Source organism: Alkalimonas sp., from assembly GCF_020831925.1.
GTDB lineage: Bacteria > Pseudomonadota > Gammaproteobacteria > Enterobacterales > Alteromonadaceae > Alkalimonas.
The window spans coordinates 1-57671 of sequence record NZ_JAFIFQ010000006.1; the positions used below are offsets into that span (position 1 = coordinate 1).

Consider the following 57671-nt stretch of genomic DNA (forward strand, 5'->3'; position numbering starts at 1 on the left):
CCATTAAATACACCGCCAGAAAACCACTGCCTTCAAACTGCGTCGTAACAGCATAGACAGAGATACAGCAAGCAACAGCCATTAATGGAAAAAATGCGAAACTAAGCGGCAATTTGCGGCATAAAAACACGAACAGGCGCCCTGCTCCATACCCCACAGCACCACCGATAATGGCTTGTTTTAAAAACACGATCAGTACCGACCAATCCAATGCTGTGTATTCGGCCAGCACACCGACCAGGGTGACGGTAAGCATTACAGCCATAGGATCGTTGCTGCCAGATTCAATTTCTAACGTGGACGCTACCCGATCTTTGATACGAATACCACGGGATTGGAAGATGGAAAAGACCGCAGCAGCATCGGTCGAGCTAAGAATAGCGCCAAGCAACAGCCCCTGCAGCCAGTGCAAGCCCAGAATCCAGGCTGCAGCAAGGCCGGTCACGGTACAGGTAACTACGACCCCAATGGTAGCAAGCATGGCCGCAGGAGCCAGCGCTACCCGGAAACGCTCCGGGTGGGTACGCATACCGCCATCAAACAGAATAATCACCAGCGCGATAGAGCCTATCAAGAATGCGACTTGTGGGTTATTAAAGGTGATGCCGCCTACCCCTTGCTCACCGGCCAGCATACCAATAATCAGAAACACCAACAGGATTGGGGCCCCGATTCGCGAGGATATCAGGGTTGCCACGATGCTGATTAAAAATAATACACCGATGACGAGGATGGTTAGATTAATGGCTTCCACGCGCTAAGGTCCCCTCCCCTAATTTGGACAATGTTTTATCAAGCAGTTTAGCTCATTGTTCATTCAATTCGTTCAGTATAGCCTGCAAGCCTGCCGCTGGATCAGCTGCTTTGGTGATAGGCCGGCCAATCACCATGTAATCAACGCCTACGGCTTTGGCTTCGCTTGGTGTCATTATACGGCGCTGATCGTCCTGGCTGCTGCCGGCCGGGCGAATGCCAGGCGTCACCAGTTGAAAGCCCTGTCCCAATTGTTGTTTAAGCAAACTGGCTTCCTGGGCGGAGCAGACCACGCCATCCAGGCCTGAGCTTTGCGCTAGAGTCGCCAGGCGCATCACTTGCTGCTCTGGCGTTTGTGTAATACCAATTTCCAGCAAATCGCTTTGTTCCATACTGGTTAGAACTGTCACACCAATCAGCAGCGGCTTATCAGCACCAAAAGATTGCAAACTTTGGGCCGCTGCTTCCATCATACGGCGGCCACCACTGGCGTGCACATTGACCATCCAGACACCAAGATCTGCGGCAGCAGCCACTGCTTTAGCGACTGTATTTGGGATATCGTGAAACTTTAAATCAAGGAAGACATCAAAGCCCCTTTGGTGCAATTGTTGCACAAAAGCAGGACCAAAGTGAGTAAACATTTCTTTGCCAACTTTTAAGCGGCACAGGCTGGGATCCAGTTGGCTGACAAAATTAAGCGCCGAAGGTTGATCGGCAAAATCCAGTGCAACCACCACCGGGCTAAGAGAAGACATGGGAACTCCTGTTTAACGACCATCGATGCCACTGATTGGCTCCACCGTCTCCCATTGCTGACAGGATGGGCACAACCAGTAGTGCTGCCGGGTTTTGAAACCACAGTTCCGGCAGCTATATAATACTTTTTTATTCAGATAATTGGCGACTAATTCGGTTACTGAATCCAGTACTTCTGCCGCAGCTTTTGAACCCTGCTTGCGCTGCTCCAACAGGGCTTTGAATAAACGAATATTGGGCTGCTGCTGCAACTTTTCCAGTAGCAATTGCTCAGCAGCTTTGTCTGAGCCTTGCTCAAGCAACCAGCAGGCCAATTCAATATGAGCACTGATGTTATTGTACTTATGGCTAAGCTGGGATAATAACTGATACCAGTCCTCATCCGGGAGTTGGCATTGTTTGACCAGTGGCAGAATATCGGCACTCCACTGCGGCTTTTCCAGCAGGATGGCTTTGTACAATGAAAACGCTTGTGCTGGCCTTTGTTGTGCCAGCGCTAGCCGGGCCAGCTCAAATCTGGGGCGGATGGCTTTTGGATAGCTCGCGACGAGTTGCTGATAAATCGCACGCGCTTGTTCAGGCTCGGCCTGCTGTTGCTGCTCACAACCTATGTTGGCCAACGCCAGACGTAAACTACCAGAACTAGTTTGCTCTACCGCATCGCGTAATTGCAGGGCTTTTTCCCATTCGTGCGTACTGATATAAAGTGCTACCAAGTGCTTCAATGCCAACTCACGCAGCACCTCTTGCCGTATCAGAGGAACCAGCAGTTTTTCGGCCCGGTCGTACAAGCCGGCCGATTGGTAATCTTTAGCCAACTCGTATTGAATTTGTTGCGCCTGGACTTTCGGTAATTTCAGTTGATGCAACTTCTCATGAATGCGGATGGCTTTGTCCCAATCACCACGGCGACGAAATAAATTGGCCAGTGCTAAATAAGTGTCGATGGTGGCTGCTTCGATGTCGAGCAAGTGCAATAGTTGCTCTATAGCTTTATCTTCTTGATCGGTTAGCAGAAAGTTTAAACCGGACGATAGGTTTTTAGTGATGTTAGTGCGATCTTTCAGTTCCTGATGCTTTACACTGTTTCGGCCCATAAACCAGCCATAAGCAGCAGCGACAGGCAGTAGCAGAAACAAAAGTTCTAACATGGATCAGGACGTCGAGGAAGGCTGCTGGTTGCGCTTTTTCAACCGGCGGCGTATGCGAAATACCATGGTAAGCACAAAACCTGTAAGCAAACCCAGTAATAAGAACAAGACGGCGACATCGACCAGCCGAAGTTGATACTGTGTATACAAAAGATCAAGTTCAACCTGTTGTTGATTGGCTGCTCCGAATAAAAAACCAGCAACCATCACAATTGCGATTACAACAGCATAAACAAGATTAACCAAGGTTCACTCCATGGCACAAGGTCGTAAAGCAAGCACAGATTACCGGATGTTGTCTTTTACTCTGTCGCGTAGCTCTTTACCTGGTTTAAAGTGCGGTACGTACTTGCCATCCAAGTCAACACGTTCGCCGGTTTTTGGATTGCGGCCGATACGGGGGGCACGGTAATGCAGCGAGAAACTACCAAAACCACGAATTTCGATGCGTTCGTTGGAAGCCAGCGAGTGCACCATTTGCTCCAAAATTTCTTTGACCGATGACTCCATATCCTTGACCTGGATATGAGGAAAATCCGTTGCCATTTTCTCTATCAATTCAGATTTAGTCATACTATCTCCTCGGCGGTCATAGAGTGGGCTGGCTGATTGCCAGCCCACACATCAAGCCAGATTACTGATCTTTTTGAGCAGCTTTAAAGGCTTCAGCCATGGCATTGGCACCAAAGTCAGTTTCTTCCTGCTTATTGATGCTATCCAGAGCTTCTTTTTCTTCCGCTTCGTCTTTCGCACGGATTGACAGGCTGATCACACGGTTTTTGCGATCCACACCCATCAGGCGAGCTTCAACTTCTTCACCTACTTTCAGGGCAGAAGTTGCATCTTCGATGCGCTCACGAGCGATATCAGAAACACGGACGTAGCCTTCAACGCCACCTTCCAGTGCAACGGTTGCGCCTTTGGCATCAACAGCGGTCACTTCACCTTTAACAATAGCACCTTTCTTGTTGTCAGCAAGGTAGTTATTGAATGGATCGTCATCCAGTTGTTTGATACCTAAAGAAATACGCTCGCGCTCAGGGTCAACTTGCAGTACAACAGCGTGTACTTCGTCACCCTTCTTGAACTCACGAACGGCTTCTTCGCCTGTGGCATTCCAAGAGATGTCAGACAGGTGAACCAGGCCGTCGATACCACCGTCCAGACCGATAAAGATACCAAAGTCAGTGATTGACTTGATCTTACCGCTGACGCGATCGTTCTTGTTGAAGCCTTTAGCAAACTCTTCCCATGGATTTGGTTTGCACTGCTTCAGACCCAGAGAAATACGACGACGCTCTTCGTCAATTTCCAGTACCATCACTTCCACAGAGTCACCCAGGTTAACAACCTTGGATGGGTGGATGTTCTTGTTGGTCCAATCCATCTCAGACACGTGTACTAAGCCTTCAACGCCTTCTTCGATTTCAACGAAGCAGCCGTAGTCAGTCAGGTTGGTTACGCGACCAGTGATTTTAGCGCCTTCAGGGTAACGTGAAGCAATAGCGGCCCACGGATCTTCACCCATTTGCTTCAGACCCAGAGAAACACGTTGCTTCTCACGGTCAAACTTCAGTACCTTCACAGGGATTTCGTCACCGACATTGACGATTTCGCTTGGATGCTTCACACGCTTCCAGGCCATATCAGTGATGTGCAGCAGGCCGTCAACGCCGCCCAGATCAACGAAAGCACCGTAGTCAGTCAGGTTCTTAACGATACCTTTAACTTCCATGCCCTCTTCCAGGTTTTCCAGCAGTTGCTCGCGCTCTGCGCTGTTTTCAGACTCGATCACCGCACGACGTGATACCACCACGTTGTTGCGCTTTTGATCCAGCTTGATTACTTTGAATTCTAGCTCTTTGTTCTCCAGGTGCAGGGTGTCACGTACCGGACGGACATCAACCAGAGAACCAGGCAGGAATGCACGAATACCATCAACTTCAACCGTGAAGCCACCTTTCACTTTACCGGTGATAACACCGTGTACAGTTTCTTTGTCTTCACAGGCTTTTTCCAGGCGCAGCCATGACTCATGACGCTTCGCTTTTTCGCGAGACAGCAGAGTTTCACCAAAACCGTCTTCGATAGCGTCCAGAGCAACGTCGATGATGTCGCCGACATTTACTTCAAGCTCGCCACTGCTGTTCTTGAATTGCTCGACTGGGATTGCTGCTTCAGACTTCAGACCAGCGTCAACCATAACGACGTCTTTCAGTACAGCAACAACGGTGCCTTTAACAATGGCGCCCGGGCGAGTTTCGATGGCTTTGAGGCTTTCCTCAAATAATTGTGCAAAATTTTCAGTCATAGGTTAGTTTTCAACATGTTTGCTCCACATTACATCCTGTGCAGTGGGGTTACCAGTTTGTCCCGGCCGGTTCCGTGGCACGGGATTTTCACTCAGTGATCAGGCCAGTTTCAGTTTGCTCTGGGCATACCGATAGACTTCGTCCAATACCTGGGTAATGTCTTTATCCGAGGAATCCAGTACCAAGGCATCGGCTGCGGCCACCAAAGGCGCTGTGGCTCTGTTGGTATCGCGCTCGTCCCTTGCCTGGATATCGTTCAAAAGGTCGCCGATTTTAACATCGAACCCCTTATTTTTCAACTGCAAAAAGCGTCTCTCGGCACGAACTTCGGCACTTGCCGTTAAAAATATTTTAACCTTGGCTTGTGGGAATACCACGGTCCCCATATCACGACCATCGGCGACCAAACCGGGTGCTTCACGAAATGCACGCTGACGGCGTAATAAGGCTTCACGCACTCTGGGTAAGGCCGCTACTTTTGAAGCCACAGCACCCACTTCTTCAGTGCGGATGGTAGAGCTAACATTCTCACCTTCCAGGATAATTTTGACATCACCGTCTTCATCGGTGTCAAATTGTACATCCAGATGAGCCGCCAAAGGTTGCACCGCGTCTTCATCTTCCGGATCGATTTGATGATGAATCGCAGCAAGCGCCAGTACCCGATAGATGGCACCGCTATCCAGAAAATGCCATCCCAGTTTCTGCGCCAACAAGCGACTAAGGGTGCCTTTTCCGGAGCCACTTGGACCATCAATGGTAATGACAGCAGCGTCTTGTTGCATTCAAGCCTCCAGGATCTTATCTCGAATTTCAGCGCGGTAGTATACAAGCTTTCATGGCAAAAAGCCTGTGAAGTTTTTAAACAAACCGCTTAGGTCCTGGTTAAAACCAAGACCTAAGCATTTGAAATGCAGAAAAACTAATGTGAAAGCGATTGAAACAAACTAAAGTAGTTTGGAAAGGTTTTACGGGTACAGTCCGGATCTTCGATGGTAACCGGAGTATCGCTTAGGGCAACCAGTGAAAAACACATCGCCATGCGATGATCATCGTAGGTAGCAATACTGGCATGCTTCAACTTGGCTGGTGGGGTTATTTTCAGATAATCCTGACCTTCCTCCACCTCAGCCCCAACTTTTTTCAACTCAGCGGCCATTGCAGCCAGCCGGTCGGTCTCTTTCACCCGCCAGTTGTAGACATTGCGGATGCAGGTTGGTCCTATGGCAAACAGCGCCGTGGTGGCGATAGTCATAGCTGCATCTGGAATGGCATTGAAATCTTTATCGATACCATGCAGCTGGTTACGTGTTACTGAAATGAAGTCCTCGCCCCACTCCACGTCAGCCCCCATTTCAGCAAGCGCGTCGGCAAAGTGAATATCGCCTTGCACGGCATTTTTACCAATACCGGTAACCGTTACGGTACCTCCACGGATAGCAGCGGCTGCTAAAAAATAAGAGGCTGATGAAGCATCACCTTCAACCAGGATGCTGCCCGGGCTTTGATAGCGTTGGTTGCCGCGGACAACAAAGCGTTGATAGTCGTCGTTTTGTACATCCACACCAAAGCGCTGTATCAGCGCCAGGGTAATATCGATGTATGGCTTAGATACCAGCTCTCCGACAATCTCGATGGTGCTGTCGCCGCTCAGCATGGGCGCGATCATGAGCAAAGCCGTCAAAAACTGGCTGGAAATGCTGCCGTTGACCCGGGCTAGCCCGCCCTGCAGCGCCTGGCCACGAATGGTCAGTGGTGGAAAACCCGGCTCCTTTTCGTACTCAATATCAGCCTGCCATTGCTGCAAGGCTTCTACCAGATGGCCAATCGGCCGCTCGTACATACGCGGCTCACCTTTTAAGTGGGCTGTAACATTGGAAGCCGCCAGGGCCGCTGTCAATGGTCGCATCGCCGTGCCAGCATTGCCTAAAAAAAGTTCTACCGGGGCACTTGCTTGAAAGAAGCCTGCTAAGCCATCTACCACACACTCGGTACGATCTGCACTCAGTTGATAGCTAACACCAAGGGCTTGCAGTGCATTGAGCATATGACGAATGTCATCGCTGTCCAGCAAGTTGGTGATGCGTGTCTGCCCTTCGGCCAGAGCCGCCAGCAGCAACACCCGATTGGAAATACTTTTCGAACCAGGCAGGTGGACAGTACCTTCGACCCGCTTGATCGGTTGCAGTGTTAAGGTGCTCATCCGTGACTCCGTTCAAAAGCCTGCATAAAGGCGATCAGCGCTTCGACCCCAGCCATCGGCATGGCATTGTAAATACTTGCACGCATGCCACCTACCAGACGATGGCCTTTGAGTGCCAGCAAGCCACTGGCTTCCGCTTCTTTAACAAAGCGCTCGTTTAGGCTGTCATCGGCCAGCATAAAAGGCACATTCATCCAGGAACGGCATGCTACTGCCACATCGTTGCGGTAAAAAGCGCTCTGATCGATAAATTGGTACAAGCGCTCTGCTTTGGCCTGATTGTGCCGGGCCATCGCTTCGACACCGCCTTGCTGCTTTAACCACTGAAACACCAGTCCTGCCAGGTACCAAGCGAAGGTAGGTGGCGTATTAAACATGCTATCGTTACTGGCCGTCAGGGCATAGTCCATGATGGAAGGAATGGCTTTGCCGCTGCCACGTGCCAGTAAGTCTTCGCGCACAATAACCAGGGTAAGGCCCGATGGGCCTATGTTCTTTTGAGCACCGGCATAGATTAAACCAAAACGGCTGACATCAATCGGCCGGGATAATATGGTAGAAGACAAGTCGGCGACAAGCGGCACTTCGGTCTTTGGCAGCTCGCTGAACTCCAGGCCATCGACGGTTTCATTCGGGCAGAAGTGCACATAATCCGCTTTTGGATTAATATCCCACTTTGTAGGCGCGAGCAAACTACGTTGACCATCTTTGTTACTGCGAATATCCAGGGTGCGAACCTGGCCGAACTTTTGCGCTTCTTCGACCGCAGCTTTGGACCAGGAACCCGATACGACATAATCGGCCTCGCCATCCTTGCTTAGCAAATTCAAAGGAACAGCGGAGAACTGACCCCGGCCACCACCGTGCATGAACAGTACTTTGTAATTGTCCGGAATGGACAACAAATCCCGTAAATCCTGCTCTGTTTTGGCGGCCATCGCCATAAATGATTTACTGCGATGACTGACTTCCATCACGGAGCAGCCATGCTGCTGCCAATTGATAAGTTCAGCTTGTGCTTGTTGCATTACTTCGACCGGCAACATAGCCGGACCGGCACAAAAATTATAGGTGGTCATGCTGTGTTCTTACTCCACACTCTTTACTGAAACAGAAACGAGCGCTAATGCGCTCGTTCATTTGAGTGTTATACCTGTTCATCATCCGCCGCTTGGTCCGGCGTTGTGCCTGTATCAGCACTGTTTTCGGCTACCTCTGCTTCATCAGCGGGTAACTCTTGCTCTTCAATTTCATCGATGCGCTGAACGCCTACCACAGACTCATCATCTGAGGTACGGATCAGAATGACACCCTGCGTATTACGGCCAACTTCCGACACTTCATGTACCCGGGTGCGAACTAGCGTGCCTTTATTGGAGATCAGCATAATTTCATCGGACTCATTCACCTGCACAGCACCAACCACCAGGCCGTTACGATCCGACACCTTGATGGAGACCACGCCTTGGGTTGCCCGGCTCTTGGCTGGGTATTCCTCAAGGGCTGTTCGCTTGCCATAGCCGTTCTCGGTAACCGTCAGTACAGCACCCTCACCCTGAGGTATGATCAAGGAGACCACAGAGCCATTTTCACGCAGTTTGATACCGCGTACACCGGTAGCTGTGCGGCCCATGGCACGCACCTGGCTCTCATCAAAGCGGACTACTTTGCCATCGTCTGAGAACAGCATGATTTCACTGTTGCCATCGGTCAGGCCAACACCAATCAATTGATCGCCTTCATTCAGGTTCACAGCAATAATGCCATTGCTACGCGGCCGGGAGTAATCGGTCAATGGGGTTTTCTTCACGGTGCCCTTAGCCGTCGCCATAAAGACAAACTTGCCTTCTTCGTACTCACGAACCGGCAGGATCGCGGTAATGCGTTCTTCCGCTTCCAGTGGCAGGATATTTACAATCGGCTTGCCACGGGAGATACGACTGGCTTGCGGTAACTGATACACTTTCAACCAGTACAGACGGCCACGATCCGAGAAACACAAAATGGTATCGTGCGTACTGGCCACCAACAGTTGATCAACGAAGTCTTCGTCTTTTACTTTGGTAGCAGCTTTGCCTTTTCCACCTCGGCGCTGCGCTTCGTAATCCGTCAACGGCTGATACTTGGCGTAGCCAAGGTGCGATAAGGTGACCACCACGTCTTCTTCGGTGATCAAATCTTCTAAGTTGATATCCAGCTCGTTTTCCAGAATTTCAGTGCGACGGGCATCGCCATACTGCTCTTTGGCAGCATGCAGCTCTTCGCAGATCACTTCCATCAAACGCTCTGAACTGCCCAGAATGTGCAACAACTCGGCAATCAGCTCCAGTAGATCTTTGTACTCAGCCAGGATCTTTTCATGCTCCAGGCCTGTCAGTTTGTGCAAGCGCAGGTCCAAAATGGCCTGAGCCTGCTGCTCGGTCAGATAGTAGTAACCATCACGAATGCCGAAATGCTCCTCCAGCCATTCAGGCCGGGCGGCATCTTGCCCTGCACGCTCCAGCATGGCGCTGACACTGCCCAGCTGCCAGCTGCGCTCAGTCAGGCCGACTTTCGCCTCTGCCGGGCTGTTGGAGGTTTTAATGAGCTCGATGATTTCATCGATGTTGGCCAGCGCAATGGCTAAACCTTCCAGGATGTGGGCCCGGTCGCGTGCTTTGCGTAAATCATAGACAGTACGGCGGGTTACCACTTCACGGCGGTGCAGCACAAAGCATTCCAGCATCTGCTTCAGACCCAGGATCTTCGGCTGGCCCTGATCCAGCGCTACCATATTGATACCAAAGACGGTTTGCATCTGGGTATTGGTATAGAGGTGATTCAGCATCACATCGCTGGACTCGCCGCGTTTGAGCTCAATTACAATGCGCATACCGTCTTTATCGGACTCATCGCGCAGGGCTGATATGCCTTCAATCCGCTTTTCTTTCACCAGTTCAGCGATTTTTTCTATCAAGCGGGCTTTATTGACCTGATAGGGCAGCTCGTTAACGATAATGGTTTCGCGGCCGGTTTTCTCATCGGTCTCAATTTCGGTGCGGGCACGGATGTAAATTTTACCCCGGCCGGTGCGGTAGGCTTCTTCGATGCCTTTGCGGCCGTTAATAATGGCCGCTGTTGGGAAATCAGGACCGGGGATCAACTGCATCAATTCAGGAATGCTGATCTCAGGGTTGGCAATCAGTGCCAGACAGGCATCAATCACTTCCGTTAAGTTGTGCGGCGGAATATTGGTAGCCATACCGACTGCTATGCCGGAGGAGCCATTGATCAACAAATTGGGTAAGCGGGTTGGTAACACGCCCGGAATTTGCTCGGTGCCGTCATAGTTCGGTACGAAGTCGACCGTTTCTTTATCAAGATCAGCCAACAGCTCATGAGCAATGCGTGCCATCCGTACTTCGGTATAACGCATTGCAGCCGCAGAGTCGCCATCAATGGAGCCAAAGTTACCCTGACCATCGACCAGCATGTAACGCAATGAAAATGGCTGAGCCATCCGGACTATGGTGTCGTATACGGCGCTGTCACCATGCGGGTGATACTTACCGATGACGTCACCGACTACACGGGCAGATTTTTTATAGGCTTTGTTCCAGTCATTGCCCAGTTCTTTCATCGCAAAAAGAACTCGGCGATGCACAGGCTTTAGGCCATCCCGGACATCCGGCAGCGCACGGCCGACGATCACGCTCATGGCGTAGTCCAGGTAGGAATTCTTCAGTTCGTCTTCTATATTGATGGGAACGATTTCTTTTGCCAGCTCAGTCATATTCGCGCTTTTTCCCTTAAATCATGGAGATAACCCGCATTTATCGCAGTTCTTAGTTGCGGGGCAACATCGGATTCTACCACATAAAATCACAGTTGCCATGGCCGATCGGTGCTGTTGTACGAAAAGTAAACCGAAGCCGCTGCTGTACTTGCAGTGGTGGTGCTTCGCCCTATAATAGCGAAAACTTCTTGGAGACTTCCCTAATGTCCGATACCCCGGCACAGCCACTACCTGGCAATGTAGATGCTGCTGAAATTGCCAAGTTTAACGACATCGCTTCGCGTTGGTGGGATCCTGATGGCGAATTTAAACCTTTGCATCTGCTCAACCCAACCCGGCTTGGCTACATCAGTGATCAACTGGGTGGTTTGTTCGGTAAGTCGGTGATTGATGTAGGTTGTGGCGGCGGTATCCTGGCGGAGAGCATGGCCCGGGCCGGAGCCAGAGTCACCGGCATTGATATGGCAGATGAAGCCTTGATGGTGGCGCGGCTGCATGCATTGGAGGCGGGTGTTAGCGTCAACTACCAGCAATCGACTGCCGAGCAATTTGCTTTAACTGCCGCAGGCCAGTTTGAGCTGGTCACCTGCATGGAAATGCTGGAGCACGTCCCTGAGCCTGCTTCCGTAGTCCAGGCTTGCGCTGATTTAGTAACGCCAGGCGGAACCGTGGTGTTTTCAACCATCAACAAAAGCTGGAAAGCTTACGCCATGGCTATTGTTGGAGCAGAGTATTTACTACGCCTGGTGCCCAGAGGCACGCATGAATATGCCAAGTTTATCCGACCGTCACAGCTGATGCGTTTTGCAGAGCAGGCAGGTCTCACCATTACTGCAGCAACCGGCCTGCACTTTAATCCGCTTAACAACAGTTTTAAAGTTGGTCCTGGCTTGGATGTAAATTACTTCGTGGTGGCGAAGAAACCGCTGATTTGATGCTTATTTAACTGGTCAGACGGGTTGATAAGAATAGTTTTTTTCAACGAAAAAAAACTTGCATTCCAGCGAAGCCAATCAGGCTTTGGCCTCGCTGCTTATTGCCAAAATATCTTAGCAAACCCCGTACCAAAACTATGGTTTTTTGTTACTTGCAAATCCAACGAATCCACACTATCTTGTGATCCAGTTAGCCGCCAACCCTATATATTGTGTATCGAAGCAGCAATAGGGGTTGAAAAAATAATCAAGCGCTTAGCAATGCTTAGTCTGGCGGCGGCATCAATTTAAATGGACGCAACAAAGTGGGTACTACAGCATGACGACATTGTATGTTACGAAGCGGGATGGCAGTCGGGAGCCATTGGATTTAGATAAAATTCATCGCGTCATTACCTGGGCAGCCGAAGGCTTGCAAAGTGTCTCGGTATCGCAGGTCGAGTTAAAATCACATATCCAATTCTACGATGGCATCAAAACTGAAGACATCCACGAAACCATCATCAAAGCAGCGGCTGATCTGATTTCTAAAAATACACCGGATTACCAATATCTGGCAGCACGCCTGGCTGTATTCCATCTGCGTAAAAAAGCCTATGGCCGCTTTGAACCACCAGCCTTGTACGACCATGTGGTACGTATGGTAGAAAATAGCCGCTACGATGCCCACTTGCTGCAGGATTACAGCAAAGCCGAACTGGAGCAACTGGACAGCTTTATTGATCATAGCCGGGATCTGAATTTCAGCTACGCTGCGGTTAAGCAGCTGGAAGGCAAGTATCTGGTACAAAACCGGGTGACCGGGCAGATTTTTGAAAGTGCCCAGTTCCTCTACATGCTGGTTGCGGCCTGTCTTTTTGCCAATTACCCGAAAGACACCCGGCTTGGCTATGTGCGCCGTTTTTACGATGCCATCTCTCTGTTCAAGCTATCCTTGCCCACGCCTATTATGGCCGGTGTGCGCACCCCTACCCGTCAGTTCAGCTCCTGCGTACTGATTGAGTGCGGTGACAGCCTCGATTCCATCAATGCCACCGCCAGCGCTATCGTTAAGTACGTCAGCCAACGGGCTGGTATTGGTATTAATGCCGGTCGCATCCGGGCGCTGGGTAGCCCAATCCGTCATGGCGAAGCTTTCCATACCGGTTGCATTCCGTTTTACAAGCATTTCCAGACGGCCGTGAAAAGCTGCTCGCAAGGTGGGGTTCGCGGCGGCGCTGCCACCTTATTTTTCCCATTGTGGCATCTGGAAGTGGAATCTCTGCTGGTTTTGAAAAACAACCGCGGTGTGGAAGAAAACCGGGTCCGTCACCTTGATTATGGCGTGCAGTTTAACCGCCTGATGTATCAGCGTTTGATCAAGGATGAAAGCATAACCCTGTTCAGCCCGTCCGATGTGCCGGGTTTGTACGATGCATTTTTTGAAGATCAGGAAAAGTTCGAACAGCTTTATGTGCAGTACGAAGCCGATGACAGTATCCGCAAAAAGCGCATTAAAGCCGTTGAGCTCTTTACCCTCTTTATGCAAGAGCGTGCCAGTACCGGCCGTATTTACCTGCAAAACGTTGATCACTGCAATACCCACAGCCCCTTTGATCCCAAAGTGGCACCGGTTCGCCAGAGCAACCTTTGCCTGGAAATTGCGCTACCGACCAAGCCACTGCGCGACGTCAATGATGAAGAAGGTGAAATTGCCCTGTGCACCCTGTCGGCCTTTAACCTCGGTGCCCTGGATAGCCTGGATGAGCTGGAAGAGTTGTCCGAGTTGATTGTTCGAGCGCTGGATAGCCTGCTGGATTATCAAGATTACCCTATTCCTGCAGCACGCAATGCCACCATGGGCCGCCGCACCTTAGGTGTTGGTGTGATCAATTACGCCTACTACCTGGCCAAAAATGGCGTGCGTTACTCCGATGGCTCGGCCAATGGTCTGACCCACCGTACCTTTGAAGCCATCCAGTATTACTTGCTGAAAGCTTCAATGCAGCTGGCAAAAGAGTTTGGTCCTTGCCCTAAGTTTAATGAAACCACCTACTCGCAAGGCGTGATGCCAATCGACAGCTACAAGAAAGATCTGGATAAAGTTTGTACTGAAGCTTTGCAACTGGATTGGGATCGGTTGCGTCAGGATGTGATGGCTTTTGGCTTGCGTAACTCGACGCTGTCGGCGCTGATGCCATCAGAGACCTCGTCGCAAATTTCCAATGCCACCAACGGCATTGAGCCGCCACGCGGCCATGTCAGTGTCAAAGCCAGTAAAGACGGTATTTTAAAACAAGTGGTACCGGAATATGAGCGCTTAAAAGCTCAGTACGAGCTGCTGTGGGACATGCCAAACAACGATGGCTATTTGGCGCTGGTTGGTATTATGCAGAAGTTTGTTGATCAGACCATCTCTGCTAACACCAACTACGATCCTAACCGTTTTGACGGTGGCCGGGTACCGATGAAGCTGTTGTTAAAAGACTTACTGACAGCTTACAAGCTTGGGGTAAAAACCTTGTACTACCACAATACCCGGGATGGTGCCTCGGATATGCAGGAAGACATGCCGGAAGCTGAAGACGACAGCTGCGCCGGCGGTGCCTGCAAAATTTAATCTGTACTGCGGGCTTAACAAAGCCCGCTTTTTTCGGTTATTGGACTTAGGAAGAGAATCACGCCATGGCGTACACCACCTTTAATCGCGAGATTAATGATCAAATGAAAGAGCCGATGTTTTTCGGCAACCCGGTCAATGTTTCCCGCTACGATCAGCAAAAGTATCCAATTTTTGAAAAGCTGATTGAAAAGCAATTGTCTTTCTTCTGGCGCCCGGAGGAAGTCGATGTCAGCAAAGATCGTATCGACTTTCAAAACCTGCCAGAGCATGAAAAGCATATTTTCTTAAGCAACCTGAAATACCAAACCTTACTGGATTCGGTACAAGGCCGTTCGCCCAATGTGGCTTTGCTGCCGCTGGTCTCCTTACCAGAGCTGGAAACCTGGATTGAAACCTGGGCTTTCAGTGAAACCATTCACAGCCGAAGCTACACCCACATAGTGCGCAATATCTCGTCCGAGCCACACAAGGTGTTCGATGACATTATGCTGAATCAGAACATCATGGAGCGGGCAGAAGATGTAACGCGTTACTATGATGACTTGATTGAATCCTTTAATTTGTACAACCTCTGTGGCAGTGGTGACCATACCGTCAATGGCCAGCGTAAAAGTGTCAGTTTGCGCGACCTGAAAAAGAAACTCTATCTTTGTCTGATGTCGGTCAATGTGCTGGAAGCCATTCGTTTTTACGTTAGCTTTGCCTGCAGCTTTGCTTTTGCCGAGCGCGAACTGATGGAAGGCAATGCCAAAATCATCAAGCTGATTGCTCGTGACGAAGCCCTGCACCTCACTGGTACTCAGCACATGCTCAATATCATTGCCGCTGGTGAGGACGACCCGGAAATGGGTCAGATCGCCAAAGAATGTGAGCAAGATGCCATCGCCATTTTCAAAAAGGCCGCCGAACAGGAAAAAGCTTGGGCAGCTTATTTGTTCAAAGATGGCTCCATGATTGGTTTGAATAAAGATATTCTGTGCCAGTATGTGGAGTACATTACCAACAACCGCATGCTGGCCATTGGCTTAAAACCGATTTACTCCACCAACCAGAACCCGATCCCCTGGATCAATGCCTGGCTGGTCTCAGACAATGTACAGGTAGCACCGCAAGAAGCAGAGATCAGCTCGTATCTGGTAGGCCAGATTGATAACCAGGTGGATTCAGGTGACTTCGGTGATTTCGATCTCTGATGTAAAGCACCATGCCTAAAGTGCAGGTGAACTCAGACACCTTCTTGGAGTATGACAAACAGGGCAATCTATTGACGGCCCTGGAGCAAGCGAAGTTCGATGTTCACTACCAGTGCCGGCAAGGTTATTGCGGTGCTTGTCGTTGCCGCCTGCTAAGCGGCAACATCCGTTATCTGCAGGAGCCTCTCGCCTTCGTTCGTCAAGGCGAATTTTTGCCCTGTTGCAGCATCCCTATCGGCGATATTGCCATTGAGCTGGTTGACTAAAAAGTCGCTCAGGGCTGGATAATGCGCTGGGTGCTGTGCAAGCTGGGATCTGGCCGACTCAGCACCTTTTGTTCACGGGCAAAATCAATGAAAGCCTGCGCGTAATTGATGTAGGTGTCCTGATAGCGATCCGATGCCATCACTTTGCCAAAGGTGGCCCAGCCATCCTGACCGGATGCAATAAAGCTGTTGGTGACGACGATGTAGCTTTCATCCATCTGCAGAGGCAACCACTGACCATTGCGCTGAACCTTCAGCGCACTAACTCGATGATTCACTGGCTGTGTCATATCGACCGTAAAGCGGATCCCCGCCCCATGAGGATACCCTCCGGTTGAAGCCCCCGGGGTGATGGAATACTCGATGGCATCTTCCAGCACCTGCTTGATTTCATGACCCTGCATATGGAGGTGGATCAAGGTATTGGAGAATGGCAGCAGTTGATAAACCTGGGCAATACTCAGCTCACCGGCGGGTAAGTCGGTGCGCACCCCACCCGCATTTTGTAGTGCAATATCTGCATGGCGGCTTTGGCTAAGAAAAGCTTTACTGACCAGATAATGCAAATCAGATTGCATAGCATCACCACAACTGGCCTCACGGGCTTCGCCCGGATCCATTCGGCACAACCGCTCAGGAATGTAGGCAATGCGTTGAGCAGCCAACTCATCAATACGGGTGCTATAGCCTTCCAGCAACTGTTGAAGCATTGGCTCAGGCTCAACCAGGCTAAGCACATCCGACGCGGCGATGTAACTTAGCACGTCAGTTCGTTCTGTGCCCGTTAACAGCTTGCCATTGCGGTTAAAGTTATCACCAAGCAGCAGATGTGGCCGTCCTTCGCAGCGCTCGACTTTGTCGCCACTAAAATGCACCACTAACTCGCCAACCACCTGAGCGTAATCTTTGCCTTGTACTATGCACACCGGATCACCATCCAGATTGGTGACCATGGTTGGGTAATCACCATCGGCCGTTAAGCCAACCTGGGCAAAATCCCCCAGCAAGCTGTGGGAGTCGCCCCCAACAATCACATCCACTTCTGGCAAGCGCTGGGCCAGCAAGATGTCATTAACGTAGCCATAATGGGTTAACAACACAATTTTACCAATGCCTTGCTGCTGCAATTTATCGATGTAATAGCGCGCCGTTTCTAGTTCATCCAAAAAGGCAGTGCTTGGCAGAGGCTGCGACGATTGGCGGGTTTTTTGCGCAATCGTCAGGCCAATAACGGCCACTTGGTGGCCTGCTATTTCATGGATGACATAAGGCTTAAATAACTCCCAATCATGGTTTGGTGCCAGCGGTGTTCCGACTTCAGGCCGGACATTGGCGGATAAAACCGGCGTTTGGCACTGCTCATCCTGCAAGTTACGGATGAACTCAGCCAGATGCGCATCGCCATCATCAAATTCGTGGTTGCCGATGGTAAAAGCATCAAAGCAGATTTCCCGCATCAGATGCGCATCTGCATCCCCCTGAAACAAACTGTAATAAAGATCACCGGTAATAGCATCACCGGCATGCAATTTCAATAAGTCTGGATGACGCTGCTGCAAGCGAGCAATTTTACTGGCTACACGCGGAAATCCACCCACCTCAACATCGGTAAATTCACCAGCAATGCGCAGTGAGATTTGCTGCTTGGCGGCCAGATTGGAATGATGATCATTGATATGCGCAATGGCCAGGGTTAGATCAGCTGGCTCCTGAGTAGGATCGGTAGCTAGCTGACTACAAGCGGTCAAGGCTATTAGCAATGAACATCCAAGCAGAGTAACTGGTCGCATAGAATCCTCAGAAAAATAAAAGCCAGCAAGGCTGGCTTTTATGACAAAATAAAGACAGCTGCATTATGGCTCAAGTTTACCATCACGGATATGTTTTTCACCTCGTTGTTTTGCCAGCTGGACCTGTTTTTGTCGCTCGGCAAAAGCTGCTTTTTGCTCTGCCGTGGTTTTATCATGGCAGTGCGGGCAACTTAAACCTTTGATGTAATGCTCCGATTGCATGTCGTGCTGCGATAGCGGCATTCGACATGCATAGCACTGATCATAACTGCCCTGCTCCAGCCCATGCTTAACCGCGACGCGCTGGTCAAATACAAAACATTCACCTTGCCACAGGCTTTGCTCAGACGGGACTTCTTCCAGATACTTCAGAATGCCACCATCCAGGTGATAGACTTCTTCAAAACCCTGCTCTTTCAAGTAAGCCGTGGATTTTTCGCAGCGGATCCCGCCGGTACAAAACATCGCGACTTTTTTGTGCTGGGCTGGATTCAGGTGGTTGGCTGCCCACTCAGGAAACTCCCGAAAAGATGTGGTGTTTGGGTTGACTGCATTTTTAAAAGTGCCAATGGCCACTTCGTAATCATTCCGGGTGTCAATCACGATGGTATCCGGATCACTGATCAACTGATTCCAAGCGTCGCCTTTTACGTATGTGCCAACGATGTGCTTAGGATCGACACTGGGAACACCCATGGTCACGATTTCTTTTTTAAGTTTTACTTTGGTGCGGTAAAACGCTGGTTCATCGGCAAAGGATTCTTTGTAGCTTAAGCCATCAAAGCGCCCTTCAGCTGCCAGCCAGGCTCGGACGGCATCAATACCGGCTCTGGAGCCACAAATGGTCCCGTTAATGCCTTCTTCGGCCAGCAACAGAGTACCTTTGACCTGATTTTCTACCAACACTTGATAGACTTTGTCTCTCAGTTGCTGGTAATCGGCTAAATGAACAAATTTATAAAGTGCAGCTACAACGTACATAAACAACCTTTTTTGCCAGTCTGGATCGCAAATCCAGCGCAAGTTTAACAGGGGCAGTATTATAGCTACTTTTGAGGTAGGAGAAAAGAAAGTGAAACTAATGAGGGTGCTGACACTGCACGGATAACTCCAGATGTTGCGTGCCATCCGTCAGTAAAATGGCATCGTCCTCTCGCCAGACGCTGAGCTCCATATGGGGTTTAAGCATTGAGCACAGCTGTTGTAATTGCTCTGGTTGAAACACGCAGCTACTGGACTTGGCGGAATACGGCATGTTGCTCAGTTGCCGTTGCTCATCCGGGTTTAAAAAAAGCACCACCTGATCGGCCAGATGACAAGCCCTGCGTAGGTACTTTTCTTCCAGCAACTCAACACTGGCCCAGAGCCTGAAGTGTTGCTGTTCATCCTGCAAAAAAATATCTGGATCTTTGCCGCTTCGATGTAGACCAGCCATCACTGCTTTGCTTTCATACAAACACAACCAGGCCAGCACCCGCCGGGCAAAATGCTCGGCGGGCTCTTCCGGGTATGGTGCCAAATAGTGACGTTGCTGCGCAAAATGATGGTGCTCAGCGCAGCTGTAATTTAAATCCAGTTTGATGACTTTAGCATTCATCAACATCGTCTTTTCCTTTCGGCTTACCATGGCGTCTTACTTAGTTTGTCGCCTGCTTTGGGCAAAAGTTTAGATAAGGCTCCAAATAAGATGCAAAGCGAGTGCCAACAAAAGTGTACCCATCACACGATCGAACCAATAGCCTTTTAACAGCAAAAAGCCACGCACCTTGACCTGAGTTAACAAAAAAGATAGCAAACAAAACCATAAAGCGGTAGCCATGGCCATATAACCGCCATAAAACAGTTTCATGCTCAGTGGAGTGTCAGGGGAAATCACTACAGCAAAAAGGGACAGGAAAAACAGGGTTGCTTTGGGGTTTAAACCATTGGTAATAAAGCCGGTAAGTAGTGCTTTCCTGGTACTTAATTGTTCAGTCACCTGCTCTTTAGCAACGGCTTGCTCAACTGCCGGTGCCCTGGCCAGAATGGCTTGTATCCCCAAATAAGCAAGGTAAAACGCAGCAAGCACACTAAAGGTCATGTACAGCCAGGGCGTGGTTTGAATCAACAAACCAATACCAACCAATGAATAGGTGACATGCAATAAAATCCCCAGACCAATACCAAAGCTGGCCGCTAAAGCCGCTTGCTTACCGAAGCGTACGGCATATCGCAGCACGATAGCGAAATCTGGTCCCGGGCTGGCAACTGCCATCAAATGAACCACCGCAATCAGTGCAAATTCAGACCAAAAACTCATGAAAAAGATACCAAAGATAGTCGATGCTGCATTGTACGCTGATGAATTCATGCAATTCAAATGAAAGGCCGTCTGGCTGGCAGAGTGCTGTGTATGTCTGAACAGAGCATTGAATTGACCGTAAAAAATACGGCATTCATCCAATTTCAGTCGATGCCAGCGGCATTAGACTTGATGCAGCACAGGAAAGCTGTAAAATGTTATAACATCACAAACCTAACATCGATGTAAAAGAAGGAAACCCGATGCGCAATTCGAAGTCGATTCTCAAACCCTCGGCCCTGGCCATAATGATAGCCTGCTCATTCTCAGCCCAGGCTATGGCCAGTCAGCAAGTCAGCGGCACAGTGCTTAATGCTCAAGGGGAACCGGTTAAAAATGCCCGCATCCATGTGCACGGTCGTCAGCAATACATCTATACCGACGCCAACGGCCGCTTTCAGTTAAATGCCCCGGCTAATGCAGAGCTGCATATCAGTGCTCCAGGTTTTGATGGCCAGTATTTGCAAGTGACCGACCCAGCCAGCGCGCTTGCGATTACTTTGCAACCAGGCGGTCAGATTGAGCGGATGATCGTCTCTGCTTCAGGCATTCATAAATACAATCTGGATATGGCTACCCCGGTCACCGTTTTATCTGGTGAGCAACTATCTCGTCGCGCTGAGCCTACCATTGGTGAAACACTGAAAAAACAACCGGGCGTTCACGCTAATTACTTTGGTCCTGTCGCATCCAGCCCGGTGATCCGTGGTCTGGATGGCCCGCGCGTGCGCATTTTGAATAACGGCCTGGATACTGGCGATGTCTCCCGGATTGGTCCGGATCACGCCATTATGGCGGATGCCCTGACCACGGAGCAAATCGAAGTACTGCGCGGCCCTGCAACTTTGTTGTATGGCAGTGGTGCCATTGGTGGTGTCGTCAACGTGGTGGATAACCGTATTCCGCGTCAGCTACGGCCGCAATCCGATACCGTGGTTGAAACCCGCTACAACAGCGTATCTGACGAAAAAACCGTGGCTTTAAACCATGATGGTAGCCGCAATCAAATCGCCTGGCATTTGGATGGTCTGCATCGCAACGCGGATGATTACAAAGTACCGCACTTTACCAACAGTGATGGTGATCACGAAGATGAAATCGACAACAGCTGGGTTGAAACCAGCAGCATCAACGCCGGCTTAAGCTATATCGGTAGTCGCGGCTTGATTGGATTCCACATGGGCCGCACCGAATCCGAGTACGGCATTCCTGGCCATGATCATGCGCACGGTCATGACGCTCATGATGACCATGATCATGGCCACGATCACGGACATGGCCATCATGACAGCCACGGTAGCCATGACGATGATGTGTTTGCCAAGGCCCGGCAGAATCGCTTTAACCTGGCTGGTGAGTATTACGATCCCTTTGCTGGCATTGAGACCATCGCCTTTAACCTGGGCTACACCGATTACGAGCACAGTGAAATTGAAGATGGTCATGTAGCTACCTTCTTTGGCAGCAAAACTCTGGAGTCCCGCATCACGCTAGAGCATGAACCATTGGCTGGTTGGCACGGTATTTTCGGCTACCACTTGCTGCGCAATGATTACACCGCGTCGGGTGAAGAGGCCTTTACGCCAGATTCAGAAACCACCAGTCATGCTCTCTTTGTGCTTGAAGAAAAGCGTTTTGGTGATTTAACCCTGCAATTGGGTGGTCGTTTGGAACGGGTAAAATACCACGCTGACGGTATTGAATTTGGTCATCAGGATCATGATCACAGCCATGGCCACGATCACGGCCATAGCGATCATGATGACCATGAACATGTCGAAGCCAGCTTTACCGCCACCAGCTTGTCAGCAGGCCTAGTTTGGGAGTTTCAACCTGGTTTCTCCTGGGCTTTTGCTGCCAGTCGTTCTGAGCGGGCGCCGAGTGCTGCTGAGCTTTATGCCAATGGCGCACATTTAGCTACCGGCACCTATGAGTTGGGCTTAGCTTATGTGCTGGATCATCACGATGGCGATATCGAGCCAAACCGTGAGCGCTTCCATAAGGAAGTGGCGAATAACCTGGATCTGACTTTCCGCAAATTTGATGGCAACCTGAGCTTGACCTACAACTTCTTCTACAACCGGGTCAATAACTACATTTACCTAGCCAATACTGGTTTGCACATGGATGATTTAGGTGGCGATCACCATGGACATGATCACGGTCACGACCATGGGCATGACCACGGCCATGGCCACGATGATCACAGCGATCATGGTTTCCCGGTACTGCAGTACCGTCAGGATGATGCGGTGTTGTATGGCTTTGAGTTTGAGCTGGCTTACTACCTGGATCAGGCTCAATCGGTGCATTTATTTGCTGATCAGGTCCGTGCCAAAGTACGTAGTGGCGACGACTTACCACGTATTCCACCGATGAAACTGGGCGCTGAGTACCGTTACCAGGCGCAAAACTGGAGTGGTGAAGTAGGCTTAACCCGCTATGCCCGTCAGAATCGGGTCAGCCCTTTGGAAAGCCGTACTGCTGGTTACACCCTGCTGGATGCAACCTTCAGTTACTACTTTGATTTCAGTGATGTGGAAATGACTGCCTTTGTTCGTGGTACCAACCTGACCAATCGACTTGGCTTCGTTCACAGCTCTTTCATCAAAGAAGATGCTCCTCTGCCAGGACGAGCCATCACAGTAGGATTACGCGCTCGCTTCTAATGGCGTAAAAATTGAACGGCCTCATAGCATGAGGCCGTTTTTTTATGGAAACTCCAACACCATTTCAGCCGCCGTGCAATGGCACTCTTTGCCACAGACCGGACAATCGTAGCCACTGCTTTGCAGGGATAAGGCTAACCATTTATCCTGATGTACTGCAAGCAAGCGTCCGCCTGCTTTGGTAAAGTAGCGCACGGCACTGTTGCCAGGACTTTGCATCCATAAATGCGCCAAACCAGCCTCTGCGCCTTGTTGCTGCAATACCTCAATAGACGCCTGCAACAACCGACTGCCGATCCCCTGCCCCTGAACACGAGGATCAACGGCTACTGATTTAAAGTACGCCATTTTACTTGCCGCAACAGGCCAAAGCTGAGGATTGCACCATTCATCGGCTTTCCAATGCTCTGCAGAAAAACTGAGGCGGTAGCCAACCAACTTACCTTCCAGATAAGCGACAAAGCTAGCATTGAGCCCTGCGGCCAGACCTCGCCGTAGATAATCTTCCAGCTTAGGTTTATCCAGATAACCAGCGCCATGCACCTGATTCGCCAATGTCAGCAGCGCTTTTTGATCGGATGCCCGATAGGGCCGAATAAGCATAACCGTACCTCACTCACATCTTACCATTGCAATCGATTGCTCAGCTTTTAATAAGCCCTGTCCCCAATCAAGCAAATTCCATACCCAATATGGGTAAAATGCGGCAAATTGCCATGAAAATAGGATAGACAATGATTTCTAAATCACCTATGTTAATTCTGGGAATAATAACAATAAGCCCAAAGTACTATAAACAATAATAGAAACCAGGAAGAACAACTATGCAAACAAAGAACTATAGTCGTTTATCGACCTGTATCCGCTGTGCCATTGCCGGTGTCACCTCACTGGCACTAACAGCACCTGTGTGGGCAAACACAGAGGAACAAACCGAAACAGCCGCGCCAGAACGTGTTGAACGCATTGCCGTCGTCGGTAGTCGCTCAGCACCACGCTCGGTAGCAGATTCACCAGTGCCGGTAGATATCATTGGTGGCGATGAGCTGATGAAAACCGGCAGTACCGATATGTTAAACATGATGGCGACTACAGTCCCGTCGATGAACGTGCATTCTCACCCTATCAGCGATGCGGCCACCTTGATTCGTCCATTGAATCTTCGCGGTTTATCGTCTGATAGCACCCTGATCCTGGTCAATGGTAAACGTCGCCATCGCTCTGCCGTCATCACTATGTTAGGTGGTGGCCTGAACGATGGTGCTCAGGGACCGGATATTTCTGCCATTCCGGGTGCTGCTATCAAACAGGTTGAAATTCTGCGTGATGGAGCAGCAGCACAGTATGGCTCCGATGCCATTGCCGGTGTGGTCAACTTTGTGCTGAATGATCGGGATGAAGGCGGTCACATTGAAGTACGTCGTGGTGAGTTTTACGCTGGGGATGGTACCAGCAACGAAATCAATGCCAACATAGGGATGCCGCTGTCCGATGCTGGTTTTTTTAACATAAGTGCGCAATACAAGTCATCCGATCCAACCAGCCGTAGCGTGCAACGCGGTGATGCCTTGCAGCACATCGCTGATGGCAACCCCAACATTTTACAGCCAGCAGTACAGATCTGGGGCTCACCGAAGATCAGCGATGACATCGCTATTTTCGCCAATGCGGGGCTGGATTTGGGCAATGGGCGTGATGCCTATTTATTCGGAAATTACTCCGAACGTGATGTGTTAGGTGGTTTCTACTACCGCGATCCTTATACCCGTGGTGGTGTATTCTCCAATGATGGTGGTGAAACCTTGTTGGTGGCCAATACCAACCCAGCTTTAGGCGGTTGCCCGACAGTTTCCTTGGCTGATACAAGTTTTAGTGCGGTTAACAGCCAGGTCAGTGCCCTACCGGCCCATTGCTTCACCTTCTTCTCCATGTTCCCTGGTGGTTTTACCCCGAACTTTGGCGGTAACATTACTGATACCTCACTGGTTGGTGGTACCAAAGGCGAGTTTTTATCCGGCCCCTTGCAAGGCACCATGTATGATTTCAGTGCAACCGTTGGTCGCAGTGAAGCCAGCTTCAGTATAGTGAATACCGTAAATGCCTCGCTTGGCCCGGATACTCCGACTGAATTTGAGCCTGGACGTTATATCCAGCTGGAAAAACATTTCAATGCCGATTTTTACCGCTTTGTACCGGTTGGTCTGTATGAAGACCTGGCAGTGGCTGGTGGTTTGCAATGGTCGGAAGAGAGCTTTGAAATTGTGGCCGGCGATGTTGCCTCCTGGGAAATTGGCCCTTACATCGATGATGGCATGAGCATTGGTTCCAATGGTTTCCCAGGCTTTAAGCCAGACGATGCTGGTGTCTATGTGCGTCGCCACTGGGCAGCTTATGTTGATTTTGAAGCGGAATTTTCAGAAAACTTCCTGGCGGGATTTGCACTACGCCATGAAGATTATGAAACCTTTGGTACTACTACCAATTACAAGTTAACCGGTCAATACCGTTTAACCGATGATCTAGCGATCCGTGCCTCAACCAGTACCGGCTTCCGTGCGCCAACGGTTGGTCAGGCCAACATCAGTAACGTTCGTACTGCGGTTGCCGAAGGCGAACTGGTTGATATTGCCTTGTTATCACCCACCAACCCGGTATCCCAGCTGTTTGGGGCTACTGAACTGACACCGGAGACCTCTACCAGCTATGCCTTTGGTGTGGTGTACTCGGGTAACGACTTCTTTATGACCGCCGATCTGTACCGTATTGATGTGGATGACCGTATCAGTCAATCAGCGGAAATTCCGATCACAGAAGAGCAAAAAGAACAGTTGCGTGCTACTGGCATTCGGGGAGTCGATTCTTTGTCACTGATTTCATTTTACACCAATGATTTCTCGACCAAGACCACCGGTTTGGATGTAGTGATGAACTATGGCGCTAATTTGCTAAATGGTCGTTCTACCTTCAGCTTGGCGTACAATTGGAATAAAACTGAAGTGACCAAGTTCTCCGATATTACTGGAGCATTCAAGGTCTCGCGTTTGGAGCAGGATTTACCGCGTCACCGTGCCACTCTTGGCTGGAACCAACAGTGGAACGATGTTTCCATGTTTGTACGTGGTAACTACTTTGGTAAATACCAAGGCGTCCATGCCGACTCCGATGGCTTGAATGTGGATGCATCGGCGAAAATCACCTTCGACATTGAAGTGAACTACGCCATTAATAATGCATTCTCAGTCGCTGTTGGCGCACAAAATGTGTTCGATACCAAGCCTGAGCGTTTGCCAGAAGGTATGCAACGTATACTTGGTGCCAAATACTTTGAAACCTCACCTATGGGGATCAATGGTGGCTTCTGGTATCTGCGTGGTCGTTACAGCTTCTAACGCGGAAGTATACTGAAATAAAAAAGCCTCCAACCGGAGGCTTTTTTATTAAACTGTAATATTGAGGCTGGTGCCGGTGGCTTCACCGAAAATATTAATGGCGGCAGGCTCAGCTTGTGGTTGTTGTTCTTCCTGTGGTTCGTCGGCATTGCTTTGGATAATGGTGCTATACTGTTGCTCCAGCCGTTCAAACAAATCCTCTGGCGGCAGACTGGCCCGCGCTAAATCAGCACGACTTTGCGCCTGGCCTGACTCCAACTGCAGTTCACGAGCCGTTTGCGCCATTTCGCGCGCTTCTTTACGCTTTTCATCCGCCTGGGACTTTAACTGCTGGGCCTCGCGCTCAGCCTGATCGGCAACGCGCAAGGCCATTTGTTGCTTTAGCTCAGCAAAAGCAGCTGAACTAAGCGTATTGGCAGCATTGATCATACAGCCCCCTTGTCGTCTGGATGAGACTCAGCCAAACTTTATAGACAACAAAAGTATACTGCAAAAACGCGCCTTGTTCAAAATTTAGCCGCTCGCTAGCTTAGTGCCTGCAACAATTGCTGCAGCGGATGTTTGGGCTTTTCACCTACCAGGCGTTTTACCTGGCTACGGCAGGAAAAGCCGGTGACCAAAATCGCATCGGTACCATGTTGCTGCACTGGCGCCTGCCAGCTCATTTCAAAGAGCGCCTTGCTGTTGTCCAGATTTTGTTTTTCGTGACCATAAGTCCCAGCCATACCACAGCAACCTACACTGATGGGTTTTAGGCTAAGGCCAGCTTTACTAAATATCTGCTGCCAGCTTTTTTCAGTAGCAGGCAGCGCAGTTTTTTCTGTGCAATGGGCTAGCAAAGCAAAGTTGCCGCTTTTGCTGGCCTGAGGCAGCTCCTGCTGCTGCAACCACTCATGGAACAAAGCGACTTCGTAGTCACCGCGTTTATCGCCCAACAGTTTGCGGTATTCATCCCGGTATACCAACACCAATGAAGCATCCAGACCCAACATAGGTACCTGATATTGATGCAGTTGCTGTAGAAATTGTGAGGCTTTGCTGGCGGTTTTGACAAAGTCACGGAGGAAACCTTTTACATGTTGCGGCTTACCATTGGGTAAAAATGGCAGCAACATCGGTTGTTTACCCAGCTTATCCAGCAGTTTCAGTGCATCCTCAACCAGCTCAGCTTCGTAAAAACTGGTAAATGGATCCTGCACCAACAATACCATCTGCTGCCGCTCAGCATCGGTGGCTTGGGCTAGCTTTTGCATATCAAACTGATACTTTTGCTGTAGCCGTTCAGCCAGTGTCGGCGTCGAGAGTAACGGGGTATCGACATAGCCCAAGGTATGCCCCAGCACACGTTGCAGCCAGGATTGTTGCAGGAAAAAATTCACTGCCCGAGGCATTTTTGCCAAAAAAGGAGCGGTACGCTCTATGTTGGCAACCACATAGTCTTTCGCCGGCCTTAAATAACGGCTGTGATACAGCTGCAAGAACCGGGCACGAAACGAAGGTACATCGACATTGATTGGGCACTGACTGGCGCAAGCTTTACAAGCCAGACAGCCTTCCATCGACTCTTTGACCTCATGGGAGAAATCCTGCTCGCCCTGCTTGTGCGCCCAGCTGTTACGGATGCGCTGCCAAAGACTGCCAAGCCCTGCCCCTTCGGTTTGCAACCGTTGCTCCAGTCGTAACACATCCACGTCCTGCTGCTCGGCCAGCCGCAACCATTCACGCATTAAGCCAGCCCGACCTTTGGGGCTATGGCGCCGGTCTTTGGTGATCTTGCTGGATGGGCACATGGGGGAATTGGCTTCATAGTTAAAGCACAAGCCATTGCCGTTGCAATTCAGACTGCTATCAAAGCTTTCTTTCACCTGCAACGGAATTTGTTTATCAAACCAGGCTCGTTTGGCGCCATCCACACTTACCAGCGAATCGGCACTTTGATAAGGGGTGCAAATTTTGCCTGGATTTACCCTGTTATGGGGATCAAAAGCGGCCTTGATTTTGCGTAGCTCAGTAAAGAGCTCATCGCCAAAGAACGCCGGGCCATATTCACTGCGATAGCCTTTGCCGTGCTCACCCCACATCAGGCCGCCATATTTGGCCGTAAGAGCGACCACCTGATCGGAAATGGTACGCATCAGCTTTTCTTGCTCAGGATCGCACAGATCGAGCGCCGGACGAACATGCAAAACACCAGCGTCAACATGGCCAAACATACCGTAGTGCAGGCCATGGTTATCCAGCAGTTGACGAAACTCCATAATAAAATCGGCCAACTTTTCCGGCGGTACTGCGGTATCTTCAGCAAAGGCAATGGGCTTTTGTGACCCCTTGGTATTGCCCAGTAAACCAACTGCCTTTTTACGCATCGCGTAAATATGGCCAATGGCTGCGGTGTCGTAGGTCAACTGATAGCCGATAATGCCATGCTGGCGCTTTGCAATGGCATTATCCAGTCGGGCTGTCAGCGCAGCTATTTTCTGCTCAATATCGTCTTTATCTTCACTGTTGTACTCCACCATGTTCAGGCCGAGCATCTGCTGGCCTGGAACATCGGTGATCAACTCTTGCACTTGCTGCCAGATAATATCATTGCGCGCCAGATCCAACACCTTGCTATCGACTGTCTCCACCGAGGTGGCCTCGGCTGCAACGAGAAATGGCGCGTTACGCAGTGCACTTTCAAAGCTGTCGTACTTAATATTAAGTAAACACTTGTGGCGGGCGATTGGTGTGATGGATAATTTGGCCTCAGTAACAAATCCCAACGATCCTTCAGAGCCTGTAATGAGCCGGGATAAATCAAACTCGGTCATCTCGTCGTTGAAAACATGCTCTAAATCGTAGCCGGTTAAAAAGCGGTTTAATCGGGGGAAGGTCTGTAGAATTTGCGGCCGAAAATCCCGGCAGCTTGTTAGCGCCTGGCGATACACCTGGCCAATCGTGCCACCCTGCTGCGCTTTGGCTTCAGCCTCCGCCAGTGGCTCTTTTTTGCTTTTCAGCACAGTACCATCCATCAATACTGTAGTAAGCGCTAGCGTATGATCGCTGGTTTTACCATAGACCAGAGAGCCCTGGCCGGATGCGTCGGTATTGATCATGCCACCTATGGTGGCACGGTTTGAGGTGGATAAATCCGGAGCAAAGAAAAAGCCATAGGGTTTTAAAAATGCATTGAGCTGATCTTTTATGACACCACTTTGTACCCGTACCCAACCTTCTTCGGTATTAATTTCCAGAATACCCCGAAGGTGACGCGACAAATCGACCACCAGATGCTCAGTCAATGATTGGCCATTGGTGCCAGTACCCCCGCCTCGGGGACTAAATTTCAAATGCCGGAAACTGGAGGTTTGCGCCAGGCTGGTTAACAGCACCACATCGTCATGGTGCTTTGGCAACAGAACCGCCTGCGGCAACGCCTGATAGACGCTGTTATCGGTGGCTACCGCCAGGCGGCTACCATAACTGGTTTCAATGTCGCCAGCAAAACCGGCGGTGCGGAGTGCATTGCAAAACGCCAGAACACTGGCATCCAGAGCAGCTTCAGGGGCAAGACTTGGGATCATCATGGTCGCGTTAGGTCATCCGACAGTGGCAACCATTATACCACTAAGTATCGGAGTTTATTAACACTTGAAACCGTGTAAAGTAGCCTATTAAGGCATATGCCCCATTTTTGCTGCCTTGGTTGCCAAATAGCGGTGACTGTGAGCTGTGGTCTTGACACGATGCTGCACTCGCTCAAGAATATTTACGCCGGCGTCCTGCAACGCTTTTAATTTACGGGGGTTATTGGTCAGTAAGCGCAGTTGCTTGATATGAAGCAGTTGCAGCATCTCTGCAGCAATACCGTATTCACGCATATCAGGTAAGAAGCCAAGAATTTCGTTAGCTTCTACCGTGTCCAATCCTTTATCCTGCTCGGCATAAGCTCGGATTTTATTAATAAGGCCAATGCCCCGGCCTTCCTGGCGCAAATACAAGATGATACCACGACCTTCATTGGCAATTTTTTGCATCGCTGCTTCGAGTTGCGGGCCACAATCGCAGCGCAAACTAAAGAGCGCATCACCAGTCAGACATTCTGAATGCACCCGAGCCAATACCGGCTCATCCGTGGTCACATCTCCCAACGTCAGAGCGACATGCTCTTTGCCATCTGGCGCCTGGAAACCATGCAGTTGAAAGTCGGCAAAAGGTGTGGGTAAAACAGTAGATGCAACCAGTTTCAATGTCATTTCAGCTCTCGGTACAAATAAAATCAGCGCTATATTATCACAGCCCTCCATACTTTTAGCCATTCCTGCGTTAAAATAGCCGCCTGTGATTGCAAGAGAATGTACTGATGCTTGGATGGTTTGAACGTCTCACCCGCCCTTTTCCTGCCGAAGAACCTGAGCAACCGCCCAAAGGCATTGTTGCCTTTTGCCGCCACTATACGCGCGGCATGGAGGGATCTTTGCTGGTAATGGCCATTCTATCGGCCGCCTCTGCTGTACTGGAGGTCATGTTATTTAGCTTTATGGGACAACTGGTAGACTGGTTAGTTGGTCAGAACCCGGATACCTTTTTTCAGGATGAAGGCCGAACCTTACTGTGGATGGCGCTGGTCACCGTGTTGTTGTTACCGCTGATTGCTTTTCTTCACTCAGCAGTGGTGCATCAAACCCTGCTGGGAAATTATCCGATGTCGATCCGCTGGTTGTCACATCGCTACCTGCTGCGTCAAAGTGTCAGCTTTTACCAAAATGACTTCGCCGGCCGCATTGCTACCAAGGTCATGCAAACGTCCTTGGCAGTGCGTGAAACCGTGATGAAGCTGCTGAATGTGATGGTCTATGTACTGGTGTATTTTGGCGCCATGCTCTACTTTGTCGCCGATGCCGATCCACGCCTGATGCTGCCGATGCTGATTTGGCTTGCTTGCTACATCGCTTTGCAGTTTTACTTTGTCCCTCGTTTAAAGGAAGTTGCTAGTCGTCAGGCAGATGCCCGTTCGGAGATGACCGGCCGTATTGTCGACAGCTACACCAATATCGCCACGGTGAAATTATTTTCACATACCCAGCGAGAGGAAAGCTACGCCAAGGACAGTATGGGGATCTTTTTAAAGCCGGTCTATCAGCAGATGCGCCTGGCCACCTGGCTGAATGTATCGGTGCAAAGTTTAAACTACCTACTGGTGTTTTGCATTACGGCACTGGCACTTTGGCTCTGGAGCCTCAGTGCCATTTCGATTGGTGCCATCGCCATTGCGGTGAGTCTGTCGCTGCGGCTGAACGGCATGGCGCAATGGATCATGTGGGAAGTCAGCAGTCTATTTGAAAACATCGGCACAGTCGCCGATGGTATTGCGACCCTGTCACAACCTGCCAGCGTCTTGGACAAAGATAATGCCAGCCGCTTGCAGGTACCAAAGGGCCAGATTGAGTTTAAGGCGGTCTGTTTTAACTACGGCAAAGTAAACAGCGACCGTGAAAAAGCCGCGGTATTGGACCAGTTGAACCTGGGCATTAAGCCCGGTGAGAAAGTTGGCCTGGTGGGCCGCTCCGGTGCCGGTAAATCCACCTTAGTGAACTTGTTGCTACGCTTTTACGATGTCGAGTCCGGTCAAATTTTGATCGATGGCCAGGATATCAGTCAGGTCAGCCAGGAAAGTTTGCGTCAACATATCGCCATGGTTACCCAGGATACCTCGCTGCTGCATCGATCGGTGCGCGATAATATTATTTATGGCAAGCCGGATGCAACCGAGCAAGAGCTGCTGCAGGCTTCTGAGCAAGCCGAAGCACTTGGATTTATTGCTGACCTGACTGATCCCAAAGGCAATAGTGGCTTTGATGCCCAGGTTGGCGAGCGCGGAGTGAAACTCTCCGGTGGCCAGCGTCAGCGCATTGCCATCGCCCGGGTGCTACTGAAAAATGCCCCTATTCTGATCCTGGATGAAGCAACGTCAGCGCTTGATTCGGAAGTTGAGGCTGCGATACAAACCAGTCTGAACAAACTGATGGCAGGTAAAACCGTCATTGCCATTGCCCACCGTTTATCGACCATAGTGCAAATGGACCGGCTGATAGTACTGGATGAAGGCCGTATTGTTGAACAAGGCACGCATGCCGAACTGGTAGCCAGCGGTGGTATCTATGCCCAACTCTGGGCGCATCAAACCGGTGGTTTTATTGGCGTGGAATAAGCAGAAAAAAGCCTCTGATCAGCAGAGGCTTTTTGGTAACCGTAAACAATCAGGGTTTACGATTTTTCAGCTTGGGCATTGCCAGCGGGCTGTTCCGGTTGAGTGACAGCTGACTGTTGTTGCTTGGCCAGCCGCTTTTCCCAGAAGGTTGCATTTTTAATACCCAGTTTCACCGGGTCAAAGTTAATGTCCCCACCGGCTTTTTGCTGTTCTTCGTAATCACGCAGGCAAAGTATTGCTGGCTTAGCGACAAAGAAAATCGCCAGGATACCCACAATGTTGATCCAGGCCATTAAGCCAACCCCAATATCACCAATGTCCCAGATGTAACCGGCTGCATTGACCATGCCGTAAGACACCATCGCCATAATGACAATCTTTACTACAAACAATGGAATATTTTTCTTAAAGTGACGGTTCAGATAAGCTACATTGGTTTCGGCAATGTAGTAATAAGCCAAAATGGTGGTAAAGGCAAAAAAGAACAAAGCCACGCCAACAAAGCCCTGGCCAAAGTTACCGAACACACTGAACAGCGCCATCTGAGTAAAGGCTGGTGAGCCAATTTCAGTGGCTGCATCAATGTTCTGCACAATGAAGCTACCATCGGTTAACTCACCCACCACATTGTATTGTTGCGTGATCAGGATCATCAGCGCTGTTGCGGTACAGACAAACAAAGTATCCACATAAACAGAGAATGCCTGAACAAGACCTTGCTGGGCCGGGTGATCAACTTCAGCCGCAGCAGCTGCATGAGGGCCTGTACCCTGGCCGGCTTCATTCGAGTATATGCCCCGCTTCACACCCCAGCCAATGGCAGCGCCAAAGCCAGCCTGAGCGGTAAAGGCATCGGTAATGATCAAGGCAAAAATGCCGGGCACTTTGTCCATATTCAAAAACACGATGATCAAAGCCATGATGATGTAACCCAGCGCCATAAAGGGCACCACAATTTGGGTAAAGTTGGCGATGCGCTTAATACCCCCGAAGATGATAAAGGCCAGCACGATCAGGATCACCGCCAGGGCGACCAACTTATTGCTGCCCACTTCACCGAAGCTGGTCACCACCATATTGCCGTCACCAAAGACCTGGGTAAAGGCATTGCCAACTGCATTGGCCTGCACACCCGGCAGGAAGATACCACAGGCAATGATGGCGGAAATGGCAAACAGGATCGCCAGCCACTTTTGCCCCAGACAACGCTCAAAATAATAAGCCGGGCCACCACGGTATTGGCCGTCTTCTTCAACTTTGTAAATTTGGCCTAAGGTGGATTCTGCATAAGCAGTACTGGCACCAAGAAAGGCCACCACCCACATCCAGAAAATAGCACCAGGGCCACCAAAACCAATAGCTGCCGCAACACCGGCAATATTACCTACCCCAACCCGGCCCGATAGCGAAACGGCCAATGCCTGGAAGGAAGAAATTCCTTTGGAAGAGGAGTTGCTGCTAAAGAGCAGCTTGCACATTTCTTTGAAGTGACGGACCTGGGCGAAGCGAGTCAGAATTGAGTAAAACAATCCTGCCCCAAGACACAGATAAATCAAGGCATTGCTCCAGATAATGCCGTTGACTGCGCTAACAAAAGCTTCCATGAGATTCCCCTGAAACCATTGATTTTTTTATTGTACGGAAGCGGTACTCTGCCACAGAAAAGGCCTTTGTACCAGAGGCAGTAAGCTTCAGGGCGCCTGAGGCGCCCTGAAATTGGTGGTTAAGCTTTGGTACCGTATTTATCCGCCAAGTACAGCCAGGTTTCAACCACAGTATCCGGGTTTAAGGACACACTGTCGATGCCCTCATCCATCAGCCAGGCAGCAAAGTCATCGTGATCCGATGGCCCCTGACCGCAAATGCCGACGTACTTTCCTTCGGCTTTACACGCCTTGATAGCCATAGACAGCAGCAGCTTAATGGCTGGATTACGCTCATCGAACAAATGCGCAATCAGCCCACTGTCACGATCCAACCCCAGGGTAAGCTGAGTTAAATCATTAGAACCAATCGAGAAGCCATCGAAATATTGCAAAAACTCTTTAGCCAACAAAGCATTGGATGGCAGTTCACACATCATAATCAGACGCAGGCCGTTGTCACCGCGTTTCAGGCCGTGCGCTGCCAGCAGCTCAGTGACTGCCTTTGCTTCTTCCAGGGTGCGGACAAAAGGAATCATTACTTCGATGTTGGTAAAACCCATCTGATTGCGCACCCGCTTCAGTGCTTCAACCTCCAAGGCAAAACAATCGCGGAAATCTTCGGAGATATAACGTGAGGCACCACGAAAGCCAATCATCGGGTTTTCTTCATGCGGCTCGTAACGCCGTCCACCAATCAGATTGGCATACTCGTTCGATTTAAAATCCGACATCCGCACAATAACCTTTTGTGGCGCAAAGGCGCACGCCAGGGTGGCAATGCCCTCCGTCAGTTTGGCAATGTAAAACTCGGTTGGGCTGCTGTAGCCAGCCATCAGCTGATCGATGCTGGCTTTGGTTTCGTGGTCTTGTTGCGAGTAGTTGAGCAACGCTTTAGGATGCACCCCTATCATGCGGTTGATAATAAACTCCAACCGCGCCAGGCCTACCCCGGCGTTAGGGAGCCGGGAAAAAGCAAAAGCCCGTTCCGGGTTGCCGACGTTCATCATGACTTTCATCGCCAGCTCCGGCATGCTGTCCACATTGGTGCTGAGCAGTTTGTAATCCAGCAGGCCCTGATAGACAAAGCCGGTATCCCCTTCGGCGCAGGAGATGGTCACTTCAGCGCCATCCTGGATTTTATCAGTCGCATCGCCACAACCCACCACGGCGGGGATACCCAGCTCGCGGGCGATAATAGCGGCATGGCAGGTACGGCCACCGCGGTTGGTGACAATTGCGGCCGCCCGCTTCATGATAGGCTCCCAGTCTGGGTCGGTCATATCGGTTACCAACACATCACCGGGCTGGATTTGATCCATTTGATGGATGCCATCCAATACCCGCGCCACACCGGAGCCAATACGCTGACCAATAGCTCTCCCTTCAACCAACAGGGGGCCAGTTTCATTCAGCTGAAAACGCTCTAACCGGGTTTGATCTTCACGGCTTTTCACCGTTTCAGGTCGGGCTTGCACTATGTACAGCTGGCCATCGACACCATCTTTAGCCCATTCAATATCCATCGGTCGTTGATAATGCCGCTCAATGATCATGGCTTGATGTGCCAGTTGCTCGATTTCGGCATCGGTCAGTGAAAAATGGCGTCGTAGTTCGGCAGGCACGTCCTCCACTACTACTTGCTTGCCATGGCCCTGTTCATTGGAATAAACCATCTGTACCAGCTTGCTGCCCAGATTACGTTTCACCACTGCTGGTCGGCCAGCTGCCAGCGTTTGTTTATGCACATAGAACTCATCCGGGTTCACAGCGCCCTGCACCACCATCTCGCCCAAACCATAGGAAGAGGTAATGAAGACCACATCCTCAAAGCCAGACTCGGTATCCAGGGTAAACATCACGCCGGATGAGGCACAATCTGAGCGCACCATGCGCTGCACGCCAGCTGACAGCGCTACGCCACGATGGTCATAGCCCTGGTGCACCCGGTAGGAGATAGCGCGGTCATTAAACAAGGAAGCAAACACATGCTTGATGGCAACGATTACCGCATCGTACCCGCGGACATTAAGGAAGGTTTCCTGCTGCCCGGCAAAGGATGCATCTGGCATATCCTCAGCGGTAGCAGATGAGCGCACAGCAAAGGATAGATCCATTCCCTGGTCCGGGTGCAGCTGCTGATAAGCCCCCCGAATGGCCTGTTCAAACTCGTTATGAAAAGGGGTATCAATAATCCACTGCCGAATTTCAGCGCCAGCTTGTGCCAGTTGGTGCACATCCTCTACATTCAGGCTGTCCAGTCGCTGATAAATACGCTCATTCAGGCCGCTTTGCTCTAGAAACTCATTAAAAGCATCGGCAGTCGTGGCAAAGCCACCCGGCACTTGTACACCGGCACCTGCCAGGTTGCTAATCATTTCGCCTAAGGACGCATTCTTGCCACCGACCTGTCCAACATCCTGCATGCCAAGGTCCTGATACCAGCTGACGTAATTTTGCACTGTGATTCTCCATGGTTTGTAGCAAGCTTGGTAAACTTACATTCTGGGTTACAGAATAATTTTACACCCTGACGAAAGGCAAATAAACTGTTGAGAAAAAGCAATTTTGTCATAGGCTATAACAAAGCGACTGAAGGAGCTCATGTGCGCACCGCATTTTATATCTCAGATGGCACTGCCATTACATCCGAAGTATTCGGCCATGCCTTGCTGTCGTTGTTTCCGGCCGAATTTGAGCATGTCACAATTCCATTTATAGAAACAGTTGCCCAGGCACAGCAAATGAAAATTGTGATTAACGATCGCTATGCTGCTACAGGCCAACGCCCTTTAGTTTTTCAGACCTTTGTTGATGAGGCGTTGCGCGAGGTGATCCATAGCAGCGATGGTGTTTGCTACGATTTTCTCGATACCTTTGTACCTTCAGTACAAAAAGAGCTCAGTATGGACCCTGTGCCGAAAACGCATCGTACCCACAGCATGCACGAAAAGACGTACGATTACCGCATCGATGCAGTTAATTATGCGCTGGCCAATGACGATGGCGCAAATATGAAAGACTTTGATAAAGCGGATTTAATTCTGGTAGGCGTCAGTCGATCCGGTAAAACGCCCACCAGCCTATACCTAGCATTACAATACGGCATCAAAGCGGCCAACTACCCTTTTGTAGATGAAGACATGGACAGATTAACGTTACCGGATGTATTGAAACGCAACAAAAATAAACTCTTTGGTTTGACCATCAGTGCCGATCGTTTAAGTGATATCCGGCAGCAGCGGCGGCCAAACAGTCGCTATGCATCACTGGCGCAATGCAGGTTGGAACTCAATGAAGTTGAACAGCTGTATCGGCGTGAGCAGATACCATTTCTAAACTCATCACAATTATCGATCGAGGAAATGGCGGCCAAAATTCTGGCCATCACAGGGTTAAAACGACACCGCCATTAAAAAAGGCCCTGGCATAGCCAGAGCCTTAATAGCACCAAGCATTCGTTAAGTGCAATTTAAACTGAACCGGAGCGTAGACTATCAGCTATCAAAAATGCCAGCTCCAAAACCTGATCAGAGTTAAGACGAGGATCGCACTGAGTAAAGTAACGTTGCGCCAGATCCTGCTCGCTTAAACCATAAGCACCACCTGTACACTCAGTCACATGTTCACCGGTCATTTCCAGGTGAATACCGCCAGCGTGTGTACCTTCCGCCTGATGCACGGCAAAGAACTGTCGGATTTCACGCAAGATGGCTTCAAAATCACGGGTTTTATAATTATTGCTGGCTTTGACGGTATTGCCATGCATTGGATCCGAGCTCCAAACCACTTTACGCCCTTCGCTCTGCACCCGGCGAACCAATTGTGGCAACTTATCGGCCAGTTTATCGGCACCCATGCGTGTAATCAAAGTAAGGCGGCCTGCTTTATTGTCCGGGTTTAGGGCATCAATCAAGCGGATCAATTCATCGCCATCAATGCCAGGGCCAATTTTTACTCCTACCGGGTTGTGAATGCCGCGGAAAAACTCAATATGAGCATGATCCAACTGCCGGGTACGCTCACCAATCCACACCATATGGGCGGAGCAATCATACCAATCTCCGGTCAGCGAATCGCGACGTGTCAAAGCCTCTTCGTAATTGAGCAACAGCGCCTCATGCGATGTGTAGAGCTGAGTTTCACGAATTGATGGGGCCGTTTGTGAGGTGATGCCACAAACTTCCATAAAGCGTAAAGCTTCCTGAATGCGCTGAGAAATATCCTGATAACGCTCTTTCAGTGGATTGCTCTCAACAAAGCTCATATTCCAGCGGTTGACTTGATGCAGATCGGCCAGACCACCCTGTGCAAAAGCCCGAAGCAAATTCAGCGATGCAGCTGAGTGATGATAGGCAGTAACCAGGCGGTTTGGATCCGGCTCACGCGCTGCTGGTGTAAACTCCGAGGAGTTAATGATATCACCGCGGTAACTAGGCAGGCTTACGCCATCAATAGTTTCAAGGTCACTTGAGCGTGGCTTCGCGTATTGACCTGCCATCCGAGCCACCTTTACTACAGGGCTTCGGCCGGCAAAGGTCAGTACCACAGCCATCTGTAGCAAGACTTTAAAGGTATCGCGAATTTTAGGAGCATGAAAATCAGCAAAGCTTTCCGCGCAATCTCCACCTTGCAGCAGAAAAGCATCCCCATTGGCAACTTGCGCCAACTGACTGAATAAGTCACGGGTTTCCTGGGCAAATACCAGTGGTGGATATTTTTGTAATTGCTGCTCAATTTGAGTCACCAGGGCTTTATCCTGATAACTTGGCTGCTGCTGGATAGGAAAGTTTCTCCAGCTTTGCGGCGTCCATAAACTCACGTCTTTGTCCTCATTGCTTCGCTTAATTTCTCTGGCTACAAAGTAAATTTATTACCAGAGAAAAGCAATCTTTACGGCTAAATAAAGTAGCTATAAGCTATTCCAGTATCTTTCACCGCTTGCTTGAATGCTCACGCTGCAATTGATCCAACAAAGCAGATGCACCCTGTTCAATTAAATCCAGCACACGCACAAAACCACGGGTACCGCCATAATAGGGATCAGGCACCTCCTTGCCGTCATGAAAATCTGGATGATGCTTTAAAAACAACGAGATTTTATTTTGGTATTCGGCTGGACAGCGTTGCATAAGGTCCCGCAAATTCTGTAAATCCATCGCAAAAATATAATCATAATAGGCAAAGTCGCTATCTTTGACCGGGCGGGCAGATATACCATCAAAACTATAGCCACGTTCAATGCCAACCGATTGGCTTCGCTGATCTGGCAAAGCGCCTTGATGATAGGCGCTTGTGCCTGCCGACTCCACTTCAACCTGAAGACCACGCTTTTTTGCCATATCCCTGAAAACAGCATGAGCAGTGGGTGAACGGCAAATATTACCTAAACAAACAAACAGAACTTTTAGCATACATGACCTGACTGACTTACCTTTTGTCTATTTTACCATGAGGCAACCTTATTCAAAATCTTTACTCATGTATGGGTCTGGATTTGTTAAATCAGATTTAAGGCTTGCAAAAAATAGGACATAAGTTCAATATTTCGTTATATGTATTAGTAGCTTTGAACTAGGGGTGTATAAGGCAATTTATGGATCCATTTAATCGGTTGGTCGTAATCACGGACCGTGAAAAAACATCAAATCTATCGCTTCTGGCTGAGTCCGTTCATATCAAAGTTGAACAAATGACACGGTCAGAGTTTGATCAAAAAAGTATTCGTAGCAACTTACTCATAGCTTTTCCATTTGTTGGTCGTCAGTTGGGTAAACGAGGTATACCTGATGAGCTTATGCAATGCATGGCAAAAGGATCTACTTTTCTGTACCAGGCCGAAAGAAGCCTGGTAGATCCTGGTTTTTCGCTAAATATTGGCCTTCGTGGTGTTGTGTATCGTGATGAGCAGTTGGATCGGGTCCTTAATGCATTAAAAACGATGATGGCAGGTGAGTTGTATTACCCTCGCACTGTGATGTCAGGCATGGTTGATGAGGTATTACAGCAGCGCTTTAAGCAAGGTTTTAATACCGATGCACTTAGCGCTATCCAATTGTTGACGCGTCAGGAAAAACGCATTATTCAACTGGTTGCTGAAGGCTCCAGAAATAAAGAAGTAGCACTGGCTCTCAACATCAGTGCTCATACGGTGAAAGCACATTTGTCTTCGATTTTTCGTAAGACTAAATCAAGAAACCGGGTTGAACTGCTGCGTTGGATCCAACAGTCAAACCCGGCATACACCTCAGATTAGGTTATGAACTAATCGTGCGGCTGAAACCTTGAAATAGGATGGTACTAACTCGCACCTGAAACTGAACTGGTACCATCCGAAGAGGCAGAGCCAGGACGCCAGAAACCGCGTTGCACGCCTTTTTCTATCAAGTCAGCGACCGCTGTTTCCATGGCTTGACGAACTGAAAACTGAACCGGTTCATTGGTAGAAAACCCCGTCTCCATTTCAGCCAACCTATCGATGGCAACATAACGAAACAAACCGGCACGCATTTCATGCGAGAAGACTTTCTTAGTGGCTGATACAGACAGCAAGACTTGGCCTGTATGCACATCGATCGCCCGTAAATAGACAGTCACTTGATCTTCACGGAATAATTCGGATGCCCCTATACCAAAGTACTCTACCCCAAAACCGCCAGTGGTCAGGTTTGTTTCGTAACTGATAATACCACCCTCGAACAGCAACCTGGCCTCACGCAGCGGTGGAAGCTCTTGACCACTTCGGCTGGAGCCATGAATTTTGCGCTCCGTCAGCAAATTTTGTAGCCCCTCACGCTCCAAAGGTGCAAACCAACCTGTATCCAGCAGGATCTGCGTTAACATGGAAGTGCCACCTTGTGTTACTGCAGTGGAAAAGCTGGATACATTCGCCTGAGGCTTGTATTGGCCGGTCTGATCACGAAACGAATAGACAGAAACAGGAATGGCATGTTGTGGCTTTGGTTGCTGCCACAACTGCTGCATCAGACTACTTGGCTTATCAACTTCAGCCGGGCTGATGTGAAAGCGGGGTTTTGGCATCGCCGAGCAACCCGCCAGCGAAATCAGAGCGGCAAGAATGATGAACTTCTTCATGCTTAACCACCTATGCTTGGGATAATTAAAATCGTGATTTCACCAGTCATTTGATTGGTAATTTCTACGCGGATACTACCATCCGTCCCTGAGCTCACATTGACTATAAACTCACCGGTATCATAGATGCCATCCACCAAATCGCCATCAGCTATCCGCCTGGTGAGTGTATTAATGATATTGCGCTCTAAAGCCTCTCTAAACTTATCAACAAAGTTTTTTTCTACTCGGCCAGGTTGATGGATTTGTGCTTTTTGCAACAAGAAGGCCCCATTCAGTGGGTTACCGCCAAAGCTTGGGTTAATAGGGGTATAAACCAACTCAGTGCCATGAGCAGCGCTCATAAAAAGAGTTAAGAATAACAACTTATACTTCATGGTCATTCCTTTAAAATAATTCTTCGGCTGATTCGCCAAGTATACGGTCGGCCTGAATTCTGGCGAGCTCAGTAAGGCTCTGAAGTACAGCCTGTTCCGCAGTTTCTTTCACATCGTTGTAGCGTCTGCCAAAGTAAGTCTGATAAATCCGCCGGTCATTCATTTCGACCCAAAGTACAGTTCCAGCCTGAGGGTATACCTGTTCATAGATGACTACAGTGATATTGTCCGTTGCTGGTATATCACGCCAATAACCTGAATAGTAAAAAACAAAGTCTTTACCAAAACGAGTAACCGTGCGATCAAGCACCAATCCCCCCAGTGTAATATCTCTGGAAATGCTCTGAGGCGTGAAAGAAGCAACAATAAATAACAGCAGATAAATTATTATTTTCATAAGGGCATAAAGGCGGCCTAAGCCGCCTGTTTTACTTCATGAGCCGATTAATGTTGAATCACAGTAGCTGTATTGAAGTCACCTACCTGAGTGACAGACATCACATTTCCAGCACCCATCTGTGAACCCATGACCAGGTTATCATTACCCATTTGTGAGATGGAGACCAAACCGGAATTGCCTCCTTGAACAAACGAAGGTCCTGCGTTGCCAGTTACCCAGTTGCCAGTACCCACCTGGGTAATACTCATTACATTGTCACTGCCAGCCAGAAGTACATCAATCAAGTTGAAGTCCCCTTGTTGCTGTGCCGTGAATCGCTGATTTAACAGAAGGCCACTGTCACCTGTAGCAATAACTTCGTTGAAATCACCGGACTGTTCAATCGAAAACTGATTATCAGCTCCAACAAACTCAACATAAGCAAAATTATCAGCGCCATCCTGATTTATTTCGATAACATTATCAAAACCAAAATCAACATTTCCCAGCGCGAAGTTTCCGCTTCCGTCTTGCTCAATTACGATGGTGTTGTTGTAACCAAAGGCTGCAGCACCAGCGTAATTAAACTCCCCTGAACTATGAATAAAGGCCTGGTTCATTCCACCATCCAGCACAACTTCACCGACATTTTGGCTGCCTTCCTGATAAATCTCAATATCATGACCATCACCAAAGGTTGCGAAGAATGCTATGTTTTCGTTGCCTTGCTGCCATACATCGATAAGGTTGTCATTACCAGTTACACCAATAGGCGCATCAACTTCGTTAGCAACACCTTCTTGTTGAACCCAGATGGTATTATCAACACCAGCCAGAGGCTCTAAAATAAAAACGTTCTGAGCTCCGTCCTGATATACATCTACCAAGTTGCCTTCCCCACTGACATCAAAGGCAATAAAAGCGTTATCTGAACCAAATTGTTGGATATAGAAGGTGTTGTTATCACCATTCACGCCAACCACACCGCCAACGTTACCATCGCCGTATTGCTCAACTTCCATGATGTTGCCATCACCGAACAGTTGAAACATGCCTGATTCGTTAAAGCTGCCATCCTGGACGCTAAATAACTCATTGTTATTGCCAGTAAAGCCAGCATTAGTCCAATTACCATCTCCTTCCTGAATGACTTCAACAAAGTTGGCGTCGCCTGTTAACACGATAGTTGCTTCATTCTGGTCGCCGTTTTGGAACACAGCAGCATCATTCACATCGCCTGAAATTGCAATTTCAGCCACATTCCAGAAGCCATCTTGAGTGACAGTTGCGGTGTTTTCGTTACCGGCAATATCCACAAATGCGATGTGCCAATCATCCTGTTGTTCAAGACGAATCCAGTTATCCTCACCTACGCTGAAAGCAAAAGCTTCATGCCAAACGCCATCTTGATTCACCTGGGTATCGTTTAAACTGCCATCTTGTTCGACAATTGCCAAATTAATGTTGCCGCTTTGCTCAACATAAGCTTCATTACCTTCAATAGCACCTGCAACGGATGTCTGCAATACCAAGGCTTCGTTATCAGCAAATGCTGTTCCCGAAAGTGCTAGCGCAATAGCCACTCCCAAAACGTGTTTACGTGGATTTTTAAAACTCATTGTTATTCTCCAGTCATTATTGTTTTAACTTTCATGTATTTAATACTGCACAATCGATAGTTCCGCATTGTTACCAATTTGCTGAATACTAAAACCTGATCCGCCAAATTGCTGGATTTGGATCAGGTTAAAATCTCCTTGTTGCAATACATCAACTTGATTTAATGAGTCAGCTTGGGCAATTTCAGCACGATTACCAACGCCTATTTGACGTAATGCCAATTGATTTAAATAACCAGCCTGCTGCAACAAAGCGACATTGCTTTGACCCAACTGCTCTACCAGCATTGAATTCATAGAACCGTTTTGCTCCAAAACAACTTGGTTTGCCATTTGCTGACGCTCTAACAACGAGGTTAGAGGCAAAGACAGTTCAGCTGAAAGCCAAGGGCTAAAAATCAAGGCGCTGAATAAGGACACTTTTGCGATTGTTAACAATTGGGCACATCCTTTAAATCTTAGATACCAGCCTAAACTATAAGATTCACAGCATGCTGCAATTGGATGAAAGAGTTATTTTTTTAAAGCGAATAACTAATGATAAAACAATATTTACACTATAAAACAATTAGATGGGCTCATTTAGTTTACATCTACCCCCCATTTAAGACTAGTACATTCTTACTAATTTCACTGATCGTAGAGTCTATTAATTCTAATTTATGGTATTGATTACTTGTGCTAAAAAAAGGCGCAAATACTTTACTATAATGAAAAAATAAGGTACTAAATTATGCGACAACTCAAAAAACTGGCCTTGGCTATTTCGGCAGCTCTGGTCGCTGGAAGTGTGATGGCTGCGCCGCAACAAGCAGCTGATGACTCCATCATAGTCGTATTTAAACCAGGTGTAGGTAAAGCAGAGCGGGAAATGGTTATGAGCCGCTCTGGTGTTTCGCTTCGCGAACTGGATGCTGAGGGACGTGATATTCGCATGAAGCATGTGGCTGATGGACGTATTGCCAAAGTCCGCATACCACGAGGTGTTGAGCGTGATCAGTTGATCAAAAAATTAAGCCTGCATCCAGCTATTGAGATTGCAGAACCTAATTACATTGTCCAACCACTTACCTCCCCATTGTCTCCTAACGATCCACGCTTTAATGAACTATGGGGCCTGCACAATACAGGTCAAAGTGGTGGTACGCCTGGTGCTGATATTAGCGCTGTTGAAGCCTGGCAAACTACAACCGGAAGTCGAGATATTATCATCGGTGTCATTGATACAGGTATGGATTACAACCATCCGGATTTGATAGCTAATCGCTGGGAAAATGATGGTAGTTATCCAGGCCATCAGTTTGGCTGGTCAACACTAAATGCCAGTGGCGACCCAATGGATAGTGGTAGCCATGGCACTCATGTTGCTGGAACTATTGGCGCTGTGGGTGATAATGGGGTTGGTGTTGCAGGCGTTAGCTGGAATGTCACTCTGATCCCATGTCAGTTCCTCGGTGCCGGAGGTGGCTCTACCGCAGGCGCGATTGAATGTATCAGTTATTTTACCGATTTAAAGCTGAATCATGGTGTTGACGTTAAGGCGACTAACAACTCCTGGGGAGGTGGCGGTTTTTCAGAAGCTTTAAAGCTTGCCATTGAAGATGGAGGCGATGCAGGTATTTTGTTTATTGCTGCTTCTGGCAATGATGGTCGAAATGCTGATCAGTTCCCTATGTATCCAGCAGCCTATGATTCAGACATTATTGTCTCTGTTGCCTCAACCGACCGCAATGATAACCTGTCCGGTTTCTCAAATTATGGTTTAGTTAGCGTTGATCTGGGGGCTCCAGGCTCAGCCATTTTATCCACAGTGCCAGGGGCTGGTTACAGTACCTTCTCAGGCACTTCTATGGCATCTCCTCATGTTGCTGGTGCAGCTGCACTGGTATGGTCATTGGATCCAAATATTTCAGCATTGCAGATGAAAGAAATCCTGATGCAATCAGGTGATGCTCTGCCATCACTGGATGGTCGGACAGTCTCTGGTAAACGTTTAAATGTTGCCAGCGCTTTAGAAGAAGCTGATCCAGCACCTGGTTTCCGCTTAAGCCTGGATCCTCGCAATCAGGAAGTTATCGCCGGTGAGCAAACAGCTTACACCCTGGAGTTCAGCTCAGTAGCTGGTTGGAATGATGCAATTCAGCTTACTGTGGATGCAACACCAGCTATGCCTGGTGTTAGCTTTTCATCGGATGTAGCTTACCCTGGTGATACGGTAAGTTTATTGGTTGATACCGATGAAGATACACCATGGGGTGCCTATCAGTTCCTGATCACAGCCACGGACAGCGCGTCTGGAGACTTGGTGCGCCAGACGACCGCCAACCTGAATGTGATTCCACAAGGCTTAATGGACTTTCCATACGAAAATACGACACCGATTGCCATCCCTGATAACAACCCTGCTGGTATTGAAAGCATTATTTCAGTAGCTGAGTCAGGTCATGTTTTTGGTGCTGAAGTGGGCGTTAATATCACCCACACCTGGCGTGGTGATTTGATTGTGCGCCTCACCTCACCAGAAGGGACAGTGCATACCTTGCATAACCGCACTGGCGGTAGCGCAGACGACCTGATCCAAAGCTGGGAAGTTGATGTTTATAACGGCGAAGCCATGCAAGGTGACTGGACCTTGTTTGTCTCAGATAACGCAGCACTGGATACAGGTACTCTAAACAGCTGGAATCTTACGCTGACGGCTCTGCCTGATGGTGACATTGTCGACCCTGATCCGGAAGCACCTGTTGCCAGCTTTGGCTATTCAGCCTCTGGCTTACTGGTTAACTTCAGTGATCAGAGTAGCGAAGGTGATGATGCCATTGTGAGCTGGGACTGGAACTTCGGCGATGGCAGCAGCTCGTCGCAGCAAAACCCTTCGCATTTGTTCAGCGCAGCGGGCAGCTACAACGTTACCCTGACCGTTGCAGATGGCAATGGCTTGACGGACAGTACCTCTCAGACCGTGACCGTAAGTGATGTGATCAGCTCTATCGACCTGTGGGTGCATCGTGCGCAGCAAGCCCGCACAGGCTCGAGCATCGTTGACTTACGCTGGTCAGGTGCGGACAGCCGGGTAGATCTTTACCGCGATGGCGTTAAGGTAGCTACCCTTGAAAATCAGGGCCGCTACCGTGATCGCTTCAATACAACTGCCAGCCAGGTTGTTTATCAGCTGTGTGCTGAAAACACAGACCAATGCTCAGCAGAAATTGTTGCGCAATTTTAATGAACTGCACAGCTTAATTAAAAGCATTTAATCAAAGGCGATCGATAGGTCGCCTTTTTTATTGCGCGTGAACTTGCTATCTTAAATTACCCAGAGCGACTTGTAGTAAGGAATTGTTGTGCTCGCAGAATTTCAGGCCATTGAACATCATTTGAACCGTATTATTCTTGGTAAGAGTGCTCAGATCAAATTAGCACTTTGCTGTTTATTGGCCAAAGGGCATCTGCTATTGGAAGACTTACCAGGCATGGGCAAAACCACGCTAGCCCATGCGCTGGCTGATAGCCTTAGCCTATCCTATCGTCGGGTGCAATTTACCAGTGATTTGTTACCAGGCGATCTGCTGGGAATGAGTATCTATGATACACGCTCCCATCAGTTTAACTTTCAACCAGGCCCGGTGTTCAGCCACCTATTATTGGCCGACGAGATTAACCGTGCCAGCCCGAAAACGCAAAGCGCCTTGCTTGAGGCGATGGAAGAGCAGCAGGTATCGATTGACGGCAAAACAAGAGCCCTGCCCTCACCTTTTTTTGTGATAGCCACTCAGAACCCGCTGGACCAGTCTGGTACATCCGCTTTGCCAGAATCGCAGCTGGATCGTTTTTTAATGCGATTATCACTTGGCTTTCCGGATCGCGCCGCTGAATTTGAGTTGCTGGACTCAGATCGCGGTCAATCGAGGTTAAAACTAGTACAGCAACAACTTAGTATTGAGCAACTGATGGCACTGCAAGCCAAGGTGCCTCATATCCATGCCTCTGAAGCTTTAATTAACTACTTGCTGGACTTGGTGGCACATAGCAGGCAGCACCCGGATATGTTGCCATTATCGCCAAGAGCCGCTAAAGCATTGCTTCAGGCAGCCAAAGCCTGGGCATTGATGCAAGAACGTGACTATGTTACCGCGGATGATGTACAGGCAATATTTCCAAGTGTAAGTGAGCATCGGCTAGACCCAAAATCTCGTGCTGCAGAGCCTCGTTGGAGTCTGCTGTTGCTTCGTGAAACGCCTTGTACCCTATAAGGTCATAACGCTGTGACACAAATCACAACAAAGCTAAGAGATAAACTTCGCCAACGTCTGAAGAGCTGGCTGGCTAAAAGGTTTGCTAGCAATACAGTGCTTGAATTAAATCATAGCACTTTATTGGTGTTTCCTACTCGCTACGGGTTTTGGTTCGTTGCCTTGATAATACTGCTTTATTTATTGGGCACCAATTACCAAAATAATTTGATTTTACTGCTAGCTTACTTACTACTCAGCGTGTTTCTGCTGAGTATTTGGTTTGCCTGGCGAAACCTCGCAGGATTAAGTATTGAGGTTTCAGCGCCAGCAGCTGTGTATGCAGGTCAACAGCTCAGCATGCCATTCACCTTAAAACACCAGGCTTCCTACCAGGCTGTGTACTTTTCTATGAGGGCCGCCAGAACCAAAGTGAGTCAAGGGCAACAAGCAACCCTGCACTGGCCAGCATTGAAAAGAGGCCATTACCCAATCGATAGCGTGTTGGTGTATACAGAGTATCCGTTAGGGCTGATCCGTTGCTGGAGTTACTTGCCAGTTCAACTGCATTATTGGGTTTATCCTACGCCTACAGAGCCAACCGCCTTGTTACCAGGTGTCGACCCGAAATCGGATCACAATCAGTTAGCCCCTGAAGAGCTGCCCGATCAGTTAAAAGCTTATCAGCCAGGTGACTCCATTCGCCGCTTGCATTGGAAACGCCTTGCTCGCCAGCCTGACTCACCAGTGGTCAAAATATCCGAGCAACAACCTAAAGCAGATCCCCGTTGGTTACAGGTCCCTCCGCTGCATGGGGCTGCTCTAGAACAATGCCTATCGGAGGTGTGCTACCAGCTGCTTGAGCTGGAGGCAAAGCAAGTGAGTTATGGTCTGAAAACCCCTGCTGGAGATCTTCCCCTTGGTCAAGGTTCACTGCATCTGCAGCAATGCCTGCAAAGGCTGGCACTATGTTAAGCCAGCAACGCTTTTTTCTGTTAGCCCCAGCGCTACAACTGCTGCTTATCTTACTGCTGCTACCAGCATGGCAAGCATGGAGCCTTTCTATGCTATTGTTGCTAAATGGCATGGCCTGGTTACAAGCATACCAGAAACTCCCTGTGCTAAGCCTTCGCTTGGTCAATGTTATCGCTGCTATTTGTGTGATTATCCTGCTGCTGGCGATCCGACAGTTGGGCTCAATGCATTTTCTGATGCACATTTTACTGCTATCAGCTTTGCTGCGATTACTGGCGCTATCCAGGCAAAGTGAAGCCCGGCAACTGGTTTGGGTGCAGTACTTCATTTTAGGATGCAGTTTCTTATTTCATCAATCCATGGCCATGGCGGTGCTGATTTTTATAGCCACAGGCCTTAATTTATTGCTGCAATACCTCCTCTTTGCAGAACAATTGCCCGAACGCAAACAACTAGCCGCAGATAGTAAGTTCTTACTATTATTGCTGCCGCTATGGCTGGGTATGTTTGTTTTGTTCCCGCGACTATCCCCGCTATGGCAACTGCCCAGTTCCCAGCAAGCCATGACTGGGTTAGCTAATGAAATTGAGCCTGGAACTATTGAGCAGTTGGTGCAAAGCAATGCGACCGCCTTTCGCGTGCGATTCGATTCAAAGCTACCCGCTCAAGAAGAACGCTATTGGCGAGCCAAAGTATTTGAGCAGTTTGATGGTCGGCGTTGGTCGGTTCAGCAAAACTTTCATCGCACGGCCCGAACCAGTCGCTCAATCACCGAACCAGACCAGCTAGTACACTATCAGGTGATTGCTGAGCCTAGTTTTCAGCGCGCCGTATTTAGCCTGGGCCTGCCAACGAACTGGAGTCCGGAGCTGGAGCCCCTGGCTGCCGGATTGTTGCGTACCAATCGGCCTGTAAGCCAACGTATCAGCTATCAACTAAGCAGTGTACTGCAACCGATCCCTTTGACGGATGATAACGAACGGCGTTGGAATTTGCTGACCGGGAATCACAACCCTAGAAGTCAGGTTTTTGCTGATGAATTGCTGGATGAACACCCTGAGCCACACCAATTTGCCAACGCTTTGCTGGACCATTTCCGGCAGCAGAGTTTTTACTACACGTTAAATCCACCTCTGCTTGGGCGTCACAGTGTGGATGACTTTCTGTTTGAAAGCCAAGCCGGTTTTTGCAGTCATTATGCTTCTGCTACGGCCTTGTTGATGCGACAGGCTGGGATCCCAGCCCGCGTGGTTGGTGGTTACCTGGGTGGTGATTGGTATCCTGAGCAACAGTACTTACTGGTACGCCAGCGGGATGCACATGCCTGGGTGGAGTATTTGGTGGATGACCGTTGGTATCCGTTGGATCCCACTGCCGCCATTGCGCCGGAACGGGTACTTGATGGCCTGGACAGCGCTTTATCGCCAGACGATATGGCTCTGTTGGGCCGCTCCTTGTTTGGAGAGCTGCCATTGTTTGCTCAGCTGCGCTTACAGCTGTTGCACCTGGATTACTACTGGTCGGTCTGGGTGCTGGGTTTTAACCAGCAGCGCCAGGATGCTATTTGGCAGTCATTACGCAAGTTTTTTGCGAACTGGCAGCAATGGTTGCTGGCGTCACTGTTATTGTTCTTGCTGTTTCTGGCAGGGTTAGCAGGCTATTGCTGGCGGCATAGACAGCAATCGAGCCTTTCTGAACAACTACTCAAAGCCATCCCACGACTAAGCGCCAGAGCTCCTGAGCAAAGCCTTAACCAGGCATTGAAGTTATTGGCTAGCAGTAATGCAGCAGAACACGCTTTACTTCGGCAGGTGGATCACTTGTATGAGCTCAGTATTTTTGCTTCCGACAAGGCTGCAGAGCAAAAACTGACACGCTTATTAAAACAACACAAACGCAGGTTAAAACAGCTAAAGCCAATGAAGGGCAGTCAATGACTGCCCTTCCAGAATACACTTACCGGCGGATATCAGCTGCCGGGCCAGGCTGAATAGGTTCGGCTTTAAGCTCCGGAATGGGCTCGCGCTGGACTTTGCCCCGCAGATAATCGATAGCAAAGTTCAGCTGAGCGTCTTCCCCTCGGAAGGTAGCCACCGGCATATTACGCACCTCGTAATCCGGTGCTACACCATATCCTTCAATGATATAGCGACCATCCATAGCAAATTGAGGTGTTTCAGCCACCCGGGCAACACCGCGATCCGTCAGTAAGTTACGCCCGGTCAGCCAGACACCAGCCCCGGCCGTTCGCATGCCCACCAAAGGCCCCAGCTCCAGCACTTTGACGCCCGCAGCGAAGGTTTCACCGTCCGAGTAGGTGAGCTGATCGGTCAATACCACCAAATGACCACGAAATGCCTGTTGCATATTGGTGTAAGGCCCACCCTGAGTCGGTTGCCAGAATGCCCAGGCCCGACGCAACAGCTTTTCGATGATCCAACTGTCGATGTTACCACCACGATTTCGTCGTACATCAATGATCAAGCCATCTTTATCAACATTGGCATAAAACTCACGGGCAAAATTGGCAATGTCGTTTGGCCCCATCGCGTACAAGTGCAGATAACCAAACTGTCCTTCTGAGGCCGTTTGCACTTTAGCCGCATTGTTAAATACCCAGTCCTGATAACGCAACTGATGATCGCGTCCGGCATTGACCGGTACAGCTACCGTTTGCAGGCGACTATTGCCACGGCTTAAATCCAGCAACACCTGGCGGCCAACCTGGTTGCGCAGCTGCAACTGGACATCAGCTACCGTTTGCACCGACCGGCCATTAACGGCACGGATCAGATCGCCAACCCTTGCATTCACCCCAGGTTGCGCCAATGGCGCCGCCTGGGCTGGTAGCTCTGGATCGGTCCGGTAAATATGAGCAATACGCACACCATCTGCGGTCGTTTCTAGGCTGGCACCCAAACTTGCTGCGGCAGGTGTTGGCCGCTGCGCCGGATAATCGCCGCCCCGTACCTGGGAGTGCAGTGCGTCGAGCTCGCCCATCATCTGGGCCAGCACATCATCAAGTTCATGGCGGTCGGAAACCCGCTCTACCAGCGGCAGATAGCGTGTCTTGGTTTCCTGCCAATCTAAGCCACGCATGGCTTTATCGAATAAAAACTCACGCTGCATCAGCCAGGCATCACGGAACATCTGTTGCCATTCCTGCTTGGGATCCAGCGCCAGCTGCCATTGCCTGCTGTTCAGCAGTGCCGAGCTCAGATCGGATGGCTCTTTATCGCCGATATCCACCACATACATAGGGCCGGTGCCATTGGCTTGCTGCTTTCGCAAAAACAGCTGTTTGCCGTCGTGCGATACCCGGTAATCAGCAATAGCTGAACCGTAGTGCTCGATTTTTGCATCCCGGTTATCAATTTTAATCACCTTGAGATCCGGGGTGGAGCCAGCATCATAGCTCCACTCACGCACAAACAAACGCTGCTCGGTCACACTGAGCTGGGTGTAATTGCCAGCCGCTACCGGCACCTGCCATAAGCGTTGATTCAGCCCCTGCCAGTCGACCCGGCTAACCGCTGCCGCTCTGCGGCCACGCCGCGCTGGTTCTTCGCTGTTGATCTCAGCTACTGGCAACTCAGTCGGTGGTTGAAACGGAAAGGCTGCGCCCTGCTTCAGGCTAACGGCGAAAATCTCACTGCGCCGGTCAAACATCGGTCCCAGGTTGCGATCGCCCCAGGGATGGCCAGGGGTGGCTCTAAAATGACGGTTGGATAAAAAATACAGCCAGTTGCCATCCGGGCTAAACGCCGGAGAGAACGACTCATACTTGCTGCTGGTGATCAGTTGGTGTTTTTGTTCTGCCAGTGAATACAGCAGCACCTGGCTGCGCTGCTGACGGGTTTCCACATGGGTCAGCGCAATCAGCTGGCTGTCGTGCGACCAGACAATATCGGCAAAAGGCGCCAGACCCACACCACCGCTAAATGCCAGTTTATTCTCCAGCGTTTGAAGATTCAGCAACCAAAGATTACCAGCTTTATCATCATGCGCCAGCCAGTTGCCATCTGGTGATAAAGCCAGTTGCCAGCGAAAGCCATTGCCATCTTTGGTTAATTGCTTGGCTTCATCCCGGCCATCGGCAGCATAACGCCAGATCTCCAGCTCGCCGGTTTGGTCGCTGATAGCATACACCCATTTGCCATCCTGACTGAGGATGGCTTCCCGGATGCGGCTGTTGGCCGGGGTGGCAATGTCTACCAACCGTGCCGGCGATTTGGCGGCAATTGCCACCTTGCCACGCGCAGTAAGCACCACCTGATCACCAAAGCCAGCGTAATGCGCACTGGTCAGGTAATTCAGCGGCTGATCCAGCCAGCGCTCACGTTGATGCGGCCGGTCGGACTGAATGCTAAGCTCAAGCAGGCGATCCTCACCGCTTTGCAGATCCAGCAAATGAATATCGGCACCCAACTGATAGACAATTCGGCCCTGATTCAAATAAGCCTGACGAACCTGCCAATCCTGATGATGGCTATGTTGTTGCAAATCACTGCCATCGGTTTGCATCGACCAGATGTTCGGATTACCGCTGGCATCGCTGACAAAATACACTCGCCCTTGCCACAGCATGGGATTACGCACAGAGCCCTGGTGTCCGGCACTGAGCAATTCAGCTTCCTGGCCGGAGCCCAGCCGATAGCGCCATAACTCACCCATAGCCCCACCACGGTAGGTGCGGGCATTATCACCGGTGGCTTGCAGACCATGCTGCACAAAGTACAGCCACTCCCCGTCACTATCCAGTGCCCCTTCAATGGCATCTGCTACCGGTAAGGTTTCAGTTTTTAAGCTGGTGGGATCAACGGTTTTCAGCAGCCAGAAATTAGCCGGGCCAGCCACATGATCAGTGGCATACAGCAGTTGGCCATCTTTAGTCCAACCTTGCAGGCGCACCCGGCTGTTTTCAAAAGTAACCCGTTTGGCCACCCCACCATTGGCGGCTTTGACATAAAGCTCTGGGGTTTGTTCATAACTTGCGACAAAAGCCAGCCACTTGCCATCTGGCGATAACCGGGCCTGCGTTTCTTCGGTTGGATGCGTGGTGAGGCGATGACCGCGCAAGCTGGCTAAATCAGCCTGCCAGATATTGCCTTCAGACGTAAACAGCAGATTATCTTGCTGCAGTGAAGGCGAACGGAAATAGCTATCCGATGCCAGAGCGTTGGCACTGAATACAGAGGTAATGGCAAAAGCCAGCAGTGTCTTTTTGATCATGGTAGGTCTTGTTGTTAGCACAAAGTAGCATAACGCTATCAGAACTAAGGCAACAGAACCAGAATCAATGCGGCTAAATCAGGGTTTCTACGGTTGGATAGCAGGCTGAAACGGCATCCGTGCCGCTTCAGCATCAAGCTTACCGCAGCTCAGTGCGCAGCTTGCTGACACAAGCCTTGGCTTTATCGATGGCGGCTTTGGTACTGTCGTCAAGCGCTAGCGCTACGCCCATACGGCGCTTACCCTGCACTTCCGGTTTGCCGAACAGTCGTATCTCGGTATCCGGCACCGCCAGCGCATCCGCCAGCCCCTGATAACGGATATCGGCGCTTTGGCCTTCGACCAGGAGCACAGCCGATGCCGCTGGTCCGTACTGGCGAATTTGTGGAATAGGTAAGCCTAAAATCGCACGGGCATGCAGTGCAAATTCGCTGTATTGCTGCGAAATCAAAGTCACCAAACCGGTATCGTGTGGCCGGGGGGAGACTTCGCTAAACCAAACGTCATCGCCTTTGATAAAGAGCTCCACGCCAAAGATCCCGGCACCACTCAGTGCTTGCACCACCTGACGGGCAAATTGCTGGGATTTTTCCAAAGCGGCCGCTGACATCGCCTGTGGCTGCCAGCTTTCGCGGTAATCACCATCTTCCTGGCGGTGGCCTATCGGCGCACAGAACTGAATGCCCTGCGCCGATTGCACGGTTAGCAAGGTGATTTCGTAATCAAAATCAATGAAACCTTCCACTATCACATGGCCCTTACCGGCGCGACCGCCTTCCTGAGCATAAGCCCAGGCTGCAGCCAAATCGTCGGCGCTTTTCAGCACCGTCTGGCCTTTACCAGAGGACGACATAATGGGCTTAACCACACAAGGGTAGCCAATGGCAGCCACCGCCGCTTCAAAGCTGGCTTTATCCTGCGCAAACTGATAGCTCGAGGTAGGCAGCTGCAATTCTTCGGCCGCCAGCCGGCGAATGCCTTCACGGTTCATGGTTAAATTAGCTGCCCGGGCACTGGGTACCACAGTAAAACCGGCCTGCTCCAGCTCCAGCAGCTCAGTGGTGGCTATGGCCTCTAACTCGGGCACGATAAAGGTTGGCTTTTCTTTGATCACCAACTGACGCAGCGCTGCATTGTTTAGCATCGAAATCACCACTGCTTTGTCGGCGACCTGCATGGCCGGCGCATTGGGGTAGCGATCCACCGCAATCACTTCACAGCCATAACGTTTTAATTCAATGCACAGCTCTTTGCCCAGCTCACCGCTGCCCAGCAACAAGACCTTGGTGGCACTGCTGCTACCAGGAGTTCCGATGGTTGTACTCATTATTTGATCCTCGTCATTGGCCGGCCCTGCTCGCTCCATAACACATGGAAAGTTTTACCTTTGGGCTGATCGGTACGCTCAAAGGTATGAGCACCAAAGAAGTCACGCTGGCCTTGCAACAAGTTGGCTGGCAGTACTGCTGTGCGATAAGCATCGTAATAACTCAGCGCTGAGCTGAGCGCCGGTACAGGAATGCCGGCCAGGGTGGCATTGGCTACGGCCTGGCGCCAGTGCTGCTGAAAACCGGAGATTTGTTTGGCGAAGAATGGGTCGACCAGCAGGTTGGCCAGTTCTTCATTGCGCTGATAAGCTTCGGTAATGGACTGCAAAAAGACCGCACGGATAATACAACCGGCCCGCCAGATCTTGGCGATTTCAGCAAAGTTAAGCTCCCAGCCCTGCTCTGCCGCCGCGGTTTTCATCAGATGAAAGCCCTGTGCATAAACACAGACCTTGGCGCAATACAGCGCATCATGCAAAGCAGCTACCGTCGCTTGTTTTTGCGCGTCATCCAGCAACTGCGGGCTTGGACCGGCCAGCACGCTGGAGGCTTTTACCCGCTCCGCTTTTAGTGCGGATAATGAGCGGGCATAGACCGCTTCGGCAATACTTGGCGCCGGACTGCCCAGTTGCAAGCTGCTGACCGCAGTCCACAGGCCGGTGCCCTTTTGGCCGGCTTTATCCAAAATCACATCGACCAACGGCAAGCCAGTGTCTGAATCGGCGGTGGCCAGCACCTCAGCGCTGATTTCCATCAGGTAGCTGTTTAAAATACCTTCATTCCACTGCTTAAAAACGCCGGCGATTTCCAACGGGTTCATATCCAGTTGGTCGCGCATCACCTGATAGGCTTCGCAAATCAGCTGCATATCGGCATATTCAATGCCATTGTGCACCATCTTAACGTAATGGCCCGAGCCGGTTGGGCCTATGTAAGTGGCACAAGGCTCACCTTCGGTGACCGGCTTACCGGGTATTTTACGTTCAATCGGCTTACCACTGGCAGGATCGACCTTGGCAGCAATGGCCTGCCAGACTGGCTTAATGCGGGTCCAGGCATAGGGATCGCCACTTGGCATCAGGGAGGGGCCAAAACGGGCGCCCTCTTCTCCGCCAGAAACCGCAGTACTAAAGAAAATAAACTTGCCTTCGTAGGACTTTTCCCGCTCGACCGTATCGGTCCACAGGCTGTTGCCGGTATCCACCACGATGTCATCGGCCTGAATGCCGGCATCAATCAGCTTATGGCAAATATCATCCACCGGTTTTCCGGCGGGCACCGACAACACAATCAGGTGCGGCGCTTTTAAAAGGCCAAGCAATTCGGTGTAGGAACTGCAGGCAATGACCCGGGCGGGCTGATCACCACGCTCAGAGGCATCTTGCGCCAACACAGCGTCCAGACGCTGACGGTCCAGATCAAAAGCAGCCACTCGATAGCCATTATCGGCCAGATTGAGGATAAGGTTTTTGCCCATAACACCGGCGCCAACAAAGCCGATATCGCAGTGACGAATGGGGTCTGACATGAAGAGTCCTATTTCAGCCGAAGAAATCGGCGCGAAGTATACCAAGTTCGCGCCATAATTGCAGTCTTCGTCTTACCCGCATCTGATAACAGATGCCTGTTCTGGCGAACTCCTGACGGTAAATGATGCCATCATGCTGCCACAACCTGCTGCTATACGATCAAGAAGGCGGATCGATCTTGCTTTTTTGAACTACGGCCCCCAAAGCCATTGAACGCATAGTCGTTTACCGATCCGCAAGGGCCATTACTGCTCCCAGGTTCCCATCATCAATTGACAACCATTTTGCGAGCTTTCAAGCAGCTGGGCATCGCGATTGTAATAATAAAAACTCACCACACCGCCGCCCACATCTTTGCATTTTGCCTGAGGGTTGGCAGGGCAAGCCGTCATATAGGTAATATCGGCCTGGTATTGATCGTCGTTAAGAGGGTTACTCATACTCTGACACATCTCTTGAAACTGCGCAGTCGAGATGCTGCCGTTTTCAATACAATCATTGATCACAATTCGCTGATCCAACATTTTAAAATCGCCCTCCAACAAGCAAGCCCTTTCGCTGGCAAATGCCGACGTCATAGACAAACTCCCGAGGCTGACAGCAAGTAATAAAGCACCTTGTAACAGTTTCATGAAACATCCTTATTAATAAGCAGAGATACTCATTTCGCGCTTTGATCTAATATTTAGGGCTGATTGGTTGTTTTGACTCAGGAGCATACTGTATTTGATTTGCGCTACAGACACCAGCAGATCACCACCATTTTTAACGTCAAGATAACTTTCATTGGTATATACAGAGAGTTTATTATGATATAAACATCAAATGTAATAAAACTTTGACGCTTTTATTGTTAAGCTCAGCATCCATTTTTAAAATAGGAAGCTGGGTACTAAAATCGGTCGTGGCCCAGCAAGCACGCTGAAAAAAA

Annotated in this window: 44 protein-coding genes; 13 read left to right on the forward strand and 31 right to left on the reverse strand. The window is 49.8% G+C overall.

Features of this window, described 5'->3' with window-relative positions; all coding sequences use genetic code 11:
• The 10 genes from JJU14_RS03505 to gyrA all read right to left on the reverse strand — a co-directional run.
• On the reverse strand, nt 1-754 hold a 754-nt coding region (locus JJU14_RS03505), incomplete at its 3' end, for a potassium/proton antiporter (RefSeq protein ID WP_228611221.1).
• A 52-nt stretch (nt 755-806) separates the two neighbouring features.
• Complete coding sequence (gene pyrF / locus JJU14_RS03510; protein WP_228611222.1) at nt 807-1511, reverse strand: orotidine-5'-phosphate decarboxylase; 705 nt, start codon at nt 1509-1511, stop codon at nt 807-809.
• A 12-nt stretch (nt 1512-1523) separates the two neighbouring features.
• Nucleotides 1524-2663 (reverse strand): tetratricopeptide repeat protein, encoded by a 1140-nt coding sequence (locus JJU14_RS03515; RefSeq protein ID WP_228611223.1) that lies wholly within the window; start codon nt 2661-2663, stop codon nt 1524-1526.
• 3 nt (nt 2664-2666) lie between these two features.
• Nucleotides 2667-2870: a lipopolysaccharide assembly protein LapA domain-containing protein gene (locus JJU14_RS16695; RefSeq protein ID WP_366914874.1), complete on the reverse strand. Its 204-nt coding sequence runs from the start codon at nt 2868-2870 to the stop codon at nt 2667-2669.
• A 78-nt stretch (nt 2871-2948) separates the two neighbouring features.
• Nucleotides 2949-3236 carry an integration host factor subunit beta gene (gene ihfB, locus JJU14_RS03520; RefSeq protein ID WP_091345029.1) on the reverse strand — a complete coding sequence of 96 codons (288 nt, stop codon included), beginning with the start codon at nt 3234-3236 and terminating at the stop codon, nt 2949-2951.
• A gap of 61 nt (nt 3237-3297) precedes the next feature.
• The gene (gene rpsA / locus JJU14_RS03525; protein WP_228611224.1) at nt 3298-4974 is read right to left on the reverse strand and encodes a 30S ribosomal protein S1; all 1677 of its coding nucleotides are present in this window, start codon (nt 4972-4974) and stop codon (nt 3298-3300) included.
• Between the two features lie 99 nt (nt 4975-5073).
• The gene (cmk, locus tag JJU14_RS03530; protein ID WP_228611225.1) at nt 5074-5760 is read right to left on the reverse strand and encodes a (d)CMP kinase; all 687 of its coding nucleotides are present in this window, start codon (nt 5758-5760) and stop codon (nt 5074-5076) included.
• Nucleotides 5761-5897: 137 nt separating this feature from the next.
• Nucleotides 5898-7178, reverse strand: coding sequence for a 3-phosphoshikimate 1-carboxyvinyltransferase (aroA, locus tag JJU14_RS03535; RefSeq protein WP_228611226.1), 1281 nt, complete (start codon nt 7176-7178; stop codon nt 5898-5900).
• Nucleotides 7175-8257, reverse strand: a complete 1083-nt coding sequence (gene serC, locus JJU14_RS03540; protein ID WP_228611227.1) for a 3-phosphoserine/phosphohydroxythreonine transaminase — start codon at nt 8255-8257, stop codon at nt 7175-7177. Before serC ends, aroA begins: the two co-directional genes overlap by 4 nt.
• Nucleotides 8258-8325: 68 nt before the next feature.
• On the reverse strand, nt 8326-10950 hold the full coding sequence (gene gyrA / locus JJU14_RS03545) for a DNA topoisomerase (ATP-hydrolyzing) subunit A (RefSeq protein ID WP_228611228.1): 2625 nt from the start codon (nt 10948-10950) through the stop codon (nt 8326-8328).
• Between the two features lie 206 nt (nt 10951-11156).
• Between gyrA and ubiG the strand changes: the two genes are divergently transcribed.
• The 4 genes from ubiG to yfaE all read left to right on the forward strand — a co-directional run bounded on the left by ubiG (nt 11157) and on the right by yfaE (nt 15949).
• On the forward strand, nt 11157-11888 hold the full coding sequence (ubiG, locus tag JJU14_RS03550) for a bifunctional 2-polyprenyl-6-hydroxyphenol methylase/3-demethylubiquinol 3-O-methyltransferase UbiG (protein ID WP_228611229.1): 732 nt from the start codon (nt 11157-11159) through the stop codon (nt 11886-11888).
• 319 nt (nt 11889-12207) lie between these two features.
• A complete protein-coding gene (gene nrdA, locus JJU14_RS03555) occupies nt 12208-14487 on the forward strand; it encodes a class 1a ribonucleoside-diphosphate reductase subunit alpha (protein ID WP_228611230.1) in 2280 nt (759 codons plus the stop codon).
• Between the two features lie 65 nt (nt 14488-14552).
• The gene (gene nrdB, locus JJU14_RS03560) at nt 14553-15683 is read left to right on the forward strand and encodes a class Ia ribonucleoside-diphosphate reductase subunit beta (RefSeq protein ID WP_228611231.1); all 1131 of its coding nucleotides are present in this window, start codon (nt 14553-14555) and stop codon (nt 15681-15683) included.
• Between the two features lie 11 nt (nt 15684-15694).
• Nucleotides 15695-15949: a class I ribonucleotide reductase maintenance protein YfaE gene (gene yfaE / locus JJU14_RS03565; protein ID WP_228611232.1), complete on the forward strand. Its 255-nt coding sequence runs from the start codon at nt 15695-15697 to the stop codon at nt 15947-15949.
• Nucleotides 15950-15957: 8 nt separating this feature from the next.
• On the opposite strand, the gene JJU14_RS03570 is transcribed toward yfaE, so the two are convergent.
• The 4 genes from JJU14_RS03570 to JJU14_RS03585 all read right to left on the reverse strand — a co-directional run bounded on the left by JJU14_RS03570 (nt 15958) and on the right by JJU14_RS03585 (nt 20038).
• Nucleotides 15958-17739, reverse strand: coding sequence for a 5'-nucleotidase C-terminal domain-containing protein (locus tag JJU14_RS03570; protein ID WP_228611233.1), 1782 nt, complete (start codon nt 17737-17739; stop codon nt 15958-15960).
• 63 nt (nt 17740-17802) lie between these two features.
• Nucleotides 17803-18720 carry a rhodanese-related sulfurtransferase gene (locus tag JJU14_RS03575; RefSeq protein WP_091345051.1) on the reverse strand — a complete coding sequence of 306 codons (918 nt, stop codon included), beginning with the start codon at nt 18718-18720 and terminating at the stop codon, nt 17803-17805.
• A gap of 97 nt (nt 18721-18817) precedes the next feature.
• The gene (locus JJU14_RS03580; RefSeq protein ID WP_228611234.1) at nt 18818-19342 is read right to left on the reverse strand and encodes a YaeQ family protein; all 525 of its coding nucleotides are present in this window, start codon (nt 19340-19342) and stop codon (nt 18818-18820) included.
• 63 nt (nt 19343-19405) lie between these two features.
• Complete coding sequence (locus tag JJU14_RS03585) at nt 19406-20038, reverse strand: LysE family translocator (RefSeq protein WP_228611235.1); 633 nt, start codon at nt 20036-20038, stop codon at nt 19406-19408.
• A 245-nt stretch (nt 20039-20283) separates the two neighbouring features.
• Here JJU14_RS03585 and JJU14_RS03590 point away from each other — a divergent pair, with 245 nt between their 5' ends.
• A complete protein-coding gene (locus JJU14_RS03590; protein ID WP_228611236.1) occupies nt 20284-22749 on the forward strand; it encodes a TonB-dependent receptor in 2466 nt (821 codons plus the stop codon).
• A 42-nt stretch (nt 22750-22791) separates the two neighbouring features.
• Here the strand turns inward: JJU14_RS03590 and JJU14_RS03595 are convergent, their stop codons facing one another.
• Nucleotides 22792-23352, reverse strand: a complete 561-nt coding sequence (locus JJU14_RS03595) for a GNAT family N-acetyltransferase (RefSeq protein ID WP_228611237.1) — start codon at nt 23350-23352, stop codon at nt 22792-22794.
• A gap of 221 nt (nt 23353-23573) precedes the next feature.
• Between JJU14_RS03595 and JJU14_RS03600 the strand changes: the two genes are divergently transcribed.
• Nucleotides 23574-26138, forward strand: coding sequence for a TonB-dependent receptor (locus JJU14_RS03600; protein ID WP_228611238.1), 2565 nt, complete (start codon nt 23574-23576; stop codon nt 26136-26138).
• A 48-nt stretch (nt 26139-26186) separates the two neighbouring features.
• Here JJU14_RS03600 and JJU14_RS03605 read toward each other — a convergent pair whose 3' ends face one another.
• From JJU14_RS03605 to ribA, 3 genes are all read right to left on the reverse strand, one after another.
• Nucleotides 26187-26567, reverse strand: coding sequence for a hypothetical protein (locus JJU14_RS03605; protein ID WP_228611239.1), 381 nt, complete (start codon nt 26565-26567; stop codon nt 26187-26189).
• 95 nt (nt 26568-26662) lie between these two features.
• Nucleotides 26663-29704, reverse strand: coding sequence for an FAD-binding and (Fe-S)-binding domain-containing protein (locus JJU14_RS03610; protein WP_228611305.1), 3042 nt, complete (start codon nt 29702-29704; stop codon nt 26663-26665).
• A 90-nt stretch (nt 29705-29794) separates the two neighbouring features.
• Nucleotides 29795-30376 (reverse strand): GTP cyclohydrolase II, encoded by a 582-nt coding sequence (gene ribA, locus JJU14_RS03615; RefSeq protein ID WP_091345120.1) that lies wholly within the window; start codon nt 30374-30376, stop codon nt 29795-29797.
• Between the two features lie 107 nt (nt 30377-30483).
• On the opposite strand from ribA, the gene JJU14_RS03620 reads away from it, so the two are divergent.
• The gene (locus tag JJU14_RS03620; protein WP_228611240.1) at nt 30484-32331 is read left to right on the forward strand and encodes an ABC transporter ATP-binding protein; all 1848 of its coding nucleotides are present in this window, start codon (nt 30484-30486) and stop codon (nt 32329-32331) included.
• A gap of 56 nt (nt 32332-32387) precedes the next feature.
• Here the strand turns inward: JJU14_RS03620 and JJU14_RS03625 are convergent, their stop codons facing one another.
• Both JJU14_RS03625 and ppsA read right to left on the reverse strand, forming a co-directional pair.
• Nucleotides 32388-33935, reverse strand: coding sequence for an alanine/glycine:cation symporter family protein (locus tag JJU14_RS03625; protein WP_228611241.1), 1548 nt, complete (start codon nt 33933-33935; stop codon nt 32388-32390).
• A 119-nt stretch (nt 33936-34054) separates the two neighbouring features.
• Complete coding sequence (gene ppsA, locus JJU14_RS03630; protein WP_228611242.1) at nt 34055-36436, reverse strand: phosphoenolpyruvate synthase; 2382 nt, start codon at nt 36434-36436, stop codon at nt 34055-34057.
• A gap of 144 nt (nt 36437-36580) precedes the next feature.
• Here ppsA and JJU14_RS03635 point away from each other — a divergent pair, with 144 nt between their 5' ends.
• The gene (locus tag JJU14_RS03635) at nt 36581-37390 is read left to right on the forward strand and encodes a pyruvate, phosphate dikinase/phosphoenolpyruvate synthase regulator (RefSeq protein WP_228611243.1); all 810 of its coding nucleotides are present in this window, start codon (nt 36581-36583) and stop codon (nt 37388-37390) included.
• A gap of 56 nt (nt 37391-37446) precedes the next feature.
• Here the strand turns inward: JJU14_RS03635 and JJU14_RS03640 are convergent, their stop codons facing one another.
• Nucleotides 37447-38796 (reverse strand): class II 3-deoxy-7-phosphoheptulonate synthase, encoded by a 1350-nt coding sequence (locus JJU14_RS03640; protein WP_228611244.1) that lies wholly within the window; start codon nt 38794-38796, stop codon nt 37447-37449.
• A gap of 112 nt (nt 38797-38908) precedes the next feature.
• On the reverse strand, nt 38909-39388 hold the full coding sequence (locus JJU14_RS03645; protein ID WP_228611245.1) for a low molecular weight protein-tyrosine-phosphatase: 480 nt from the start codon (nt 39386-39388) through the stop codon (nt 38909-38911).
• Nucleotides 39389-39570: 182 nt separating this feature from the next.
• On the opposite strand from JJU14_RS03645, the gene JJU14_RS03650 reads away from it, so the two are divergent.
• Nucleotides 39571-40230 (forward strand): response regulator transcription factor, encoded by a 660-nt coding sequence (locus tag JJU14_RS03650; RefSeq protein ID WP_228611246.1) that lies wholly within the window; start codon nt 39571-39573, stop codon nt 40228-40230.
• Between the two features lie 44 nt (nt 40231-40274).
• Here the strand turns inward: JJU14_RS03650 and JJU14_RS03655 are convergent, their stop codons facing one another.
• The 5 genes from JJU14_RS03655 to JJU14_RS03675 are packed head-to-tail and all read right to left on the reverse strand — an operon-like array spanning nt 40275 to nt 43846.
• Complete coding sequence (locus tag JJU14_RS03655) at nt 40275-41069, reverse strand: CsgG/HfaB family protein (protein WP_228611247.1); 795 nt, start codon at nt 41067-41069, stop codon at nt 40275-40277.
• A 2-nt stretch (nt 41070-41071) separates the two neighbouring features.
• Nucleotides 41072-41452, reverse strand: coding sequence for a curli assembly protein CsgF (locus JJU14_RS03660; RefSeq protein WP_228611248.1), 381 nt, complete (start codon nt 41450-41452; stop codon nt 41072-41074).
• 4 nt (nt 41453-41456) lie between these two features.
• Nucleotides 41457-41843 carry a curli production assembly/transport protein CsgE gene (locus JJU14_RS03665; protein ID WP_228611249.1) on the reverse strand — a complete coding sequence of 129 codons (387 nt, stop codon included), beginning with the start codon at nt 41841-41843 and terminating at the stop codon, nt 41457-41459.
• A gap of 47 nt (nt 41844-41890) precedes the next feature.
• The gene (locus tag JJU14_RS03670; RefSeq protein WP_228611250.1) at nt 41891-43444 is read right to left on the reverse strand and encodes a hypothetical protein; all 1554 of its coding nucleotides are present in this window, start codon (nt 43442-43444) and stop codon (nt 41891-41893) included.
• A 39-nt stretch (nt 43445-43483) separates the two neighbouring features.
• On the reverse strand, nt 43484-43846 hold the full coding sequence (locus JJU14_RS03675) for a curlin subunit CsgB (RefSeq protein ID WP_228611251.1): 363 nt from the start codon (nt 43844-43846) through the stop codon (nt 43484-43486).
• 331 nt (nt 43847-44177) lie between these two features.
• Here JJU14_RS03675 and JJU14_RS03680 point away from each other — a divergent pair, with 331 nt between their 5' ends.
• From JJU14_RS03680 to JJU14_RS03695, 4 genes are all read left to right on the forward strand, one after another.
• Nucleotides 44178-46670: a S8 family serine peptidase gene (locus JJU14_RS03680; protein ID WP_228611252.1), complete on the forward strand. Its 2493-nt coding sequence runs from the start codon at nt 44178-44180 to the stop codon at nt 46668-46670.
• 118 nt (nt 46671-46788) lie between these two features.
• Entirely contained in the window at nt 46789-47697 is a 909-nt protein-coding gene (locus JJU14_RS03685) for an AAA family ATPase (protein WP_228611253.1), read from the forward strand.
• Between the two features lie 339 nt (nt 47698-48036).
• Complete coding sequence (locus JJU14_RS03690) at nt 48037-48651, forward strand: DUF58 domain-containing protein (protein ID WP_228611254.1); 615 nt, start codon at nt 48037-48039, stop codon at nt 48649-48651.
• Nucleotides 48645-50588, forward strand: a complete 1944-nt coding sequence (locus tag JJU14_RS03695) for a DUF3488 and transglutaminase-like domain-containing protein (RefSeq protein WP_228611255.1) — start codon at nt 48645-48647, stop codon at nt 50586-50588. The genes JJU14_RS03690 and JJU14_RS03695 overlap by 7 nt, the downstream gene beginning before the upstream one ends.
• A 19-nt stretch (nt 50589-50607) precedes the next feature.
• Here the strand turns inward: JJU14_RS03695 and JJU14_RS03700 are convergent, their stop codons facing one another.
• The 4 genes from JJU14_RS03700 to JJU14_RS03715 all read right to left on the reverse strand — a co-directional run bounded on the left by JJU14_RS03700 (nt 50608) and on the right by JJU14_RS03715 (nt 57372).
• Nucleotides 50608-53883 (reverse strand): S41 family peptidase, encoded by a 3276-nt coding sequence (locus JJU14_RS03700; RefSeq protein ID WP_228611256.1) that lies wholly within the window; start codon nt 53881-53883, stop codon nt 50608-50610.
• Nucleotides 53884-54022: 139 nt separating this feature from the next.
• Entirely contained in the window at nt 54023-55210 is a 1188-nt protein-coding gene (gene purT / locus JJU14_RS03705) for a formate-dependent phosphoribosylglycinamide formyltransferase (RefSeq protein WP_228611257.1), read from the reverse strand.
• Nucleotides 55210-56739 (reverse strand): NADP-dependent phosphogluconate dehydrogenase, encoded by a 1530-nt coding sequence (gene gndA, locus JJU14_RS03710; protein WP_228611258.1) that lies wholly within the window; start codon nt 56737-56739, stop codon nt 55210-55212. Before gndA ends, purT begins: the two co-directional genes overlap by 1 nt.
• A gap of 246 nt (nt 56740-56985) precedes the next feature.
• Complete coding sequence (locus JJU14_RS03715) at nt 56986-57372, reverse strand: hypothetical protein (protein ID WP_228611259.1); 387 nt, start codon at nt 57370-57372, stop codon at nt 56986-56988.
• Nucleotides 57373-57671: the final 299 nt, after the last annotated feature.

Bases quoted from the DNA above. Each gene is read 5' to 3' on its own strand.
- ihfB (WP_091345029.1), bottom strand. From the start codon at position 3,236: ATGACTAAATCTGAATTGATAGAGAAAATGGCAACGGATTTTCCTCAT.
- JJU14_RS03700 (WP_228611256.1), bottom strand. From the start codon at position 53,883: ATGATCAAAAAGACACTGCTGGCTTTTGCCATTACCTCTGTATTCAGT.
- JJU14_RS03585 (WP_228611235.1), bottom strand. From the start codon at position 20,038: ATGAGTTTTTGGTCTGAATTTGCACTGATTGCGGTGGTTCATTTGATG.
- JJU14_RS03595 (WP_228611237.1), bottom strand. From the start codon at position 23,352: ATGCTTATTCGGCCCTATCGGGCATCCGATCAAAAAGCGCTGCTGACA.
- serC (WP_228611227.1), bottom strand. From the start codon at position 8,257: ATGACCACCTATAATTTTTGTGCCGGTCCGGCTATGTTGCCGGTCGAA.
- JJU14_RS03625 (WP_228611241.1), bottom strand. From the start codon at position 33,935: ATGGAAGCTTTTGTTAGCGCAGTCAACGGCATTATCTGGAGCAATGCC.
- JJU14_RS16695 (WP_366914874.1), bottom strand. From the start codon at position 2,870: ATGGTTGCTGGTTTTTTATTCGGAGCAGCCAATCAACAACAGGTTGAA.
- JJU14_RS03660 (WP_228611248.1), bottom strand. From the start codon at position 41,452: ATGACCATGAAGTATAAGTTGTTATTCTTAACTCTTTTTATGAGCGCT.
- pyrF (WP_228611222.1), bottom strand. From the start codon at position 1,511: ATGTCTTCTCTTAGCCCGGTGGTGGTTGCACTGGATTTTGCCGATCAA.
- JJU14_RS03515 (WP_228611223.1), bottom strand. From the start codon at position 2,663: ATGTTAGAACTTTTGTTTCTGCTACTGCCTGTCGCTGCTGCTTATGGC.
- JJU14_RS03645 (WP_228611245.1), bottom strand. From the start codon at position 39,388: ATGCTAAAAGTTCTGTTTGTTTGTTTAGGTAATATTTGCCGTTCACCC.
- yfaE (WP_228611232.1), top strand. From the start codon at position 15,695: ATGCCTAAAGTGCAGGTGAACTCAGACACCTTCTTGGAGTATGACAAA.
- aroA (WP_228611226.1), bottom strand. From the start codon at position 7,178: ATGAGCACCTTAACACTGCAACCGATCAAGCGGGTCGAAGGTACTGTC.
- nrdB (WP_228611231.1), top strand. From the start codon at position 14,553: ATGGCGTACACCACCTTTAATCGCGAGATTAATGATCAAATGAAAGAG.
- JJU14_RS03570 (WP_228611233.1), bottom strand. From the start codon at position 17,739: ATGCGACCAGTTACTCTGCTTGGATGTTCATTGCTAATAGCCTTGACC.
- JJU14_RS03620 (WP_228611240.1), top strand. From the start codon at position 30,484: ATGCTTGGATGGTTTGAACGTCTCACCCGCCCTTTTCCTGCCGAAGAA.
- rpsA (WP_228611224.1), bottom strand. From the start codon at position 4,974: ATGACTGAAAATTTTGCACAATTATTTGAGGAAAGCCTCAAAGCCATC.
- JJU14_RS03695 (WP_228611255.1), top strand. From the start codon at position 48,645: ATGTTAAGCCAGCAACGCTTTTTTCTGTTAGCCCCAGCGCTACAACTG.
- JJU14_RS03610 (WP_228611305.1), bottom strand. From the start codon at position 29,704: ATGATCCCAAGTCTTGCCCCTGAAGCTGCTCTGGATGCCAGTGTTCTG.
- purT (WP_228611257.1), bottom strand. From the start codon at position 55,210: ATGAGTACAACCATCGGAACTCCTGGTAGCAGCAGTGCCACCAAGGTC.
- JJU14_RS03670 (WP_228611250.1), bottom strand. From the start codon at position 43,444: ATGAGTTTTAAAAATCCACGTAAACACGTTTTGGGAGTGGCTATTGCG.
- JJU14_RS03690 (WP_228611254.1), top strand. From the start codon at position 48,037: ATGCCATTCACCTTAAAACACCAGGCTTCCTACCAGGCTGTGTACTTT.
- ribA (WP_091345120.1), bottom strand. From the start codon at position 30,376: ATGACATTGAAACTGGTTGCATCTACTGTTTTACCCACACCTTTTGCC.
- ubiG (WP_228611229.1), top strand. From the start codon at position 11,157: ATGTCCGATACCCCGGCACAGCCACTACCTGGCAATGTAGATGCTGCT.
- JJU14_RS03655 (WP_228611247.1), bottom strand. From the start codon at position 41,069: ATGAAGAAGTTCATCATTCTTGCCGCTCTGATTTCGCTGGCGGGTTGC.
- gndA (WP_228611258.1), bottom strand. From the start codon at position 56,739: ATGTCAGACCCCATTCGTCACTGCGATATCGGCTTTGTTGGCGCCGGT.
- JJU14_RS03600 (WP_228611238.1), top strand. From the start codon at position 23,574: ATGCAAACAAAGAACTATAGTCGTTTATCGACCTGTATCCGCTGTGCC.
- JJU14_RS03680 (WP_228611252.1), top strand. From the start codon at position 44,178: ATGCGACAACTCAAAAAACTGGCCTTGGCTATTTCGGCAGCTCTGGTC.
- JJU14_RS03715 (WP_228611259.1), bottom strand. From the start codon at position 57,372: ATGAAACTGTTACAAGGTGCTTTATTACTTGCTGTCAGCCTCGGGAGT.
- JJU14_RS03650 (WP_228611246.1), top strand. From the start codon at position 39,571: ATGGATCCATTTAATCGGTTGGTCGTAATCACGGACCGTGAAAAAACA.
- nrdA (WP_228611230.1), top strand. From the start codon at position 12,208: ATGACGACATTGTATGTTACGAAGCGGGATGGCAGTCGGGAGCCATTG.
- JJU14_RS03575 (WP_091345051.1), bottom strand. From the start codon at position 18,720: ATGTACGTTGTAGCTGCACTTTATAAATTTGTTCATTTAGCCGATTAC.
- JJU14_RS03665 (WP_228611249.1), bottom strand. From the start codon at position 41,843: ATGAAAATAATAATTTATCTGCTGTTATTTATTGTTGCTTCTTTCACG.
- cmk (WP_228611225.1), bottom strand. From the start codon at position 5,760: ATGCAACAAGACGCTGCTGTCATTACCATTGATGGTCCAAGTGGCTCC.
- JJU14_RS03580 (WP_228611234.1), bottom strand. From the start codon at position 19,342: ATGTTGATGAATGCTAAAGTCATCAAACTGGATTTAAATTACAGCTGC.
- JJU14_RS03605 (WP_228611239.1), bottom strand. From the start codon at position 26,567: ATGATCAATGCTGCCAATACGCTTAGTTCAGCTGCTTTTGCTGAGCTA.
- JJU14_RS03590 (WP_228611236.1), top strand. From the start codon at position 20,284: ATGCGCAATTCGAAGTCGATTCTCAAACCCTCGGCCCTGGCCATAATG.
- gyrA (WP_228611228.1), bottom strand. From the start codon at position 10,950: ATGACTGAGCTGGCAAAAGAAATCGTTCCCATCAATATAGAAGACGAA.